The sequence below is a fragment of the Suipraeoptans intestinalis genome, assembly GCF_009696485.1.
Lineage (GTDB): Bacteria > Bacillota > Clostridia > Lachnospirales > Lachnospiraceae > Suipraeoptans > Suipraeoptans intestinalis.
Window position 1 is genome coordinate 1,746,716 of record NZ_VULY01000018.1, and the last position, 57,671, is coordinate 1,804,386.

Here is a 57,671-nt window from a genome sequence, read left to right on the forward strand (position 1 = left end):
GGTGTACGAAGTTCCATACAATCGAAAATCGGAAACCGTTTGTAAAAGTGAAAGGAAATCTGCAAAAAGAAGATGTTGGATGCCACGTTGGATGCAATGAAAGAGTGGATTTGACAAAAACAGAAGGCTTTCTTATAATGGAGAGGAAAGAAAAAGCTAGGGGTGCTTTTGCTGAGAATGTTGTCCAGGGACGACTAACCCTCAAGACTTGAACCGGATAATACCGGCGTAAGGAAGCTGAGATGAGAAGGATTCTTAAGCATGGCAGCCCCCAAAGGAAAAGGGGGATTTTTTATGTTTTCATTTATGGTAACGAAGGACGGAGGCCTGACGACGGCGGGATACGGGATCACCATTGCCATTGCTGTCGTGATTTTCTTTGTGGCAGGCTACCTGGCAGGCGGCAGGGCAAAGGAGGACAGGATGCATGTAAAGCAGCTGACCTTCTGCGGCATGGCGCTGGCTCTGGCGTATCTGACCTCCTACATTCAGCTGTTTCGCATGCCATACGGAGGGGGAGTGACCCTGTTCAGTATGCTGTTTGTGGTGCTGATCGGATATTGGTACGGCCCCAAAGTGGGAGTGATGGCGGGATTTGTCTATGGGCTCCTGCAATTCATCCAGGAGCCTTATGTGCTTTCCTTTTTCCAGGTGTGCTGTGATTATCTGCTGGCATTTGCAGCGCTTGGCCTGGGAGGACTGTTTCTCAAACAGAAAAACGGTCTTTTAAAAGGCTATGTGGTTGCCGTGATCGCAAGAGGAGCCTTTCACGTACTGGGAGGCTATCTGTTCTGGATGTCTTATATGCCGGAGAATTTCCCCAAGGTGCTGGCGGCAGCCTATCCCTTTGTCTATAATTACGGATTCCTGCTGGCAGAAGGCGTTCTGACGATTCTGGTCCTGCAGATACCGGCGTTGAAAAATGCGTTGGAGAGAGTCAGCCGGATCGCAAGGGGAGAAGGGGAAGCAATGTGATCCGATCCGTTGAAGGAACGGTCAGGCCGGTCAGAAAGTGGCAAATGGAAGAAAGAAATTTTTTATGGCGTAACAGACGAACAGGCTGTTGCGCCATAAGTATGTGCGGCAACAAACAGGAATCGGAAATAAATGTTAAAAAATTAACTATTTCTATTGACAAATAATTAACGATAAGGTATCCTGTGTGACAGAAGGAAAAACCCAGCACACAGGAGGAAGAAAAGATGGCAAAGAAAAAGGAAGCAATACAGCAATTGGTAGACAGTGTGGAAAGTTTGGAAGCAAAAATGAAAGAACTGCGCAAGGCTCAGGAAATATTTGCCACTTATACGCAGGAGCAGGTAGACAAGATCTTTTTTGAGGCGGCAATGGCGGCCAATAAAAACAGAATCTTGCTGGCAAAGCAGGCGGTAGAGGAAACGGGAAGAGGCATCGTGGAAGATAAAGTAATCAAGAATCACTATGCGGCGGAGTACATCTACAACGCTTACCGTCATACAAAAACCTGCGGTGTGATCGAGGAAGATCCGGCCTATGGGATCAAAAAGATTGCAGAGCCCATTGGTCTGGTAGCGGCAGTGATCCCTACGACCAATCCGACATCAACGGCTATTTTTAAAACACTGCTGTGCTTGAAGACGAGAAATGCGATCATTATCAGTCCCCATCCTTCTGCAAAAAACTGTACGATAGAAGCGGCCAGGATTGTGCTGGAGGCGGCAGTGAAAGCGGGGGCGCCGGAGGGAATCATCGGCTGGATCGACGTACCCTCTCTGGAGCTGACCAACACAGTTATGAGAGAGGCAGATATTATCCTGGCAACAGGTGGACCGGGGATGGTGAAAGCTGCCTATTCTTCAGGAAAACCGGCTTTGGGAGTAGGCCCCGGAAACACGCCGGTGGTCATAGATGAAACGGCAGATATTAAGATGGCAGTCAGTTCGATCATCCATTCCAAAACCTTTGACAATGGAATGATCTGCGCATCTGAACAGTCCGTTACCGTTTTGGACAGCGTTTATGAGGAAGTAAAAAAAGAGTTTGCCTACAGAGGCTGTTACTTCCTGGATAAAAAGACAGAGCTGGATAAGGTCAGAAAAACCATCCTGATCAACGGGGCATTGAACGGAAAGATCCCCGGAAAATCCGCATATGAGATCGCCTGCCTGGCAGGAATCCAGGTTCCGGAAGATACCAAGATCCTGATCGGAGAAGTAGAATCGGTGGATATTTCAGAAGAGTTTGCACATGAAAAGCTGTCTCCGGTGCTGGCAATGTATCATGCAAAGGATTTCCAGGAGGCTTTGAAAAAGGCGGAAAGACTGGTGGCTGACGGAGGATACGGACACACGGCCTCCCTCTATGTACATCCGTCGGAGACAGAAAAGATCAGACAGCATGCACAGGCCATGAAAACCTGCAGGATCCTGATCAATACCCCGTCCGCTCATGGTGGGATCGGGGATCTGTACAACTTCAAACTGGCTCCTTCCCTGACACTGGGCTGCGGTTCCTGGGGAGGAAACTCCGTTTCAGAAAACGTGGGAGTAAGGCATTTGATCAATGTGAAAACGGTGGCTGAAAGGAGAGAGAACATGCTGTGGTTTAGAACACCTGAAAAGGTTTACTTTAAAAAGGGCTGTATGCCGGTGGCCTTGGATGAACTGGGAACGGTGATGAAAAAGAAGAAGGCCTTTATCGTAACAGACAGCTTTTTGTACAAAAACGGCTATGTAAAACCAGTGGAGGAAAAACTGGACGAAATGGGAATCCAGCACGCCTGCTTTTATGAAGTGGCTCCGGATCCCACGCTGCAGTGTGCAAGGGAAGGAACCAGACAGATGGCAGCCTTTGAGCCGGACACCATTATTGCGGTGGGAGGAGGCTCCGCTATGGATGCGGCCAAGATCATGTGGCTGATGTACGAGCATCCGGAGGCAAAGTTTGAAGACATGGCAATGGACTTCATGGACATCCGAAAGAGGGTCTATACCTTCCCGAAGATGGGAGAAAAAGCGTACTTTGTGGCTATCCCCACTTCCTCCGGAACCGGTTCTGAGGTAACGCCTTTTGCCATCATTACAGATGCAGAGACCGGAGTGAAATGGCCTATCGCAGATTATGAGCTTTTGCCGAATATGGCTATCGTAGATGTAGATAATATGATGGAGCAGCCCAAAGGTCTGACCAGTGCGTCGGGAATCGATGTTATGACCCATGCCATCGAGGCTTATGTGTCCATCCTGGCAACCGACTATACGGACGGACTTGCCATGAAAGCCGTGAAAATGGTATTTGAAAATCTTCCTTCTGCCTACGCCAACGGAGCAAAGGATCCCACAGCCAGAGAGAAGATGGCAAACGCATCCTGTATGGCAGGAATGGCCTTTGCCAACGCGTTCCTGGGGGTCAACCATTCCATGGCTCACAAGCTGGGAGCCTTCCATCATATTCCTCACGGAATCGCCAATGCGCTGTTGCTGACAGAGGTGATCCGCTACAATGCGGCGGAAGTTCCTGCGAAGATGGGAACCTTCTCTCAGTATGAATATCCTCACGCACGGGCAAGGTATGCAGAACTGGGAAGATTTGCCGGCTGTGTCGGAAATACAGAGGAAGAGGTTCTGGAGGCGTTTATCGCAAAGCTGGAGGATCTGAAAGAAAGGATCGGAATCAAAAAGACCATCCGGGAATATGGAGTAGACGAGAGCTATTTCCTGGAAACGCTGGATGAAATGGTAGAGCAGGCGTTTGACGATCAGTGTACAGGCGCCAATCCAAGGTATCCGTTGTTCCGGGAGATCAAGGAGATCTACCTGAAGTGCTACTACGGAAAATAAAGAGGAAAAAAGAAAGGCGTTGCCCATTGCTTGAAAGAATGGGCAGCGCCTTTTCAATATGCAATTTTTACCAAAATACGTTGCCGCCTACATTGACGCCTTCCTTTCCGGTCCACGCCGCATGGAAGAAATAGCAGTTGGCTACGGCGGAATGCCGCTGCCCGGCTAAAGCCGCCTGAGCTGTGGAATAAGCCAGAGCAGAGGGGCCTTTGGCCAGTATACGCTGCAGATTGCCGTCCCAGGTGGGGGCAAACTGTCCGCTCTGGTAGATCACCTCCGACAGTGTGTTGGGAAATCTGGGGCTGCTGACACGGTTCATGATCACGGTAGCAACGGCGAGAAGTCCATCGGCGCTGCCGCCTGCCTCTGCCTCCAGGATCGCTGCGAACAGAACCAGATCACTGGTGTCCGGATAAGGCATGGGCTCCACTGTGGAAACGACGTCAGCGGCCGGCTGGCTGCTTGCCGGTACCTGGATCTGTGCGACCTTTTCCCGGTCCTTCGCCGCCTGCAAAGCTGCTTCCGCTGCCTTTGCACGTTCCAGCTGCGCCTGGTAATCACTAAGCTCCGTGGAGGTGGAAGAGATCTGGGAAGTCAGGGCCTCTCTTTTGGCTTTCAGATCTTCCTGCAGGACAGTCAGATCCTTCTGGCGTTTTTCCAGCTCTTCTTGTTTTTTCTGAACGGTATCCCGCACTGCTTTTAATTCCTTTAACATATCCCGGTCGTACTCGCTGATGGAGCTGACATACTCTGCCTTGTTGAGGAAGTCGGACATGTTTTCGGAAGAAAACAGGATCTGGAGCAAGGATACATTGCCGCCTTCGTAGATGAATTTGATGCGGTCCTTCATGGCATCATACTGCAAAGATTCGTTTAACCGGGCGGCAGCCAGATCCAGCTTGGACTTTTCTACCTGGGCAGCCAGCTCTTCCACAGAAGAAGAGGTGCTGTCCAACTGGGTCGCCAGAGAGGACAATTGTCCATTCAGATCATCCAACTGATTCTGCAGGTCGGAAGTCTGGCTCTCCAGCTGGCTGGAAGACGGTTCTGCCTGAACCACCGGAGTACCGGAAACGACAGACAGACAGGCAACAGCCAGGGATAAAGCAAGCGGTAACACTCTTGTTTTCTTTGATTTAATCATATAGCCATCCTTTCTGAATTTATAGAATGCGAAACTATTATACAACAAATTGCTTTATAAAGCAAATTTTGTTACTATAGTACATAGATGCAAGAAATGTTCCGCAAGGGAAGAAGGGAAGGACAGATACCATGGAGGGAAGCGATACAGCCATAAAGACAGACAGGATCCACCCCTGGGTCAGAAAGGGAAGAAGAGATAAGCTGCTGGAAAACGGAAGGAGGTTTTCTATCAAAGAGATTCCGGTGATCTCCTTCATAGGAGAACTGGAGATCCTGCTTGTGGACACGCAGGAAGAGAAGTACCGGATACTGAAGGAGGAGCAGATCCCATCGGATGTTACGGTGGAGGAGCTGTACGGAAGATCCTGTGAAAATCTGGCGCGGGATGTGGAATTTGTGATCGCCAATACCATGTACGGTGGATTTTCCATCCTGGCAGACGGGATCCATGAGGGAAGCGCCCTTTGCTTCCGGCACATCTGGGAAACCTGTGCAGAAAAGCTGGAGGATGACCTGCTGGTGCTGTTTCCGGCAAAGGATACGTTGCTGTTTGCACCTTTTTCTCATACGGCAGCGGTAGAAGGGATCCGGGAGCATAGCAGGAGAGCCTATTTCCACAGCCGGGAAAAGATGACGCAGCAGGAAATGATATTCATAAGAGACAGAAAGGAATTGGCCTTATATGAAGCTTAATGTGCAGATGATCGGTCTGGATCTGGACGGCACCCTGTTGAATTCGCAAAAGCAGCTGACAAGTCTTACGGCGGACGCATTGAAGCAGGCTGTGGATCAGGGGATCCGTGTGGTGCTTGCTACGGGAAGACCGCTGGGAGGGATCCCGCAGGAATTAAAGGAATTTCCGGGCTTACAGTATGCGGTGACGGCAAACGGCAGCAGGATCGTGGATCTTGTTTCCGGAAACACCTTATATGAAAAGCTGGTGGAGGCAAAGCTGGCAAAGCGCATCCTGAAGCTGTTTGGAACATATGATACGCTGCGGGAGGTCTATTTCGACGGTATGGGTTATGCAAAAAAAGAGGATCTGGAAAGGATCACCCATTATATGGAAGATAAGCCCATGGCGCAGTACATTGTAAAGACCAGGCAGACTGTGGAGGATGTGGAAACATACCTGGAGCAGCAAAACCGGGGAGTGGACAAGGTGCAGGCGCTTTTTCGGAGCAGAGAAGACAAAGAAGAGGCGCGGCGAGTGTTGTGTGGCTGGCAGGAAGTAGAGGTAACAGGCTCCCTTTCCAACAATCTGGAGATCAATGCCAGAGGCGTAGATAAAGGGCAGGGGCTTTTGTGGCTGGCGAACCGGCTTCAGATTCCGGTAGAAGCTTTGATGGTGTTTGGAGACGGAGACAATGACAGAGGGATGCTCCGTCTGGCCGGGATGGGAGTTGCAATGGAAAACGGGCTGCCGGAGGTAAAAGAAGAGGCAGACTATCTGGCAGGAAGCAACGATGAAGACGGAATCGGAAAGTTTTTGCAGCAGTATGTATTATAGTGGAGGGGAAGAACATGTTGGATGTTATAAAAGTGATCATTTTGGGCATTGTAGAAGGGATTACAGAATGGCTGCCGGTGAGCAGCACAGGGCATCTGATCCTGGTGGGAGATGTTTTGAAGCCGGGAGTCAGCACAAAGTTTATGGAGCTGTTTGATGTTGTCATCCAGCTGGGAGCCATTTTGGCAGTAGTGGTTCTGTATTTTCACAAGCTGAATCCTTTTGCGCCTGCCAAGACGGAGCGGCAAAAACTTCTGACCTGGCAGATGTGGATCAAGGTGCTGATCGCCTCCATTCCGGCGGGGATCGTAGGGGTTCTGTTCAATGACGTACTGGATCAACTCTTCTATAAGAAAATACCGGTGGCGATCATGCTGATCCTTTACGGAGCCTTGTTCATTTTTATCGAGCGTAAAAATCAGGGAAAACAGCCGGCGGTAACGAAGATTTCGGGGCTTACGGTGCCGATGCTTCTGTGGATCGGACTGTTTCAGATGCTGGCTTTGATCCCGGGGACCTCCAGATCGGGAGCAACCATTGTGGGAGCGCTTTTGATCGGAATTTCCAGAAGCGTGGCGGCAGAGTTTACCTTCTTTCTTGCCATTCCGGCGATGGCAGGAGCCAGTCTGGTAAAGCTGTTGAAGTTTGGGCTGCATTTTACAGGAAAAGAGCTGGGGCTTTTGTTTTTGGGATGTCTGGTATCCTTTGGCGTCTCCATCGTGGCGATCCGGTTCCTGATGAAGTATATTAAAAAGCATGATTTCCAGGTGTTTGGCTACTATCGCATCGTACTGGGAGGTCTGGTGCTGATCGCCGGTGTGATCCAGTTGATCGCAGGCTAGGCGTTTCTTGCCATTGACAGGGAAAATACAGCGAAAGAAACAAAGAAAAAACATCGAAGACGGCAGATCAGGGAATGTTGAATAAAAATGAATAAAATTTCAAAAAAGATGAATAAAACTATTGATTTTATAAGAATATGTGATATAATCCTAAAATAAATTAATTTTTATGCAACAAAAGGTGTTTTTTATGCAAGGAGGAAGTTGGGATGAAGATGAAAAAGTTTGTAAGTATCGGATTGGTGGCAGTCAGCGTTCTGGCATTGGCGGCATGTGGCAGCAAGAAGGAGACAAAAAAGGATACGCAGGATGATAAGGTACTGGTGATGGCGACCAACGCAGAGTTTCCTCCCTATGAATATCATGACGGAGACAAAATCGTAGGAATTGATGCAGAGATCGCAGAGGCGGTAGCAGAAAAGCTGGGCATGGAACTGAAGATCGAGGATATGGCGTTTGACTCCATCATAGCGGCAGTTTCCGGCGGAAAGGCAGATTTTGGTGCGGCAGGAATGACGGTGAATGAAGAGCGAAAAAAAATGGTGGCATTTACCGACACCTATGCACATGCGAGCCAGGTGATCATCGTAAAAACAGATAGCGCGATCGCAGGCCCCGACGATCTGGAAGGCAAAAAAGTAGGAGTACAGCTGGGAACGACGGGCGATATTTATGCAGGAGACATCAAGGATGCGGAAGTAGAGCGTTACAACAAAGGCTTTGAGGCTGTACAGGCGCTGTCCCAGGGCAAGATCGACGCCGTGGTGATCGACGGCCAGCCGGCGAAAGAACTGATCGCAGATATGTCTGACCTGAAGATCCTGGACGAGGCTTTCACAGAAGAAGAATATGCCATCATCGTGGCAAAGGACAATACAGAATTGAAAGATAAGATCAACGAGGCATTGAAGGAACTGAAGGAATCCGGCAAGCTGGACGAGATCATTGCCAAATACATTACGGCGCAGTAGAAGGCGGCTCTTCTGAAGAGCTGGAGAAAGTAAAGGATAGCATATGTGGGAAGCATTACAAGAAAGAATTTATCTGAATTTTATCAGCGATGAGCGGTGGAAGTATGTGGTGGACGGGCTGCTTGTGACTTTGAAAGTGACATTTTTTGCAGTGCTGATCGGAATCGTTCTGGGATTTCTGGTGGCGGCGATCCGCTCCACCAGCGAGCAGACGGGCAAGCTTAAGATTCTGGATTTCTTTTGCAGGATCTACCTGACGGTCATTCGCGGAACACCTGTGGTCGTACAGCTTTTGATCATCTACTTTGTGATCTTTGGAAGCGCAGATATCAATAAGGTCGTGGTGGCGGTCATGGCTTTCGGGCTCAATTCCGGAGCTTATGTGGCGGAGATCTTCCGCTCCGGGATCATGTCCATTGACAAGGGACAGTTTGAAGCCGGAAGAAGTCTTGGATTTACCTATGGACAGACGATGGTGCATATCATTATGCCGCAGGCTTTTAAAAACGTCCTGCCGGCTCTTGGAAATGAGTTTATCGTGTTGCTAAAGGAAACTTCTGTGGCAGGCTATATTGCGCTACAGGATCTGACCAAGAGCGGAGACATTATCCGAAGCAGGACCTATGACGCATTTATGCCGCTGCTGGCGGTGGCGGCGATCTACCTGATCATGGTAGTAGTCTTTACAAAACTGGTAAATATGCTGGAAAGGAGGCTGAGGAGCAGTGACCACTAAAACGGGAGAAGTATTGATCCGGGTAGAAGGCCTCCAGAAGCAGTTCGGGAAGATGTACGCGCTGGATAACGTATCGGAGGAGATCAAAAAAGGAGAAGTGGTAGTGGTAGTGGGACCTTCCGGTTCCGGAAAATCCACCTTTCTGCGATCATTGAATCTGTTGGAGATCCCTTCCAGCGGGCATGTATATTTTGAAGGGGTGGATATCACAGATAAAAAGGTGGATATCAACCGACACCGGCAGAAGATGGGAATGGTATTCCAGCATTTTAACCTCTTCCCTCATAAGACCATTTTGGAAAATATCACCCTGGCTCCCATGAAGCTTTTGGGAAAGAGCAGGCAGGAGGCGGAAGAGGAAGCCAAAAAGCTGCTGCAGCTGGTAGGTCTGGAGGAAAAAGCAGGCGTTTATCCTTCCCAGCTGTCAGGCGGACAGAAGCAGAGGATCGCTATTGTGCGGGCATTGGCAATGGAGCCGGAAGTGATGCTGTTTGACGAGCCTACATCGGCGTTGGATCCCGAAATGGTGGGAGAAGTGCTGGAGCTGATGAAGCGTCTGGCAAAAGACGGCATGACTATGGTGGTAGTCACGCATGAGATGGGATTTGCAAAGGAAGTGGCGACCAGAGTGATCTTTATGGATGAAGGAAAGATCAAGGAGCAGGGGAAGCCCAAGGAGTTTTTTGAAAATCCCAGGGATGAAAGGCTGCAGGAATTTCTATCGAAAGTGTTGTAATATGAGATATCAGGAAGTAAGAAAAGGCAGGTTTTTACACCGTCCCAACCGCTTTGTGGCACAGGTAGAACTGAATGGGAAGGTAGAGACCGTCCATGTAAAGAATACAGGGAGATGCCGGGAACTTTTGCCGGAGGGAGCAGAGGTCTATTTGGAACATGCGGATCATCCGGGACGCCGGACACAGTGGGATCTGATCGCAGTAAAAAAGGGAAAGCGGCTGATCAACATGGACTCTCAGATACCCAATCGGGTCGTAGAGGAATGGATAGACGCCGGACACCTGTTTCCGGATAAAACAAAGGTGCAAAGAGAATATTCTTATGGGGAATCCCGGATAGACCTCTATGTAGAGACGCCCGAAAAAAGGATTCTGATCGAAGTCAAGGGCGTGACACTGGAGGAATCAGGAAGAGTCCTGTTTCCCGATGCACCCAGCCAAAGAGCCATCAAGCATATGAAAGAACTTCAGCGTGCGGTAAAAGAGGGGTATGAAGCATACCTCTTTTTTGTGGTACAGATGAAGGGGGTAGAGTATCTCATTCCCAACGTCGAAACGCACCCGGAGTTTGCAAGGACGTTGCTGGAATCCAAAGAGGCGGGAGTCCGGATCCTGGCATATGACTGTGAGGTTACAAAAGACAGTATTTTTCTCAGGCAGGAAGTTCCGGTGATAGAAACGGTTTCACTCTTGTACGGCATGGCGGAGCCGGTGGCAGACTGGTACGAGGCGCATAGGCGAGACCTGCCCTGGAGGAGAAAGCCGGAGCCTTACGGAGTCTGGGTATCGGAGATCATGCTGCAGCAGACCCGGGTGGAAGCCGTCAAGCGTTATTATGAACGGTTTATGGAAGAGCTTCCGTCGGTAGCTTCTCTGGCAAAGGCAGAGGAGGACACCCTTTTAAAGCTATGGGAAGGCCTGGGCTACTACAACCGTGTCCGAAATATGCAGACGGCGGCCAGGACCATCATGGAGGATCATGGCGGGAGTTTCCCCTCCTCCTACGAGGAGATCCGGAAGCTGAAAGGGATCGGCACCTATACGGCAGGGGCGATCAGTGCGTTTGCCTACGGGATAGCAAAGCCGGCGGTAGATGGCAACGTGCTGCGAGTCATCACCCGGTACCTGGCAATGGAAGAGGATATTGGAAATCCGGGAGTGAAAAAGAAGATCGAACAGCTTCTGGAGGATGTGATACCAAAGGGAAGAGCCAGTGCATTTGGCCAGGGACTGATAGAGATCGGCGCGCTGGTCTGCCTGCCTGTGGGAACTCCTAAATGCGCGGACTGTCCGCTGCAGGAACAATGCCTGGGAAGAAAGAGAGATCTTTTGGATCGTCTGCCGCTTAAGAAAAAAGAGAAAAAAGAAGGATAGAAGAAAAAACGGTATTTCTGTTCCGGGAGGAGGACAGAGTGGCCATCCAAAAGAGAGAAGGGAAAGGGCTGCTGGCAGGCTTGTATGAGTTTCCCAATGCTTTGGGGCATCTGACACAGGAAGAGGCGTTGGAATACTGTAAGGCCAGAGGACTGATGCCGGTACGCATCCGCAGGCTTCCGGAAGCCAGACACATATTCAGCCATGTGGAATGGGAGATGATCGGATATGAGGTTCTGGTGGATGATCTGGAAAAAACTAATACGGAGGGCTTTCTTTTTGTGAATAGAAAACATATCGCAAAAGAATATGCCATCCCATCGGCCTTTGACGCATATACCAGGTATGCGGGAATCAAATAGAGAGAGGTTTCAAATGCGATCCGGAAAATTGCGTGACACCCGTCGATGGGTGGATGATTGTGACGCAAAAGGAGATCCATCCAGTTGTTTCAGAACGGAATGGATCTCCTTTTTTAAATGATAAGAGCCGGACAGGTCGGATGCTGCAGCATCCGACCTGTCCGGCATAAGCTTTTTTCGGCTTACAGGCGTTCGTTGTTCTCGCGCATAAATTTGTATTCGGCAACGGAACGGTCAAAGCCCTCAATATGGGTATAGAACCACTGGATCACATTTTCTTTGACCTTCTCTACAAATGCGTTGGAGGGGCCTTCCTCTTCCGCCAGCATCTGATCCAGATCCTTGATGGTCTCCTTAAAGATGGCATGCTGTGCCAGATGCTTTTCGATACCAGGGTAGTCGATCTCTTTTTGAAGCTGCTCTTCCGCAGAAAAATGGAAATCGGTGTAGTCGGCCAGATAATCCAGGGTACGGACAGCCACCGCCTTTTCATTTCCAAGCTCACAGCTTTCCAGAAGCTTGTTCATCCTGCCGATCAGCTCTTCGTGCTGAGTGTCGATCATTTCATTTCCGGTTACGAGGTTTTCACTAAATTCTGCATACATAAAAGAATCCTCCCTTTGATAAAAATTATGTAGGTTGCTGAGATAAACTCACTGCTTTCTTTTCCTGGGTGACATAGACAAAGGGATAGATGATACAGGCCATCCCGATGGCGGCTACAACGTCGATGACAGAATGCTGCTTCAAAAACATAGTAGACAAAATGATCAAGAAAGACAGCAGATAAATTCCAAAACTGATTATGGGTTTTTTCCGCAGCGCCTGACTGTGTCGGGTGGCAATACAGACGCCCAGGGAATTAAACACATGGATACTGGGCAGTACATTGGTAGAGGTATCCGCCTGATACAAATGACGCACAACGGAGGTAAACACATTGTCCCGGGGGAACACGTCCGGACGCAGGTTTACGGCATTGGGAAAAATCGTGCAGATGATCAGAAACAAAGTCATCCCCACAAATAAAAATCCGGTCAAACGGTAAAATAAATCCTTGTCTGTAAAGAAAAAATACAAAATAACAGAAGCAATCAACAAAAACCACAACAGGTATGGGACAATAAAATACTCTACAAAAGGAATGTGATCATCTAAGGCAGAGTGGATCACATGATACCGGATGGAAGTCCTGCCTTCCAGATAAAAGAACCACGGTATATAAATAAAGCTGTAGAGAAAGACCCAGGCATGCTTGTACTTTTTCAGTAATTGCTTCCAGAAAGCTGGCTCGCTCATGCTCGAAACTCCTTCCGCTCTATAAGACTGTTTTAAATTTAGGGGAATTATAACATGAAACCCCGGAATCAACAACCGTATTCAGGATTTCTTCATGGTTTCTTCATATTTTTCCAATAGAAAAAAGGATTTGAAAGAAATCTATGGCAGATTTTCACAGGGAGCGGGGGCAAATATCAGGGGAACGGCAGCCTGTCAGGAGTTGTGGCTACGACCGGGAGGAAGCTTCCGGTGGGGAAGGATATTCCGCAGCAGGAACCTCAAAAATCTGCATATCGAAATGCCTGCGCCCATAGGAAAGAGCCTGAGAGGTTCGAAGCGTCCATACGGCGATGGGAAGACCAAACAGCTTTCGCAGGAGGGTGACCGATACAGAGGGGAGGTGTGTCATCTTATAGGACACAAAATCCGGTCTGCCAAGGAGATTGCATAGGAGGTGACGCACCAGAAAACGCAGGATACAGGATTCCCGGTCATGGGGAGAATTGAGTCTGCAGGACAACTGCCCCCGCAAAATATGGGGAGCATGGAAACGGAACCAGAGCAGTCCCATGGTGTGAAAGGACTGAACAAAAAAATCCCCCGGATAAGCTTCCAGCAGAGGCAGGCAGGCTCTGCAGATGGCCAGGGAAGACGTGGGGATCTTCAGCTCGATCAGAAGAGGCACCCGGGCGTCCACCAAAGCCAAAACATCAGAAAGAAGGGGAATTCTATAAGAAGTTCCGGAAAGAGAGAGGCGAGAAAGCTCTGCCCACGTCATGGTTTCCGGCATCCCGGAAACGCCGCAGATCCGATCCAATGTGTCGTCATGGAAGACGATAAGCTTTCCGTCCCCGGTCAGATGCACGTCCAGTTCGATCCCGTACCCTCTGTCAATAGCGGCTTGAAAAGCCGGCAGGGAATTTTCAGGAACACCTTTTTCTGCGCAGTGATAGCCTCTGTGGGCGAAAAGAGTGCCTGAAAACCTTTTCATGACCTTTCGGGTGGTAAGACGGGGGAGGAGAAAAAACAGGTAGACAATCCCGATACAACAAAACAAAATCAAGTACTTCATAGAGGAATAACCTTCTTACAACATTTTTTTGTAACATTTAGAAGCTTCCGGGGCTTAGACCAAAGTCATGACCCGGAGAGTTTCCGGCTCCAGGGAAACCTTTATTTGCTTCTGCAAAAAGACCGGCTCTCCATCGGTGTGGAGGGGGAGCGGCGTCTGTGTCCGTATTTCCAGGTTCTGGAAGGAAAGAAGGGAGACGCCCCGGAAAGGGGTGTGAAGCCCGTGAAAGGAAAGCGGAAGCAGAAACAGCGCTTTTAATTTTGACATGTCTGAAACTATGAGGGCATTTAATCTGCGGTCGTGGCTGTTTGCCTTGGGACAAAATTTCAGGCCGCCGCCTTCATAGGGCTGGTTCATCACTGCCACAAAAAAAGCGTTCTTGTAGCCGAGCGTTTTGTGACCGTCCACAACCAGTTCCACATCCTGCGGGATCAGGGCAGCGATCCTGCGAACGGCGATCCCCGCATAGGCAAGCTTTCCCAGCTTCAGCTTGTTTAACAGCAGCTTTAAAGGAGAAACGGCCATTTCGTGACAGACGCTGGCGTCAAAACCGATCCCGGTGCTGACGGCAAAGCGCCTTTTTTTATTGCCATGCCAAAGAACCCCCACATCCATGTTGGTGAAGTGGGAGGGCTTCAGCAGATATTCGATCGCAGTAACAGGATCGGAGGGAAGCTTCAGACTTCTGGCAAAATCATTGCCGGAACCAATGGGGATATAGCCCAGAGTCACCCTGTCGAGAAAGGTGATCCCATTGATGACTTCGTTGATGGTACCGTCGCCTCCCAGGGCGATCAGAGTATGGGAGTCTCCATCGGAAGTGATCTGGGAAACGATCCGGGAGGCATGATGCTGGTATTTGGTGAAAAATACCTGATGCTGCACCTTTCTTTCCTGAAGGATCTGCTGGATCTGCTTCCAGATCCGACTTCCCAGGCCGGATCTGGCGTTAGGGTTGACAATAAAAGTAATCATAATAGTCCTTTCTTTTAAAGGAGCCCACTGAGATAAGTATCCAGGCTCCGCTGCATATTTTTTTCAAAGTCGGCCTGTCCGTTTTTCAGACACCACTCAAACACATTGCCGATCACGATCATACGGATATCGGTGGTGATCTCCTCTAAAGGAATACGGGGAGAAAAAATCCCGGCGTCTATGGCCTTCTGCAGATAATTGTGAACTGTAACGATGGGGTAAGGACGTTCCGTGCGGATGAGGGGATTTAAGGATTGATTTTTGGGCGTATAGTAGCTGCTCATAAACTCGACGCCCAGCTCCTTGCAGTAGTGGACATAGTTCAGATACACATGGATCACAGCTTCCTTGATCTCCCGGGCAGAGGAAGGAGCCTCCAGGCGGTCCGGGTCGATACTGGGCTGCTCCTCAATATAGTAGGAGAGCAGATCATCCTTGGTCTTGAAGTGGTGATAGAAGCTTCCGTTGGATACGCCGGCTTCCTCACAGATGTTTTTTATGGACAGCCTTTCGTAGCCTTCTCTTTGCAGGATCTGTCTGGCTGCCCGAAAGATCTTGGATTTTGTTTCTTTGGATTTGCGCTGTTGCTTGGACAGCACGCCTGTGTCCTGAGTCATAGCGGGACTCCCTTCTGAAATGTCATAAATTTATGTGGAAAGTATAACAGATTACGCTCTTGTTTTCAAGAAAATAAGAGGAAGGCAAAGGGAGTTTGCAGTTGCGGAAAGGAGGGGGATTTTGTTATACTGTATCATGCTGAGAGTGAAAAGAAAGCAGATGGAAAGTCGGGGAAAAAAGATGGAGATCAACAAAAAAATAGCAGAAGAATTACAGGTAAAACAGTGGCAGGTGGAGGCGGCAGTCAAGCTGATCGACGAAGGAAACACCATCCCCTTTATCGCCAGATACAGAAAAGAGGCCACCGGGACTCTGGATGACGAACAACTGAGGAACCTGCATGAGAGGCTGAATTACCTGCGCAACCTGGAAGAAAAGAAAGAACAGGTGATGGCAGTCATTGAAGAACAGGGAAAGCTGACGAAGGAACTGCAGACGCAGATCCAAAAGGCGGAGACGCTGGTGGCCGTGGAAGATCTGTATCTGCCTTACCGCCCCAAAAGAAGGACTCGGGCTACCATTGCCAGAGAGAAGGGATTGGAGCCGTTGGCGCAGATCCTGTGGGAGCAAGGCAGCATCCCGTCACTGAAGAAACTGGCAGAAGCTTACATAGATAAGGAAAAAGAAGTAGAAAAAGAGGAGGACGCTCTGGCGGGAGCGATGGATATCCTGGCGGAAAAGGTGTCGGAGGACGCGGCGTTTCGTAGCTGGATCCGCAGAAGGACGGGACAAAGGGGAGCCGTCACGTCAGAGGCAAAGGGAGAGGAAACAGAGTCTGTCTATCAGATGTACTATCAGTTTGCAGAGCCGGTGGAGAAGCTTGCAGGCCATAGGATCCTGGCGCTGAACAGAGGGGAAAAAGAGAAGATCCTGACGGTCAAGATGCAGGCGCCCGAAGAAGAGATCCGGCAGTATTTAAAGAAGCAGATCGTCAGGACCAAAAACCGGGAAGTGGAAGACCTGCTGGAAAAAACGATCCTGGACAGCTACAAGCGGCTGATAGGACCGGCCATCGAACGGGAGATCCGGGGAAGCCTGACGGAAAAAGCCGAGGACGGAGCTATGGAAGTCTTTAAAAAGAATCTGGGACAGCTTTTGATGCAGCCTCCCATTGAGGGGAGAGTGGTACTGGGCTGGGACCCGGCCTTCCGCACCGGATGTAAGCTGGCGGTGCTGGATCCTACGGGAAAGGTACTGGATACGGCGGTGATCTTTCCTACAGCACCCACGACACCGCAAAAGACGGAGCAGGCCAAGCGGATGCTGAAACAGATGATCCAAAAGCATCAGGTCACGCTGATCTCTCTGGGGAACGGAACGGCGTCCAGGGAATCGGAACAGTTCCTGGTAGAATTTTTAAAGACGCTGGGGGAAGCCGGCAGACAGATACAGTATGTGATCGTCAATGAGGCGGGAGCGTCGGTTTATTCCGCCAGCAAGCTGGCTACCGAGGAATTTCCGGGGTATGATGTGGGGCAAAGAAGCGCCATCTCCATTGGAAGAAGGCTGCAGGACCCTCTGGCTGAGCTGGTAAAGATCGACCCCAAGTCTATCGGAGTGGGACAGTATCAGCATGACATGAACCAGAAAAAGCTGGGAGAAGCCCTGGAGGGTGTGGTGGAAGACTGCGTAAATAAAGTAGGCGTAGACCTGAATACGGCGTCGGCCTCCCTTTTATCTTACGTTTCGGGAATTTCCGGGACTCTGGCAAAAAACATTGTGGAATACAGGGAAAAGACAGGAAAGTTCCGGAACCGGAAAGAGCTGCTGAAAGTTCCGAAGCTGGGGCCGAAGGCGTTTGAACAGTGCGCAGGCTTTCTGCGGATCTTTGGAGGAACGGAGCCTCTGGATGCTACCAGCGTCCACCCGGAATCCTACGGGATCGTGGAGGCGCTTCTGAAAGAAAAGGGACTGAAAAAAGAATGCTTCCAGGAAAGAAAAGGACTGGGGGATGCACTGACGATCACCGACGTGGCAGCGGAAGCCAAAGCGCTGGGAGTGGGGGAGGTTACGCTGGCAGACATTATCCGGGAGCTGAAGAAGCCATCCAGAGACCCCCGGGAGGAGATGCCAAAGCCTATTTTACGGACAGACGTGCTGGATATGGAGGATTTGCGAGAAGGAATGCTCCTGAAGGGTACGGTGCGAAACGTGATTGATTTTGGCGTGTTTGTGGACATTGGGGTACATCAGGACGGATTGGTGCATATTTCACAGCTGACAGACAAACGTTTTGTAAAACACCCGCTGGAGGTTGTCGGCGTAGGGGATATCGTGGATGTCAAAGTCTTGTCAGTAGATCTGAAACGAAAAAGGATCCAATTGACCATGAAGGGAATTTCCTAGAAAAATGGCAAAGGACGGGAGAAGATCCGGGAAAGAAGGGTAGTATGAGAGGAAAAAATAGAAAAATCATAGAAACGCTGGCAGGCGTTATCATTGGCAATCTGGTATTGGCGGTGACCGTCGTCGCATTTTTGGTACCGCACGGAGTCATTATGGGAGGCGCTACCGGAATCGGTCTGATCATTCAGCATTATACGGGACTGCCCCTTTCCGTGATCATTTTGGGCGTCAATATTTTGTTGTTCATCCTGGGGGCGGCCGTGTTGGGAAAGAAATTTGCCCTGAGTACGCTGCTGAGTACATTCTTGTATCCCCTTTCTCTGTCGCTGGTACAGATGATCCCGGGGATTACCGGCCTGACAGACAATATGATGCTGGCGACTCTTTACGGAGGACTGCTTCTGGGACTGGGGGTAGGCATGATCGTCCGGGTGGGCGCTTCCACCGGAGGAACAGACATTCTTGCACTGGTCTTAAACAAGAAGACACACCTGTCGGTGGCGGTACTGCTTTATGTGGTAGACTTTACCGTCCTTGGCGTGCAGATCTTTTTTTCCAACGGGGAACAGATCCTGTACGGAATCCTGAACCTTCTGATCACCAGCCTGGTGGTCAACCGGGTGATGCTGTTTGGAAAGTCGCAGATCCAGCTTTTTGTCATTTCAGAAAAGTATGACGCCATCAGACAGAAGGTGTTGACAGAGATGGACGCAGGAGTGACGATGGTACGGATCGAGACCGGATACGGGCAGGAGGAGCAAAAGGGAGTGCTGTGTGTCGTTCCCAACCGGAAGCTGTACTCCATCAACGAAATGATACAAAAAATAGATCCGAAAGCCTTTATTACCATTACCCAGATCAATGAAGTAAGAGGAAGAGGCTTTAGCATGGAACGGTATTACGAGGGGAAATAAAAAGAGACAGATGAATTTTTATACAGATTTTCCTGTATAAGTGGAAAGACAAATGAAAGAAAATATGGTACAATGGAAAAAATAACGTGTGAGGTTGACAGGTAAAATGCCATCTGAAATAATCGTGACAGACAGACAGACAGACAGACAGACAGACAGACAGACAGACAGACAGACAGGTAAATAAATACTCTGTTATATTTTGTAAGTATCATAGAGGCCTAGAGAGAAGCGATAGCAGCACATCCGGGAGGGGTGTGCCGTTGTCGCTTGTTTTTATGCGATTTTTTATAGAAGGGGAAAATGCTCCGGATGTCCTGAGATATGTTTTAGGGCAGAAAGATTCATTTTATCGCAGGGAGTTGGAAGGAAAACGGAGAAGGGAAATGCCAGGCTAAAAGAAGCTGTGAGAGTTCACCTGATTTCATAGAAGAAAAAGAAAAGAGAATACTATTGCAGACAAGTATTTGTCCGGTATCATAGTTATGATGAAGATAAAGAATTCCCAAAAAGGAGATAAAAAGGCAGGAGGAAAAGAAATATGGGAGAGTCAGAAGAGAAACGCAGCCGGATTCTGGGAATATTTTTCCGCATGGTAAAGGGAGAAAAGATTTCGATACGGAAGATTTCGGAGGAATATGAAATTTCGACAAAAAGTGTTTCCAGATACGTTAATGAAATTAAAAATTTTCTGGCGGATTATCGGGAACTGGTGGGGAATACTTCTCTGGAATACTTCCCGAAAGAGAAAATGTATCAGTTGAAAGTAGATGGGTTCCTGCAAAGTGCAGAGCTGGTAGGACTTGCAAAAATATTAGTGGGAAGCCGGGCGCTGGAAAAGGTGAAAGTACTGGAGATCATTCAAAAGCTAAAAGAATTTACAACGACAGAGGATCAAAAGACACTGGACCGTATCCTTTTGAAAGAACTCTATCACTACGAAGGAGTAGGACACGATTGTCCGGACGTACTGGAGCGGGTCTGGCAACTGACCAACTGCATCCGGGAAAGGAAAAAACTGACAATCGGATATTACAAAATGAATCGGGAAAAGGTAGAACGAAAAATCCATCCCATCGCCATTATTTTCTCAGAGTATTATTTTTATCTGATTGCCAATAAAGAGGGAGATTTGTCGCAGAACCCTGTCTATTTCCGGGTGGATCGTATCATATCCGTTATGGAGCACCGGACAAAATTTGATGAAGAGGAGTTGCGAAAATTTGACGAGGGAGAACTCAGAAAGAAAATACAGTTTATGTTTCCGGGGGAACATCAAAAGATCAGATTTGAGTTTACCGGACCGAGTGTTCAGGCTGTGTTAGACAGATTGCCCACTGTCAAGATTCTGGAAAAAAAGAAAGGAGGATATGTCATAGAAGCAGAGGTCTATGGAGATGGGATCAAAATGTTTTTGCTGAGTCAGGGGAGCTGGGTAAAAGTCCAGAAGCCTGAAAAATTAGCCGTAGAAATGGAGGAGGAGATTACAAGGATGAAAGAGTTATATCACTCGTGATCGTAAAGAGACATTTCGTTTCAGAGGTACGAACAGAATAAATACAAGGAAAGGATGAGAAGAATATGGCTATGGAAAATGCTGTTCTGAATGAAAATCAAGATTTCAGCGGAATACAGGAAGGGATGTTTAATATTGACGAGTTGGAAGATCAATTACAAAGTCAATTAGAGAAAGAATTTGAAGGAATGGAGTTTCTGCAAGAAGAAAAGGAAAAAATAGGAAATCCCGATGCGCTGGGAGAAGTGATCAAAAATGAAATCTGGAAACAATTCAGCAATCAGATTGGTCTTGATATGACCAATGAAACTTTGATTCAAAAATACGACAGAGAACATCCGGAAGCCTATGATGAAGTTGCTAAAAAGGTTATGCAGGATTCGCGATATAAAGATGCTAATGCAAAGATGAAAAAACAGCAAGAGGAGGGAAACTTAAAAGACACGTATACAGGAAAAGCCCTTAAACAAAATGACAAAGCAAATCTTGACCACGTAGTTTCTAGAAAAGAGTTATATGAAAATCTGCGGAGAAAACAGGCAAACTTAAGTACAGAAGATCTTGCGAATAAAGATGAAAATTTAAAGGCGACAAACGAATCTCTTAATAAAAGCAAAAAAGAGAAAAGCGTAAACGACTACCTAAAGGGGCGCGAGGAGAGAGAAAAAGCATTAAGGGATCAAAATGAACGTGCGAATAGGAAAATTGATGAATCCAATCTCTCCGAAGCAGAAAAGCGTGCACGGAAAGAAAAGAACAATAAGCAGCTACAAGACAAACTGAATGCTGATACTGAACGGATGAAAAAAGCAGATAAAGAAGCAAGAACGGCAATTAACAAAGAAATCGCAAAAGGCGTAGTGAAAGAAGTCGGGAAAAAAGCGGGAAAGGATGCTTTGAAAGTAATAGCAGTAACTGCCTTATCTGATTTGTTGAGAGAGGTTATGAACGGGCTGGTTCGTTTTTTGAAAAGTCAATCTAAATCATTGCAACATTTTCTGGATGAAATGCAAGTATCGCTTAAAAATTTCTTGGATAAAATCACAAGGGCGATACATACGGGAGCATCCAGCGTAGCGGGGACTGTTTTATCAGAAATTTTTGGACCTATCGTAAGTACATTTAAAAAACTGGCGAGTCTAATTAAGCAGGCTACATCTTCTGTCATGGAGGCTATTCGATATCTCAAGAATGAGGAGAACAGAGAGAAGCCATTCAGTGTTAAGATAGCACAGGTAGGAAAAATTATAACTGCCGGTTTAGTAGCGGGCGGAGCCATTTATCTGGGAGAAATTTTTGAAAAAGTGCTTTTGCAAATTCCTGGGATGCAGATCCAGTTGCCGTTGTTAGGTTCATTAGCAAATGTTATCGGTATGTTTTTGGCAAGTTTAGTCAGTGGAGTTGTCGGTGCAATGGCGATCAATAGGATCGATAAATTTATTGCAGAAAAACAGAGAGCAGCCATAGTTGAAGCAAAAATAGAGAAGGGAAATCAGATTTTAAATCTTCAGCACCAGGCGCAGGATGTAAGTGAAGAAAAGCTTAGACAGGTTAAAATGACAACGGCGGCTACAATCAAAGAGCGTCATACAGTTGCTGCCGACATAATGCAAGAATCCTTAGAAAATATAACTGCAAACTGTAGGGAGGATAAAAATATAGAAAACACATTAGATGATATAGACAGATTGTTGGAAGGATTGGAGGGAAATGCGTGATGAATAAAATGTTGGGAATACTCGGAGTTGGACTGGTTGCAGGAGTGGTGATATATGTACTCTGTAATAAAAACAAAGAAGAAAACGAAACAAAGCTTGAAAAAGAAACCCCGAATATTAAGATGAAACTTGATGATGTTGCAGCAATAAAAGCGGATGCATCTATGATGGAAACCATATTTGGAGAGAATCAGGATAAGCTCCAACATGTGAAAAATTCATCTGCAAATAAAATAATGACACGACATGAAGAGGCAGCAAAGATAATGAAAGAGACAGTTAGTCATATTGATGCAAGAAAAGAAGTACTTGAAAATGAAAATCTCAAGCTGGAACAAATTTCTGACGAATTAGATGAGCTGTTGGAGGGAAAATAGGACATGGAAGAACTAGTGATCAAAAGAAGTGATTTTGAAAAGGCCAAGAGAGAACTGAAAGAGTTTTCGCAAAATGAACCTGGGGAATGGAGCCTTCCTGCTGTTGAGGTAACGGGAGGTATTTTGGGCTGGGGAGATCATAAAGTCACAGGAGCAGAGTTGAATGAAAGGGTGGAAGAAGTTCAAAAACACTTACAATATCTGAACAGAACTAGCATTAAGACGGTTAAAGAGTTTGAGAATATATATAAGGCGCTAGATGAACTTGATAAAAGTTACATCAATGTTCTTTTAGGGGAAATGGAGCAAATCCGAAAAGTGAGCAATGGTGTCAAGACCAATCAGGAGTACATAAAGAAAATTGTTGAGGATCAAAAGAAAACACTTGAAGTTTTAAAAATATTTAAACAGAAGTTGGATACATATGCTCACTTGGAGGATATTGATAAACTATGGAATGATTGTCAAACATGGAAAGAAGAAATACCAGAATTATCTGATTTGGTTAGGCATGTTATGCTGACAAGTAATTCTAACTCGGGACAAATTGAAGAAATCGGTAAGGATATTCAATGTCATAAGGAACTGCTTTTCACTGCCGTTGCAGAGACAGCGGAAAAAAATGAGGCTACAGCCCGAGAACTGACAAAAAAAATAAAGTATGCATATCTGATTGCTGGAAGCTCGCTGGGAGTAGCGTTGGCTGAATTGATCATTATGCTTTCGAAGGTATTATAATGAATAAATATGAAAAGATACTGATCGACAGTGCGTCAAAACTAGATGCGGTTACAGATGCTTGCGGAGAGATTACAAGACTTGCAGTTTCCATTGTGGAGGAGAACGACAGGACGGCTACGATTGCTTTACTGAAAAAGATATCTGAAACGGCAGATAATTCAAACCATAGGTTGGAAATAAAACGAGTAGCACAACTATTAAAAATAAGTCTGATTGAGTATTACGGATATTCTGCGCTGCAGGACATCTGCAAGCAAGAGATAGAAACACCCGAGGATACAAGATCTTTGAAAGAATTACTGGATGAATTGAACGCTCTGACAGGACTTGGGAATGTTAAAGAGAAGATCAATGACTTGATTGCCTATCAAAAGGTTCAAAGGCTTCGCCGGGAAAACAATTTGAATTCCGCAAAAAACACTTTGCACTTGGCGTTTATGGGGAATCCGGGAACGGGAAAAACAACTGTTGCCCGGATCATAGGACATATATACAAGCAAATTGAACTGCTTTCAAAAGGACATTTTGTAGAAGTGTCCAGGACGGATTTAATTGCCGGATACCAAGGACAGACTGCGTTAAAGGTAAAAAGTGTAATTGAGAAAGCCAAAGGGGGAGTCTTGTTTATTGACGAAGCTTATAGCATCACCGAAAATGATCATAGTGATTCATACGGACGAGAATGTCTCACGGAATTGACAAAGGCACTGGAAGATTATAGAGAGGATCTGGTTGTCATTGTAGCCGGATATACAGCACCCATGGAAAAATTTTTTGAATCCAATCCAGGACTGAAATCACGTTTTAACACCTTCATCGAATTCCCGGATTATGAAGTGAATGAGTTGGAGAAAATACTTCTTTCCATGTGTGAGAATAATGATTATATTCTTGATGCGGATACCCGCTCTGTGGTTCGTGCATATTTGGAAGAGAGCGTGACGAAAAAGGATGAAAATTTTGCAAATGGTCGTATGGTACGCAACTTATATGATGATCTGGTAATGAATCATGCACGAAGAGTAGCTACTATGGAAAGTCCGACAAGAGAAGACTTGTCGACAATTGTTAATGAAGATTTTAAGCCTGTGAAAGAGCAGGAGTCGCATTTTTATGAAGATGCAGATGATAAAGCATACACGGAGGAGAAAATTTTCGGTGGGAAAATCGGAAATTGCGATTGATATAGGGATGATACTATCTACATATATCACGAAAAGGCAGGTTCTTTGGAATCTGCTCTTTCTTTTTGATAAAATTTCGGCACTATCACACAAAAATATTGAAAAACATCAATAAAAATTGTATAATAAGCCCATATATAAAAGAAGCACAACTTGCTTATGTACTGTGTTGGAACTGTAGTGAGCATCTATTTCAGGAGGAATTTATGGGGAAAAATTTTTCAAAATTGATGGCGATCGGTTTATCAGCCTGTATCGTGGCAGCTTCAGTACCTGCTGCGGTCAGGGCTGAAAACGGACAGCAGGAAGTGGAAAGCGGGTATGGACAGGCGGAGGTTATCGTAAGCTCTTCGGCGGGGGACCGGTACAGACAACTGGAAAACCTGTCTTTTAAGAAAGCGGACGCCGCAGTCTATAAGAATTACCTGAAAGTAAACAGGAATGACAAAAGGCAGGAGTTTTTGGGCGTCGGCGGAGCCATGACAGAGTCTGCTGCCTATAATATTGCCAAGCTGAGTCCCGAAAAGCAGGAAGAGATTTTTGACGCTTATTTTGGCAAGGACGGAGCAAACTATTCCTTGACGAGATCCAGCATCGGGTCTGCCGATTTTTCGGTGAAGCAGTACAGCTACAATGACACGACCTATCCGGATGAAAACCTGGAAGCATTCAATATACAGGGAGATAGGGATTATATCATACCGGCTTTACATAGGATTTTGGAAAGAAGACCGGATGTAAAATTTTTTGCCGCTCCCTGGGCGCCGCCGGCCTGGATGAAGAAGTCGGGCATCCGGAGAGGACAAACCGGTACGGCAGGACTGGGCATCATTGATAACTCGGTGCTGCCGCAATACTATCAGAGCTATGCGGATTATTTTGTGAAATACATTCAGGCATACAAGGAAGAGGGGATTGATGTGTATTCCCTTTCCATGCAGAATGAAAGTCAGAACAACCCGAAGTGGGAGGCTGCGACCTGGACCATCGATCAGACCGTTGACTTTGTGTCCAATTATCTGGGACCGACCCTGGAAGAAAACGGACTGGCTCCGGAGCTTTTGATCTGGGACTGGGATAAGGGGAATGACCCTATGCACAAGGACGGATTTATCAAATTCAACGATGGGGTGCTGAGTAATCCCAATGCGAGGAAATACATTGACGGGATCGCCTTCCACTGGTATGCGGGAGATATCTGGCATGAAATCGCGGGAAAGCCTATGTGGTCAGAGGACTTTTATTCCCTGGATGTAATCAGGGAAAAGTATCCGGATATAGACTTACACGCGACAGAAGGGTGTCAGGAAAAGGGCCCCTGGTTTGGAAGCTACGAACCGGCGGACAGATACACCTATGATATCCTGAAAGATTTTGAGCATGGGGTAAAAAGCTGGATAGACTGGAACCTGGTTTTGGATATGGACGGAGGCCCCACCCAGGGAGTGGTAAATCAATGCCATGCTCCGGTCATGACGGACGGAACCAGCGTTTACTATCAGCCGTCCTACTATGTATTAAAGCAAATAAGCAGGACCGTTCAGCCCGGAACCGTGTCCATTGGCTCTGTATCGGATCTGGATATCCCCAAAACTGTTGTGGAAGACAAAGAGGGGAATATTTCAGTTCTGATGGGGAATGTTACGGATGATGCTATAAACCTGGAAGTCATCGACGAGGACAGAAGTGTTTCGGTTGAATTAAAGCCGCATTCTATCACAACTTTAAAATACAAAAACGATTATACGCCCAGTGATGAAATCGTTATTCATGACATTGTAAGCGTAAGGCCGGCGGCAGCTACGGCAACAAGCTACGAAAGAAATCCCATCAAGAACTATCAGGCAGCATCGGCGATCGACGGAACGGACAGGACCAGGTGGGCCAGCGACTGGAAAGACAGGGAAAGTATCACCTTTGAATTGTCGGCAAGATCCATCATAACCGGACTTCAGATAAATTTTGAATGTGGATATGACGCCGGATTTGAGATCCAGGTTTCAGATGACGGAGTGAATTTTACCACCGTAAAATCCTTTGAAAAGGGGCAAAATGCCGATAGACTTCTGGATATCGAATTTAAACCGGTCATAGGGAAATACATCAGGATGCAGGGGCTGGAAAGAAATAACAGGTACGGGTACTCCATCTATGAGGCACAAATCGCCGTAGGAAAATAGGAATAGGAAGAAGAAAGCGCTGGAAAGGCGGCAACCGGTTTCCGGGTTGTGGACTTTTGGGCTGATTTTGTGAAAGAAACACACTTTGTGCTGAAAATATAGCTGAAAACATAGACGATTGAGACAAGAATGCACTTGCATATACATATATATGTAGCTATAATCATATATAGTGAGATTATCGTGTTGACAGGTTATAACAAACACCAGCAAAGGAGAAAAAGGATATGAGGAAAAAGAGGCGTTTTTTGTATATGTTTTTCTGTCTATGTTTCATGTTTACGATGATGCCGGGAACAGCTTTTGCAAAAGAGGCGGATTTTGTTCCGCCGGAGACGGCTTTTAAGAACATGTACTACAAGGACGGAACTCCCGTGACGTGGCCAAAGGATGTAAAGTGGACGGCAGGAATCCCCTGGATGGATGAAATCCCTGAAATAGAAAAAGCGGATCCATTCCCGAGAATGGCGATTCCGTTTGAAGTGACGGGCGACATCGAAATTATGGGAGATACGGGACACGACAAGGTTTATGAGACAACGAAGGACAAAAAACTGGATGTAACCGGAACCCTCGATGTCAGAAGCATAAAAGAGGCGATAGATTATCTGAAATTCGCGGAAGACTACTACGAAAGAAATAAACCGGTGGATTTGGGAGAAACGCAGTCCAGCTTCATTACAACGCTTACGTTGCCGGAAGGGATTTTGGAGTTCCCGGATGAATTGGTAGAGGGATCTACGGTTGTGTTTTCGGGCGCTAAGGATGTATTCAAAGTAAGCAAGATCCAAAAAGTCGGAAATTCTGTCAGGGTGACCTTCACGCTTGCAGAAGGGATTGATACATTTGAAAAATTGCATGAAAAAATCACATCTGTGGATGACACTTTGAAAATTACGATAAAAGGAATTTCCGTCGGAAATGAAGCGAAATACGATACCAATTATACGATAGCCGGTAACACCGGAGGATATATGTATGCAAGGATCATCCCGGAATATAATGCGGCGATGTATATGGTATATTACACCCGACAAACGCCTGACGGAAAGGACTTTGTGGAAAACGAAGAGGATATCACATTTACCTTAAAGGTAAAGCAGCTGAATAAAAAAGTGACCTTTATAAGCGAAGAGAAGGAATACGCTGTAGTGGATGTGGAGTATGGCAGTTCCATTGACAAGGATGTGATGCAGGATCAGTCCATGCCAAAGGATCCAACGAGGGAAGGCTATGTATTTAAGGGATGGAATACAAAAGCCGATGGAAGCGGAACCGCATTTACCGGAGAAACGGTAGTAACAGAAGATCTGTCCGTATATGCGATCTATGAAAAGAAAAGTGATGAAAAAATCGTTACACCTGGTAACGGCGGCAGCGAGAACAAGACGCAGAAGAAGGCTCCCGACCATGTTGCGAGACCGAAAGCACCAAAAACAGGAGACGGCAACAGTAGCGTGCTTCTTGTAACGCTGATGCTGGCAGCGGCAGGCAGCTTTGTCGGTGTAAGACGGCAAAGAAATAAAATACCATCTTGAAATACCCTATCTGATAGGGTATACTGAATGCAGAAAACAGTTAAAGAAATTCTTCGGGGTAGGGTGCAAGTCCCAACCGGCGGTATAGTCCGCGACCTGTCGTCATTTGACGGCGGCTGATTTGGTGAGATTCCAAAACCGACAGTAAAGTCTGGATGAGAGAAGGATTGTGCATTATAAGTGTTACCTATATTGTACGATGAGATCCCCCGATACAGATCGGGGGATTTTTTATTTCACAGGATGCAATTTCCCGTGAAATAAAAAATGCTTCGCCGGGATTTCACTGCGCCGACAGGGAAGCGGATCGCAAAAGCAATCCGCCACAGGTGCAGGATCCTGCGGGAGAAAACCTTTGGGAGATTTCTTTTACAAACCAAACAAATGTAAAAGGAGAGAAAAAATGAGCACAAACACTACAATGAAAGCAGGACAGGAAAAAAGAAGCAATGTAAAGATGATGGCGCAGATCGGGATGCTGGCGGCGATCTCGACGGTGCTGATGTTTTTCGAGTTCCCCCTTCCGTTTGCTCCGTCATTCTATGAATTGGACTTTAGTGAAGTACCGGTATTGGTAGGATGCTTTTCCATGGGACCGGCGGCAGGCGTCGTGATCGAGTTTTTGAAGATCTTGCTAAAGTTTGCCCTGAAGGGAACCATGACGGCCGGAGTGGGAGAAGTGGCCAACTTTGCCATCGGATGCAGTCTGGTGCTGCCGGCGGCTTGGATCTACAAGAGAAAAAAGACCAGAAAGCAGGCGGTTTGGGGGATGGTAGCAGGAACTATCTGTATGGCGATAGTCGGAGGTCTGCTAAATGCCTTCGTTCTTTTGCCTACCTATGCCAAGGCTTTTGGAATGCCGATGGAAGCGCTGATCGAAATGGGAAGCAAGGTCAACGGTAAGATCACAGGGCTGTCTACCTTTATTTTGCTGGCGGTGACGCCTTTTAACCTGTTCAAGGGCGTGATCATTTCCACCATTGTTCTTTTGATTTACAAAAAAATCAGTCCGATTTTGAGAATGCGGTAAATCTGTGTTATAATGGGGGAAGTGAAGGAGGGGACGAAGATGCCGATCGAGACAGAAATCAAGATGGACGGAGACAGCATGGGAGATTTTATGATCTACCATATTTACACCAGCGGTTCCGGGATCGTGATCCTGGTGCTGGGGATCCTGAATATCAGCTTTGGAATCGCATTCCTGATGAAAGGAAAATGGGGGATGGCAGTTATTTTTCTCGTGCTGGCAGCCCTGGTTTTCGGGATCTTCCCCTGGCTGATCCGACGTAAAGTAAAAAAGCAGATGGAAAGGGCGAAGCATCTGACAGAGCCTATCCGGTACATTTTTCAGGAAGACGGGATAGAGACCATTACAGCGGCCGACCGGGGAAAGGCCTCCTGGAAAAAGTTCAGGAGAGTAGTCTGGCGCGGACGGGTATTGATCCTTTATGATGATAAACGGCAGGCGATCCTGTTGCCGGTGGAACAGGTGAAGGAGCAGCTGCCTGCTGTGATAGAATTGCTGCGCAGGAAGCTTCCGGCGTCGGAGATCAAGATACCGGCATCCAAGCTGGCAGCCCTGAATAAACAGGGATAGAGCCTTCCGGGCAACGGACAAAAGGCAGTGCCCCGGAAGCATTGCCGCCGGAACATAAAAATGACAGGAGACAGGGAAGGGCGCATAGATGGAAGTGGAAAGCAGAAGTGAGCGGGACACCGTTGAACTGGGCAGATCGCTGGGACGTCAGGCAAAACCGGGTCAGGTGTTTACTCTGACAGGAGACCTGGGAACAGGCAAGACGGTGTTTACGAAAGGAATGGCGGAAGGATTGGGGATCACAGAGACGGTCAGCAGTCCCACCTTTACCATTGTGCAGGTGTATGAAGAAGGGCGTTTGCCCTTCTATCATTTTGATGTTTACCGGATCGGGGATGTGGAGGAAATGGACGAGATCGGGTTTGAAGAATACATTTACGGAGAGGGGGTCAGCCTGATCGAATGGGCGGACCTGATCCGGGAGATTCTCCCCGCGCACTACACGGAGATCCGGATCGAAAAAGATCTGGAAAAAGGATTTGATTATCGGAGGATACAGATATGCGAATATTAGCATTGGACAGTTCCGGACTGGTGGCCGGTGTGGCGGTTGTGGAGGCGACGGCCGGACAGACGCTGACCTTGTCGGAATTTACGATTCACTACAAGAAAACGCATTCAGAGACGCTGCTTCCCATGATCGACCAGGCGCTTCGGATCCCGGGGATCGACAAAGCGTCTCTGGACGCCATTGCAGTTGCGTCAGGGCCGGGATCCTTTACGGGGCTTCGTATCGGAGCCGCTACGGCAAAAGGGCTGGCCTCGGTTCTTGCCATTCCCATTCTTCCGGTTCCGACCCTGGAAGGGCTGGCATGGAATCTGTGGGGAAGCGACGGTCTGATCTGTCCCATCATGGATGCCAGACGCGGACAGGTCTATACCGGAATCTATGAGATAAAAGAAGGGAAGCTTCAGACGATCCGGAAGCAGGACGTACTGGAGATCCAAAAGCTGGGAGAGCAACTGAAGCAGCAGCATAAATGCGTGACATTTCTGGGAGACGGAGTTCCTGTTTTTCGGGGAATCCTGGAACAGTGGCAGAAAGAGGGACTGCAGATCCGTCTGGCGCCCGGACATCTGAACCGGCAGAGGGCGGCATCCGTCGGCATTCTGGGACTGACCTGCCTGGAAGAAGGAAAGGCGGTCAGCGCGGCAGATTTCAGGCCGGATTACCTGAGGCTGTCTCAGGCAGAGCGGGAAAGGAAGGAGAAGAGGGAGCATGATCCGATTTCAAAATGATTACGGGGAGGGAGCACATCCGTTGCTGTTGAAAAGATTGGCAGAAACCAATATGGAGCAGACGGAAGGCTATGGAGAGGACAGATACTGCCGGCAGGCAGCACAGAAGATCAAGGAACAATGCGCCCTGAAAGAGGGGGAGGTACACTTTTTCGTAGGAGGCACCCAGACGAACCTGACGGTGATCGGATCGGTGCTGCGCCCGCATCAGGGAGTGATCGCAGCCGACACCGGGCACATTCAGGTACATGAAACAGGTGCGATCGAGGCGCTGGGACATAAGGTGCTGACGGTACCGGAGCAGGATGGGAAGTTGACGGCAAAACAGGTGGAAGAGGTCTGTGACAGACACTGGAAGGATGCGAGCAGGGAGTATACGGTACAGCCGGGCATGGTCTATCTCTCTCATCCGACAGAGTGCGGAACCCTATACACCAAAAAAGAGCTGGAGGAGTTGTCGGCAATCTGCCGCAGGAGAGGACTTCCTCTGTTTCTGGACGGGGCCAGACTGGGCTATGGATTGACGTCTCCGGCATCTGAGCTGACGCTGGCGGACATTGCAGGATTGACGGATCTGTTTTATATTGGCGGAACGAAGGTGGGAGCCCTGTTTGGAGAGGCGCTGGTGATTACCCGTCCTGAGCTTGCCAGAGATTTTCGCTATCTCATAAAGCAAAAAGGGGCGCTTCTTGCAAAAGGGCGGCTACTTGGTCTGCAGTTTGATACGCTGTTCACCGATGAACTGTATTTTAGGATCTCCCAAGAGGCGGTAGAAAAGGCGCTTTTGCTAAAAGCTGCCTTTTTGAAAAAGGGCTATTCCCTTCGCTATGATTCCTACACCAATCAACAGTTTCCGATTCTTCCCGAAAAAGACCGGAAAAAACTGGAAGAAACTTATGGATTTACTTTTTGGGAAGAAATGGGAGAAGGAAAGAGTGCTGTCCGGTTCTGTACCAGTTGGGCGACAACAGAAGAAGCCATCCGCCAACTGGTGGAGGACATAGAGGCTCTTTAAGGAAGACCCCTTGCATGATCCGGAAATAAGAAATGAAAAAGAAGGCAAGAAAAAGCAGATGGAATGGATGGAAAGACCGGATCCGGAAGGGATCCGGATCGCAGAACTAAAAAAGGAAGAGCTTCGATGGGTGGCAGAGCTGGAAGAACAGATTTTTTCGGACAACTGGACGCTTTCGGGGCTGGCGGAAATGGCAGGGCAGGACCGGGTGATCTCCCTGGGACTCTGGCTGACAAAAGAGCGGGAGAAACAGCCGGAAAAGAAGCTGGTGGGATATGGGATCGTCTGTACCGTGTTGGACGAGGGAGACCTGGTGCGGCTGGCTGTAGATAAGAGGCATCGGCAGAAAGGCAGGGGGAAGCTTCTGCTGGCAGCCCTGGAAAAGGCCTGCCGGGACAAGGGTGTAAGGGCCTTGTATCTGGAAGTCAGGCAGAGCAATGCACCTGCCAGAAGTTTTTACCACAGGGCAGGATTTCAGGAAGAAGGAATTCGCAGAGGGTTTTATGACCATCCGAAGGAGGATGGGATTTGCATGAAGAAGATACTGGGAGGAAAAGAATGTTAGATGTATGTTTGCTGGGAACCGGCGGTATGATGCCGCTTCCCTATCGGTGGCTGACGTCTCTGATGGTCCGCTACAATGGAAGCAGTCTTTTGATCGACTGCGGAGAAGGGACACAGATCGCCATCAAGGAGAAGGGGTGGAGTTTTAAACCTATTGATGTGATCTGCTTTACCCATTATCATGGAGATCATATCAGTGGACTGCCGGGGCTTTTGCTGACGATGGGAAATGCAGACCGGAGAGAACCTCTGACGCTGATCGGACCGAAGGGGCTGGAAAGAGTCGTGAACGCCCTGCGGGTGATTGCGCCGGAGCTTCCTTTTTCCATCCGATTTATAGAACTGACGGAGCCGGAATCGGAGCTGTCTTTGAACGGCTACCGGCTGAAAGCATTCCGTGTCAGCCACAATGTAACCTGTCTGGGCTACTCGGTAGAGATAGACCGGGCGGGAAAATTTGACGTGGAGAGAGCAAGAATGGCGGAAATTCCGCAGAAGTACTGGGGAATCCTGCAAAAAGGCGAGACGGTGGAAGCAGAAGGGCAAAGGTATACTCCCGATATGGTTCTGGGTCCGGAAAGAAAAGGATTAAAAGTGACATACTGCACGGATTCCAGACCGGTAGACGCCATCTGGAACAATGCAAAAGAGGCGGACCTGTTTATCTGCGAAGGCATGTACGGAGAGAAAGAGAAAGAAAAAAAGGCGAGAGAATACAAGCACATGACTTTTTATGAGGCGGCGCAGCTGGCAAAAAAGGCGGAGGCAAAAGAGTTATGGCTGACACATTACAGCCCGTCCCTGACAAGGCCGGAGGACTATATGGAGGAAGTACGGGAGATATTTCCCAATGCCATCGCGGCAAAAGACGGAAGAACCAAAGAATTGGTCTTTGAGGATTAGAGGAGCATTATGGAAAACGAAAAGGATGTTATCATACTGGCGATAGAAAGTTCTTGTGATGAGACGGCGGCGGCCGTAGTAAAAAATGGAAGAGAGGTGCTGTCGAACGTCATCTCTTCCCAGATCGACTTGCATACACTCTATGGAGGAGTGGTGCCGGAGATCGCATCCAGAAAGCATGTGGAGCGGATCAATCAGGTGATCGAACAGGCGCTGAAGCAGGCAGGGCTGACCATAAAGGAGATCACGGCGGTGGGAGTGACTTACGGACCGGGACTTGTGGGAGCGCTTCTGGTAGGCGTGTCTGCGGCGAAAGCCATTGCCTATGGAGCGGACAAGCCGCTGGTAGGAGTCCATCACATCGAGGGACATATTGCCGCCAACCTTATCGAACATCCCACCTTGGAACCGCCCTTCTTTTCCCTGGTGGTGTCGGGAGGACACACCCATCTGGTGCAGGTAAAGGACTACGGAGTCTATGAGATCCTGGGAAGGACCAGAGACGATGCGGCGGGGGAAGCTTTTGACAAGGTGGCAAGAGCCATTGGACTGGGATATCCGGGAGGACCTAAGATCGACAGAGTTTCCAGAGAAGGAAATCCGGATGCGATCGTATTTCCCAGGGCGAAGGTGGAGGATGCCCCTCTGGATTTCAGCTTTAGCGGGGTAAAATCGGCAGTGTTGAACTATATCAATGGCTGTCAGATGAAGGGAGAGGCTTTCTGCCAGGCAGATGTGGCGGCGTCTTTCCAGAAAGCGGTGACGGATGTACTGATCGGAAACGCCATGGAAGCCATTTCCCGGTATCAGGTGAAACGGTTTGCGCTGGCAGGCGGAGTGGCATCAAACCGGGCGCTGCGGGAAGGATTGAAGGATGCCTGCGAAAAATGCCAGGTGGAGTTTTATTGCCCGTCGCCCATTTACTGCACAGACAATGCGGCCATGATCGGGACAGCGGCTTATTATGAGTACCAAAAAGGCATCCGCCACGGCTGGGATCTGAATGCGGTACCGAATTTAAAGCTGGGAGATTCCAGGGATCTTTCTCGAAAGATACGATAAGTGGGATTTAAGAGCAGGTGAAAACGGACGCAGAGGATGCAACTGCGTAGGGATCCATCAAAACACGCAGAAGGTATAAACGTGTGTCACACATACAGGCGCACAAGATGTATAAAGGTACAGAATATATAAAGACATACAGGATACCTAAACATGTACGAAACATATAAAAACGCAGGAGATTCAGCAAAATAGCAGGTGAGCAGATGGAAGCAGAAGAAAGAAAACCATGTACAGCCATCCTTCTCTCGGCAGGGCAGGGGAAGCGATTGGGAGCGGACAGGCCAAAACAATATCTGGAAGTAGGCGGGCACCCGCTGATCGCCTACAGCCTGCAATGTTTGGAGCGATCCCCCTTGATCTGTCAGATCATCCTGGTGGTGGGAGCAGAAGATATAGAGTGGGTTCAAACCCGGATCGTGGAGCGCTATCAGTGTTCCAAAGTAACGGCAGTGGTTCCCGGAGGGAAAGAACGATATGAATCGGTATGGAAAGGGCTTGCGCATGTCCGGGAAAAAGAAGGCTATGTCCTGATCCATGACGGAGCCAGACCGTTTTTGACGGAAGAGATCCTGGAAAGAGGCTATGAGACAGTCGAACGGTGGGGAGCCTGCGTGGCAGGGATGCCCAGCAAAGACACGGTGAAGCTGGTGGGAGAGGATCTGACGGCACAGACCACCCCTCCCAGAGACCGGGTATGGACGATACAGACTCCTCAGATTTTTTCGTATTCCCTGATCTTCCGGGCATATGAAAGTCTGCTGCAAAAAAAAGAGATCCAGGTGACAGATGACGCGATGGTGGTAGAACAGGAAAGCGGCAGACGTGTGAAGGTGTTTGAAGGTTCCTATCGTAATATCAAGGTCACGACAGCAGAGGATCTGGAGGTGGCGGACGTTTTTTTGAAAGCGAAGTAGCAGAATCTGACAAAAAGGAGAAGCATGGATACAAGAGAACAAAAGAGAAAGAGCAAGATGTCTGAAGGGGCAGGGGACTGCCAATCCAAAGCGGCCAAGCTGGAATTTTTAAGGTACGCCTCTTTGAATGTGCTGGGGATGCTTGGTCTTTCTTTTTATATTTTTGCAGATACCTTTTTCATTGCCCGGGGAATGGGAGCAGAAGGACTTGCGGCGCTGAATCTGGTGCTGCCTGTTTATGGCTGTATTTACGGAATCGGGATGATGATCGCCATTGGAGGCGGAACCCGCTATTCCATTTTAAAAAGTCAGAAGAAGGATAAAAATGCAGATGAGGTCTTTACGCATGCGGTATTTTTGACGCTTCTCATCTCACTGGTTTTTGTGGGCGTCGGCCTTTGGGGAAGCGGGAAAGTTACAGGACTTTTGGGAGCGACGGGGAAAGTATTTGATACAAGCCGGATCTATCTGCAGGTGATTCTGTTTTTTGCTCCCATGTTTATGCTAAACAGTGTTCTGACAACATTTGCAAAAAATGACGGGTTTCCCAGAATTGCCATGGCGGCGATGCTGACCGGCAGTATTTCCAATGTGATACTGGATTATCTTTTCATTTTTCCATGCAAACTGGGGATGTTCGGAGCAGCGCTTGCCACAGGGATCGCACCGGTTCTGGGAATCGGGATCGTGACGATCAGACTGTTTCTTCCAAAGAAGCAGAACTTTCATCTGACGGCTCTGCATTTAAAAAAAGAACTGATCGGAAGCATTGCTGCCGGGGGATTTCCCACTTTCGTAGCAGAACTGTCTTCCGGAATGGTGATCCTGGTGCTAAATGGAATCGTGCTTCGGCTGCAGGGGGACCTGGGAGTGGCTGCCTATGGGATCATTGCCAATCTTTCTTTGATCATGCTCTCGGTGTTTAACGGGATCGCCCAGGGAGCCCAGCCTGTATTCAGCCGCAATTACGGACAGGGGAAGACCAAACAGGTCAAAGGAGTGCTGTCACTGGGATGTAAGGTGGCAGGGGGGATCGCAGCCCTTGGATATCTGGGAATCTGCCTGTATGCAAAAGAGATCACAGCCGCGTTTAACAAAGACGGAAATGTGCAGCTCCAACAGATGGCGGAAGAAGGACTGCGGCTGTACTTTCTGGCGTCCGCTTTTGCAGGGACGAACATTTTACTGTCCATGTACTATACTGCTACAGAACAGGTGCGGCCCGCTCATGTGATCTCTTTGCTCAGAGGGTTTATCCTGATCATTCCCATGGCGTTCCTCCTGGCGGCAGCAGGTGGGATGAGGGGAGTCTGGCTGGCCTTTCCGGTGACGGAGATCCTGGTAACGGCAGGAGGGAGCTGGTGGTACAGAAGAAGCAGACAGCCTGTGAAATGTATGTGAGGGAAGAAGCCTGCGAAGCGTGCGGGAAGCCTCGACGGTGGAGGATAACCTATGGTATGTTTATATGCGACGATGGAGGATAATCTATCGTGTATCTATAAAAAAGAAGAAAAGAAAGAAAAGTGACCGGATCGGATGTTCTGGTCATTTTTCTTTTTAGAGATCGCTGTTTCCTTCAAAAGGCAGGTGTGTATACGGATGCCGAAAACAGACATTCTCCAGGAGTTGGCTGCTGCAGACGAAAAACAGATTCTGAATTGACAATCTGAAGAGATTCCGATACAATACAAAAGAGAATGAGAATCAATATCAATAAAACCATTAACAGGAAAGGAAGCGTATTGTAAAAAGTGGAGGAAAGACGTGATGAATAAGAGACTGAACGTAAAAGATCTGATCAATGTGGGACTGTTTTCCATCCTGATCCTGCTGTTTACATTTGTGGGAGGAATGTTGGGATTTATTCCCGTTCTGATGCCCATGGTGCCTTTTGTGGCAGGGTTTCTGTCGGGGCCGGTGGCAATGCTGTTTGCCGCCAAGATCAGAAAGCCGGGGATGCTGTTTATCCAGCAGATATTGACAGCGCTGGTATTTGTGGCCACGGGACACGGCATATGGATGATTCCGACGGCTTTGCTAGGTGGTCTGCTGGGCGAGTATGTGCTGAAGGGCGGAGGATACAAAAGCATAGAACGGGCAAGGCTGGCATTTGTTGTGGCGGTAATCTCCGGCGTCGGAAACTGGATCCCCATTTTTATTGCCAGAGAAAAATATATAGAGCAGTTGGTTCAGCAGGGATACGGAAGAGCCTATGCAGAAAAAATGATGAGCGTACTGCCCGTATGGTCGCTGGGTCCCATTGTGCTGGGAGGGATGATGGGGACATATCTTGGCTGTACCCTGGGGATTCGGATCCTGAAAAAACACTTTGTGAAAGCCGGTATGGTAAAGGAGGAATAGCAAAGTGAAAAAAGGGCTGGGACAAAGGATCGACATCAGGACAAAGCTGTTTATGACGGGAGTGATCTCCTATGTGCTGCTGCTGGGGAATTTGCAGCAAACGTATCTGGCGGCGGCGATCGCCATTTCGCTGTTGCCGTATCTGCTTCTGTTTCTGGAAAAACGCTACAAAGAATCTATTCGGGGAGGGGTTCTGCTTCTTGCGGCGGGACTGGTTCAGAAATTTCTTTTGCAGGATGCAAAAGGCGTGTGGGCTTCGCTTTTTCTGTTTCTGACCGTCATCTTTTTAAGAATGGCGCCAGGCATTATGATGGGGAAATATGCCTTTGTAACCACAGGAATGAGCGACCTGGTGTGCGCCCTGAAAAAAATGAGGCTGCCGGATCAGATCGTCATCCCTATGACGGTCATGGCAAGATTTTTTTATACGGTGCGCGAAGATTATAGGCAGGTAAAGGATGCCATGTATCTTCACGGACTGACCACTGCAAGACTTCTTGTACATCCTGTCCGGCTGTTGGAATACAGGACGGTCCCTCTTTTGATGTGTCTCACCCGCACGGCAGATGAGGTGGCTGTCTCTGCCCTGACCAGGGGAATGGAAGTGGGAAAAAGACGGAGCAGCATTTCCGGGACGAAACTGACAGGGATAGACTATGCCTTTTTTGCACTCATGCTTCTGGTCATAGGCGTCTATATAAGGGGGAAGTATGCTTAGGATAAAAGATCTTTCTGTCTGCTACGAAGACGACGCCATTTTCCGGGGCGTTCATCTGGAGGCAGAGCCGGGGGAATTGATCGCGATATGCGGAGGGTCGGGCTGCGGAAAAAGCAGTCTGCTAAAGGCAGTCAATGGAATCATTGGGGAAGAAGAGGTTGTGTTGCAAGGGGAGATCCAGATGGAGGGAAGATCCGTTTGGAAGGAAAGTATAGGGGAAAGAAGCCGGTGGGTCTCCACCGTATTTCAAAATCCGAAGACACAGTTTTATTGTACCAATACCACGGATGAACTGGCGTTTGCACTGGAAAACCGCTGTGTGGAAAGAGAAAAAATATGGGAAACCATCCGGCGCTGCAGTAAAGAGCTGGGGACGGATCACTTGCTGGACAGGAACATTTTTACACTTTCCGGCGGGGAAAAGCAGCTGATAGCCATTACGGCTTCTGTCTGCATGGATAACAAGGTCTATTTGTTTGATGAACCTTCTGCTTCATTGGATCATTCATCCATCCGTCAGCTGCAAAAAATTCTGAGACAGCTGAAAGCGGCAGGCAAGATTATCCTGGTAGCAGAACACAGACTGTACTACCTGAAAGATCTCATGGATGGACTGGCTGTGATGCACGACGAGGAAATGGAAGTGTTCCGGGGAAAAGACCTGGCAGAAAAGAATCTGGGAGAGATCGTGAGACGTTACGGGCTTAGGACCATGGAAGAGATTACGGAAAAAGATCTGGAGGATCTGGAGTGGATCAGGATCCATCCCCGGGGGAAGGGAAGGTACCGGACGGAGAAAGCCCACCTGCTTTGCCGGGAATTTTGTGTGTCGTATCAGGGGGAGAAAATCCTTGACCTTAGTCTGGGATTTGACCGGGGGATCCACTTCATCATCGGGGAAAACGGGGTGGGAAAAACTACCTTTGTAAAACAACTTTCCGGACTGATCCATGGAAGGGGAAGAGGGCTCTATCGGGGAACGCCCATCAAAAGGCACTATCAGTTTATGGCTATGGTCATGCAGGACGTCAACTATCAGATTTTTACCGAATCGGTCTGGCAGGAGATATCGATCGTGAGCAAAGACAAGAGGAAAAAAGAAGAGGTTCTAAGACAATTGGGGCTGCTGGAAAAACGGGAGCTGCATCCGCAGAGCCTGTCGGGAGGAGAGAAACAGCGGCTGCTTCTGGGGATGACGGCACTGTCAGAGAAACCGGTGGTAGTGCTGGATGAGCCCACCAGCGGACTTTGCAAAGGAAAGATGCTGCAGATCGTTCAATATTTGAGAGAAATGGAAAAAGAAGGCAGGACGGTCCTGGTCATTACCCACGACTATGAACTGATCCGAACCTGTGGGGGACGGATATACGAGTTTGTCAAAGAGAAAAAGTGTTGACTTTTTATATTTGATACAATATAATTGAATCAAATATAAAAAGAAAGGAAGGATCGATATGAGTATTTATGAACAGACAGTCACAACGGCAGAGAATCAGGAGGTTTCACTGAAGGAGTATCAGGGCAAAGTCCTTTTAATTGTAAATACAGCGACAGGCTGCGGATTTACCCCACAATACAAGGAACTGGAGGCGATGTACGAAAAATTCCATGACAAAGGGCTGGAGATCATTGATATCCCCTGTAACCAGTTTGCGGGACAGACTCCGGGCACGGATGAAGAGATCCATGAATTCTGTACACTGAACTACAACACCCGGTTTCCCCAGATGAAGAAATCAGATGTCAACGGAGAGAAGGAGCTTCCTTTGTACACGTATCTGAAACAGGAGAAGGGCTTTGAAGGCTTTGGGAAAGGACCCAAGGCAATGATGATGAGCGCCATGTTAAAGACGATTGATAAAGATTATAAAAACAATCCGGCGATCAAATGGAATTTCACCAAGTTTCTGGTGGACAGAGAAGGCAAAGTGGTAGCGCGTTTTGAACCTACCTACGACATGAAAAAAGTGGAAGCGGCAGTGGAAGAACTGATCTAGCTGACAGGAGATCACATGAAAAAGCAGGACACATCAGAGAAAACAGGACAACAAAAAAAAGAGGATTCCCTGGTGGAAGAGGCATTGAAGCTGGAGCATCAGCTGTGCTTTCCCTTGTATGCGGCGGCAAGAAAAGTGACGGGGCTTTATACGCCTTTTTTAAAGCCGCTGAGACTGACTTACACTCAGTATCTCGTATTTCTGGTACTGTGGGAGAGGGATGGACTTTCGGTCAGTGAGATCGGAAAAAAGCTGAAGCTGGATAATGGGACGCTGACTCCTCTGCTGAAAAAAATGGAAGAACTGGGACATCTTGTCCGAAGGCGGAGCAGAGAGGATGAAAGAAGTGTGATTGTCTCGCTGACAGAGCAGGGACGAGAGCTGAAGGAGAAAGTCAGGGAAATTCCGGCCAAAGTGGGAAACTGCGTACAGCTGTCTGAGAAAGAGGCAGGGCAGTTGTACCATCTGCTGTATCAGATATTGGAAACATAGAAAAGCAGCCTGTTTTGGAAGTGTCTGGACGAGTCGGGAATCTGAAAGGATCTCTGGGAGTCGCACAACATCTCTGAGTGCAGATAGACAGGGTGTAAGAAAAAATACTTTCCGAGAGCGAAAACAGAGATACGGATAGTTTAAAAGAATATGTTTGAGGATTGAAAAAAGGGACAAGTCGATTTGGCTTGTCCCTTCGTCGATCTCAGGGAAGCCGTTTTTGTAAAAATAACTGCGTCATCAAATAAAAAATGCATTGACAAGCGAAAAGACTTTCGATACAATTTTATAGAAAATGAGAATCAGTATCAAAATAACAATTCCAGATTTACTGGATGCCGGGAGAAAGAACTTTCTGTCAGGCAAAAAAATCAACATCAGGGAGGAGACAAAGTGAAAAAAAGAAGTGTGTTTGCCGGGGTGCTGGCAGTGTCGGTGGCTGCCGGAAGTGTGGGATATGGGATGACTGCGGAGGCGGCAGAAAAAAGGAAAGAAATAAAGACGCTGGTGGAAACCAGGGGATATTATGCGGATCTGACAGTCCGGTATGAGGAAACCACCGGGCAGGTACTGGGGATTCTTGATAAGGGGGCTTCCAGGGAAGATGGAAGCTCGATCACCGGATATGATAAGGATCGTTGGACGTTGGCCTATGAGAAAAGTGTAGCCGCATTTCAGGGAAAAACGCTGGAAGAGATCCGGCAGATAGATATGGCAGACGCTACAAGCGGAGCGACCTTAAGTGGAGATGCTATAAAACGAGGTGTGATACAGGCGCTGGGACAAGAAACGCAGACGGGAGAAACCGGAAATTATCTGCAGCCGGTACAGGATACCAAGGGTTGGGATAAGGAAGTGACGTTTCCTTTGCATACGGAAACCGTTCCTGCCAACAGCAACTTTCAGGTAGCAAAGGAGTATATCACCCTGGAAGGGCAGGAAGAGAGAGAAACCTATTATGCCAATGAAAAGGGAACCTTTACCGGAACAGAATATATCCTGAAAAAAGCGAAGCCGGGACAGAAGCAAAGAATCGTGTTCCAGGACAAAAACGGCCTTTATCAGGACATTACCATTACACTGACGGTATCTCCTTCTGTAAAGCTGGAAGGGGGAAAACTGATCTCTGATACGGTGGATGTGTTGGCGCTGGTGGGAGATATTTCCAGTGTAAAAGTACAGGAAGCAGGGGCTTCGTACGGAGACAGCTATTATCCAAGAGCAGGGAAATATGTGTTCCGGGGAGATGGCTTTGTAAATGAAACCATCACGAAGAGTGGGGAGAAAAAGGTATTTGAACCGGGGAAGACCTACGACATTACCATTTTAACAGATGCATACAGCCCCCTGACGTTTTCTTATACGGCGACAGGAACGTCTCTTCCCAGAAAAAAGATTGCGGCAGACCAGATCAGGCTGGAGCCTGCGTCGGCTCCTTTTGCAGACCGGACGAAATTTGTGATAGACGGGAGTCAGGTACCTGATTCCAGATTTCAGGTAAAGGAGATCACAGGACCGGATGGACAAAAGGTACCCTTCCGATACGAGAGCACGGGAACCTACTTTTCCGAAAACAGCAATCTGTTTACCAGACCGGCGATAGGAGAATACAGACTGTTGCTGAAGGACGTATCGGAGACGTATGAGGACATTGAGAAAACATTTCAGGTTACACCGGTATTTTCCATGGAGAAAGATCAGATGGTATCTGCCAGTGAAACGTTTCCGGTGAGCAAGTACCTGGGAAAAACCTGGGGCAGCTATCCAAAAGTGAAAATAAGAGAAGCAGGGCAGCAGGAATTCAGGGAATACACCATTCAGGAAGCAGAAAAAATCGAAGAATCAAAGGATGGACTGTTTACGCCGGATGGCCGGATCCGCAAGACTTTGATGGAAAATGGAAAACTGTTGTTTGAACAGGGAAAAACCTATGAGATACAGATTGAAAACAGCTCTTACAGCAATCCACTGATCACCTACACACCGGAGGGAATCGAAACAGTGACCAAAGAAGAGGTTCTGGAGGAACTTCCGTTTAAGACAAAAGAGGTCAAGGACGACACCCTGTATGAGGGAGAAAAGAAAACGAAGCGCGAGGGAAAACCGGGCAAGCGCTTTCGCACTCGAACCTATACCATGGTAGATGGGCAAAAAGTAGGAGAAGAAGTGGTGTCGGAGGAACAGACGACCGAGCCCACAGACCGGGTGGTCCGCATCGGAACGAAGAAAAAACCCAAAGAGAAAGCCGGATGGAAGCAAGAGAAAGGCCTTTGGTATTATCGGAAGGCAGACGGGGAAAAGGCAACCGGATGGATTGAAGATGGGGGACAGTGGTATTTTCTGGGAAAAGACGGAGCCATGAAGACCGGTTGGGTAAAAGACGGAAGCAACTGGTATTACCTGGAGGGAAGCGGAGCCATGAAAACCGGCTGGGTAAAAGACGGAAGCAACTGGTATTATCTGGAAGGAAGCGGAGCCATGAAAACTGGCTGGGTAAAAGACGGAAGCAACTGGTATTACCTGGAGGGAAGCGGAGCCATGAAGACCGGCTGGATAAAAGACGGAGGCAATTGGTATTACCTGGAAGGAAGCGGAGCCATGAAGACCGGCTGGATAAAAGACGGAGGCAGCTGGTATTACCTGGAAGGAAGCGGAGCTATGAAAATCGGTTGGGTAAAAGACGGAAATAACTGGTACTATCTGGAAGGAAACGGGGCCATGGCTGCAAATCGCTGGATTGGCAATGATTATGTAAATGCTGCCGGAGTATGGGTGCGAAGCAGATAACGGATAGGGAAAAAGCACAGAGGCGAAAGAGAGCTTTTCTGTGCTTTTTTCCCGGAGAAAATCAACAGGGAGGAAAGCAGGAGCCGTCTTAAAATGACGGAAATCCCGCAAAAAGGAACATGAAGAAGAAAGGAAAAGGCTGGGGGATCCTGGTGGCAGTAGTTTTGCTGCTTCTGGGGATGCCTGTCCGGACAAAGGCGGCACAGCCGGGATATCTGGTCATATTAAAGGAGACGCAGGATCCGGCGGGGCAGATGCATACATTTTTAGAGAAGCTTCAACAGATGGGGGTAGAAAAGCCGGAGGAAGAATACAGCGTCCTGTTTTCCGGATGCAAGCTGCGGTTGAGCCGGTCAGAGGCGGAAGAGATATCCGGATTTCCGGAGGTGGAACAGATCAGCCAGGAGAAGCTTTACCAGGAAGAAGAGCTGAAAAAGAAAGCCAGAAGGAGAGCGCGGGATGCGGCAAGCAACCTGTTGATCGCAAAAAACAGGATTCCCGGTGAATATGACGGCAGAGGGATGCTGATTGCAGTGATCGACTCCGGAGCAGATGTACAGCATCCGGATTTTCGCTTGGATAAAGACGTGAAAGGAAAGCTTGGCAGGGAACAGGCAGAGACCCTGATCAAAGAAAAGGGATTGTCCGGAAAATACGTTAGTGAGAAGATTCCCTTTGCTTATGACTATGCCTCCGGAACGACAGAGGTGAAAGAAAATAAAAAAGAATCCCATGGCATGCATGTGGCAGGGATCATTGGGGCAAACCCGGAAGCGGAAACAAAAGCCAGGGCAAAAGGCGTTGCGCCAAATACGCAGTTGGCTATCATGAAGGTGTTTGGGAAAAAGAAGGGAGCAGAGTCCTCTTCGTATATCAGGGCGCTAGAGGATGCGGTGCTTCTGGGAGCGGATGGAGTCAACATGAGCCTGGGAACAGGCGGAGGGGCTCTGGCCTTGCAGGATCCCGCAGTGGAACGGGCGATCCTGGCGGCAAGAAAAAGGGGAATTCCCGTGGCGATCGCCGGAGGAAATGACGGATATTTCGGATGGGGTGTAAAGCAGCCGGATATCCGGTTCCCGGACTACGGAGTGACGGCTATGCCGGGGGTGGACCCAAACGCTCTGACAGTTGCATCTTTGGAAAATACTACGGCATACGAGTCCTATCTGGAGGTAAAGGGAGAGGACCGGGCAATCATTCATGGAAATGTATACAACGAAGAAAGACATGCAAACAAGGAACAGCTGTACCGGGAATATCGGGAAGTGGTAGATGCAGGTCTGGGGAGAAAGGAGGATGTGGCGGGGCTTTCCCTGGAGGGGAAGATCGCATTGATCGCCAGAGGAAAGATTCCTTTTCGAGAAAAGATCGCCAATGCAAAAGAAAAAGGAGCCGATTTTATACTGATCTACAATACACAGGAAGAAGGTGGCAGCCTGGTAGGCATGGACGTAGAACAGAATCCGGTAGTATCTTCCATGATCTCCTATGAGGATGGAAGGTATTTAAAAGAGCATCCCGGCAAATGGCTGCGTCTGTCTTCCGAGGTGATCGAGACCCAGAATCCGGCGAAAGGGAAGCTGTCGGAGTTCAGCAGCTGGGGAATCAGTGCGGAGGGCGGACTAAAACCGGATATTACCGCTCCGGGAGGAAACATTTATTCCACGCTGAATGATGCGACCTATGGGGTGATGTCCGGGACCAGCATGGCATCTCCGCATGTGGCAGGAGCTTTGGCTGTTTTGTCCAGAAGAGTGGCAGAGCAGTACCCGGAAAAAACGGCAGAAGAGAAGCAGATGTTTCTAAAAAACCTTCTGATGAACACAGCGGTTCCGCACCAAAACAAAGAAGGGATCCTGTCTTCCCCAAGACAGCAGGGGGCAGGCGTGCTGAATCTGTACAATGCCCTGTATACACCGGTCATTGCCTATGGAGAAAAGGGCGTAGGGAGTCTTGCGCTGGGAAATCTCAAGGACAAAGCCGACATCCGGGTTACGTTGGAAAACATCTCAGACAGAGAAGTGCATTACAAGGCGAAAGTCTATCTGACGACGGATTCTGTAAAGGACGGAAGATTTTCCATGACGCCGGTGAAACTGGGAGAGATAGATGCAGGAGCGTATCAGGTAAAGCCGGGGGAAAAGGCAGTGATCCAAAAGGAGATCGACCTGACGGCGTTGCCGTTTCCGCAGACGCCAAACGGCAACTATCTGGATGGATTTTTGTTGCTGGAATCAGAGGAAGACACGGCGATCAGCATTCCTTTTTCCGGATTTGTGGGAGACTGGGATAATTTGGCGGTGCTGGAGCCTTCCGTTTACCAGCTGCTACGGGAGGGGAAAACGCCCTTGTATGTAGAAGACAAAAAAGAAGAAAAAGAGTCGAAGGACTATGGGGCGCCGGAGTATCTGTTTACCCATCTGTCTACCATGGCGGACGGGGAGTTCCTGGTGTTGGGAAGAGGGAAAGGTGCGCATCCGACGCCCTTCTATGAGGATTCTCATCTGGCAATCTCCCCTAATGGAGACGGAAGGAATGATTATGCCCGATTTTATGGGATGTTCCTGAGATCCTATCAGGATATGCAGGTGGAGGTGTATGCAGAGGGAGAAGCGCAGCCGCTGTATCGAAGCAACCAGGGAAAAAAAGGCATTAAAAACTATTTTGGGAATAATCCGGATAATAAAAAAGTAACCTCCGGCGCAGATTGGAGATGGGACGGAACGATAGTCGGAAGCGGACAAAAGGCGCCGGATGGAAAGTATCTGTTCCGGGTGCAGGTAAGACCTCTGTCAAAGGCGGCAGATCTGCAGACATTGACATTTCCCTTGATAGTAGACACGGTCATGCCGGAAATAGAAAAAAGCCGGTATGAGGAAAAAACAAGGACCTTTACCATAGAAAAGATCAAAGAAGAGCTGTCGGGCGTCAGAAGTGTAAAGGTGTTTTTTGAAAAAGACGGAAAAAAGAACTGGATACCGACAGAAGAAAAAGAGGGAAGATACAGTTGCACTCTTCCTCAGGAAACGACAGAAAAGGAAGCATACCTGAGGGTGGAAGACTGGGCCAATAATGTTTATGAGTATCCCATAGAAGATTCTATACGTGACGATGCCACAGGGCAGATCCTGATCCGGACGGCCCTGCAGGGAAAGGGAAAGATTCCCGCCTATGAGGTGACGATCTATGACAAAGACGGCCGGAAGGCAGACGGACATCGACTGAAAAAAGGGGAAACCTACAAGGTGGTTACGACGGTAAAGGATGACCAGTACAGAGTGCTGGAGGCGGGAGAAGAAGAGGTAACCATACCAGAAGAGGCTCCTACCGTCATATTGAAACGGACATTTCAAAAAATCAGATACTTCACGGTGCGGGCATATGTGCATGGAATCCAGAAGGCAGAAGGAAAAGAGAGCTATACAGGTCCTATCCGGTTAAAGCTGATCCATCAGGATACCAAAAAAGAGATCTATCTGGAACAGGATACGGAATCCTCACTGATCACCAATCTGTATCATGGGAAGGTGACGGAGGGAGACTACCGGCTGGAGGCGGAAGAGGTAGCAGCCGGCTGGCAGGCAAGAATAGAAAAAAATCCCATCCACATAGAGGAAAAACAAGGCTATCTGGGAGACGTAAGTGTGCGCGTATATTATGAGAAAGAGGGGACGCCTGAGCCTGATCCGCCGGTAACGCCGGGAGACAGACCGGGAAAGATCTGGCTGTGGCCGTCTGCATACAACAGGTTCCATCAGTATTCTGCCGAAAATCCTATTTTGTTTACCTTTACCAACACGGAGACGAAAGAAGTGATCACCCACAGCTATGGCGGGAACAAAGATTATCTGGTAAAGGTTCCTTACGGAACCTACCGGGTAGAGGCCAGGGTAAAGGGGTATTGGATGAAGCTGGAAGTGGTAGAAGAGAACCAGATCCGGGTGGATAAAAGTATGGATCATGAAACGGCAGTCTTTACCTTTCAGGAAGGGGAAGCGCCGACACCACAGCCGGATCCAGATCCGGATCCAAACCCAAAGCCTCAAAAACAGGGAAAGGTTTGGATACAGCCGGCATTTTCCAATGAATATACCGGATATACAAGGGAACAGCCTATTTCCTTTGTCTTTACGGAGATCCGGACGAAACAGACCATTACACATACCTACGGGCAGTCAAAGGACTATCTGGTGACCCTTCCCTACGGGGTCTATCAGGTGGATGCAAAGGTGGACGGCTATGTGTTTCGGATGGAATCGGGAGAAAACGGACAGATTCGCGTGGATGATACGACCTTGGATCATGAAACCGTGTTGTTTTCCTTTCAGAAAAAGCAGGAGCCGCAGCCGGAAACCGGAACTGTCAGGCTGTCAGAGCATGAAACCAATGCATATAGGTCCTGGGAGAAACCGATCTGTCTTGTGTTTAAAAATCTTCAAAGTCAGGAGGAAACCGAGTATCTTTACCGGGGAGGAAAGGGAGAACAGCAAAAGCTTTCCCGGGGAACTTACCAGATAGCGTTAAAAGAAAAAGGGGAATGGAAGCTGACAATCTATCAAAAGATTCCGAAATCTAAAGTCTCGGCAGAAGCGGATAATTCCGGGATCCGAAAAGAGGATGGAAGGGCACAAGAAGGTCCGGAAACGTTGGAATATGAGGAAGGACAGCCGGAGGATCTGAAACCGGCAGAAGAACAGGGCAGAGCAGAGACGGCAGAAAAGGCAGGGACACAGGGGAAAGCCCCGGAAGGAACAGAGATCATTGACAAGCCGTCGGAAGATCAGACGGCGGAAGCCACATGGAAGATAGCCGAAGACGGGAAGATCGTAGTGGAAAAAGATACGGAAACGGAAGTGTATCTTGCATTTATAAAAGAAACAAAGCCGGATGTTCCGATCCAGCCGGACACTCCGATCCAGCCGGATGCCCCGGTCCAGCCGGATACTCCGATCCAGCCGGATACCTCGACGCAGCCGGGGACACCGGAGATCTTAGCAGGAAAAAACAGCGAGACAAATGCCAAAGCAACAGAAGAAGCAGCCGGAAAAAGGAAGGAGGGAGAAGGAGGAAGAGAAGGATCAGAGAATCGGAAAAAGGCGGCAAAGACCTACGGGGAGAGACCAAAAAGGCAGTATCTGGTAGTGCTTTTGGGGAGCGGTATGTTTGTAGCAATGCTTTTCTTGCAAAGGAAGAATGTCCGGAAAGAAAGGCAAGGGAAGGGATAAGAGGCAGATGTATGCCGAAAAAAAGGAGAGGTGAAGTTGTGAAAATCAAAAGAATCGTGTGCTGGGGATTAGCGGTTGTAATGGGAGTGTCTTTGGCGGTTCCAACGTCTGTAAGAGCAGCAGAGAAGGAAAAGAACCAGGGAAGAGCAGAAGTAAAAGAAGCCTCTGTCAATTTAACAAAACTGGAAGAGCAGACGAAAGGAAAGATCGACGAAAAAGAAGAGGTAGAAATTTTTGTCAGACTGGAGGAGAAAGCTTTTACAAAGGAGGCAGAAGAGGGGGATTTCGATCTGACGACGGAGGAAGGCAGAAAAAAGAAAAGTGCGTATGGGGATAGGATCAATCAGCAAATGGTCCAACGACTGGAAAAAAGACTGAAACCCTTCCAGGTGCTGTACACGCTGGATCTTTTGTCCGTCGGATTTCGGGCAAAAACTACTTATGAAAACGCAAAAGAAATTGCAAAAATGAAAGAAGTACGCCATATAGAAATTGCCTCCCAGTATAAAGCGGCAAAGGGCGGAAAAAAGGCAGCCAGAGCCAAGAATAGAATGGCAAACAGTCTGATCACCATAGAATCTTCACAGATTTATTCAAAATATTCAGGAAAGAACCAGATCATAGCCATTGTGGACAGCGGAGCGGATGTAGAACACAAGGCCTTTCAGATTCCGGAAGGATTCAGCGGAAAACTGACGAAAGAAAAAGTGGATCAGTTTCTGAAGGGAAAGCAAAAGAACCGGGGAGGATATATTAACGCAAAATTCCCCTACGTTTGCAACTATGCAGACGGGGGAGGAACCAATGTCAAGACCAAGATAGACCACGGACAGCACATTGCAGGCATCATCGGAGCCACGGAAATCAGGATGCCGGACAAAAATGCGACAAAGGCGCGGGGAATCGCACCGGATGCACAGCTTTTGATCATGAATATTGCCACAGAAGATGATGAGCTGATCAAAAATTATACTCCGGCGATCGAAGATGCTGTGAAGCTGGGAGCCACGGCGGTCAACCTGTCTTTGGGAGAGTATGCCGGAAAGGTGACAAATGCAAATCGGGAGATGGGAGAAGTCATAAAGACGGCAGGAGAAGCAGGGTGTATTTTGGCGATGGCGGCCGGGAACGAAGGGGCGGTGGGAAGTCTGGATCACTTAAAACCCAGCGTATTCAATCCGGATTACAGCACAGTCGATACGCCTGCGGTAGCGGACAAAAGTTTTGCGGTAGCATCGGTGGAGAACAGTGTATCTTATGGAGGACAGATCTGCCTTTACACAGATGATGCCACCGTACATAAAAGACAGTATTCGTATGCGTTTAATTCCAATTCAAACAGACTTGCACTGGGGGATGAAAAATATGATCTGACGCAGTTATCCGGAGAAGATATGAAGACGCTGGCAACAGGAGGAGCAGCGCCGGATACGGTGCAGGGAAAAATGGTTCTGCTGGAAAAGTCGGCGCAGGTAAATGCGGCGTCTGTGCGGAAATTAAAACACAAGGGCGCAAAGGGAATCCTGGTTTACAATGACGAAGAAGGCGGGAATGAACAGTTCCAGCTGTTTATTGCTGTGTATGAAGGATTCCCCATCGTAAAAGTATCCAGAGCTGCGGGAGAGTCCATGCTGGAAGAGATCAAGGGATATTCTGCAGGCGTAAAGATCAGCTTTCCGGACGAGGTCTTTGATATTGTAAAAGCAGATGGAGGCGGGATCTCTGATTTTTCCAGCTGGGGGCTTTCAGACGAAGGAACATTTAAGCCGGAAATCACAGCGCCGGGAGGGGATATCTATTCCACGGTGTTTCAGAACGAATACGGATTTAAAAGCGGAACGTCCATGGCCACTCCACATGTGGCAGCCGGATTTGCACTGATCAAACAGCGTGTGGACGAAGAGTTTCCGGATCTGAGTCAGACAGAGAGAGTCAGCCTGACAAAGCAGATCTTAATGAGCACAGCAGAGCCAAAAGCCATGGCAGAAGAAGGGAAGGAAAGTGTATTGGTTTCTCCCAGACATCAGGGCGCAGGCGTTATGAAGCTGCAAAAAGCAGTGAACACCAAGGTGGTCGTGTCAAACACGGAAAAAGACAGCCGAAACTGCTCTGTGATCTTAAAGGATGTGGGAGAAAAGTTTGACTTTGGGGTTCGGCTGGAAAATCTTTCCCAGGAGCCGTTAAAGTATCGTGGAAAAATTTATGTAAATACAGATCAGACGGCAGAAGGAAAGTTTACCTTAAAGCCTAAAAAGCTGTATGAGAAAGAACTGGAGGAGGTAGAGATTCCGGCGAAAAATACGAAGGATGTTGCTGTTTCGGTAGATATTGGTCCGTATGCGGCAGATCTGAGTGCGGAAATGCCCAATGGATATTTTGTAGAAGGCTTTGTGGTATTTGAAGATGTGACAGGAAAGGAAGCGACGGTCTCCATACCATTTGCCGGATTCAAAGGGAGCTGGGAGGAACTGCCGGTTCTGGAGCCGGCTATTTATGACAGGGTGTATGACGATGGACAAAAGAAACCGTTCTGGTATGATCCGATCCTGGGACCGGCAGAGTTTACACATTTTAAAACGAACCTGGATCAAAAAGAGATCATTGCAGGGACAAAGGGAACGTTTGACATAAAGGAACGGGAGTTTCTTCCGCTGACGTTGTCCCCCAATCAGGATGGAAAAGGAGATTTTCTGCAGTTTTACGGAATCTTCCTGAGAAATTACGTAGATCCGGAGTTCTATCTTTGTGAAGCGGAAGGAGAAACAGCGGGAAAAGAACTGGAGAAGTTAAGCCACTATACCCAGCAAAATACGCCTTATGATCTGGGATATAAAGCTTGCGTTAGGCCGACGATACCGGGTCTGGTTTTAGCGGACACACACAATACCTGGAAATTTTCAGGGGTAAAGAAAACGGGAGAAGCCTACGAAGACGGGACTTATTTTTTGAAATTCAAGGCAAAGGCAAGCGGAACAAAGAAGGACGGAAGTGCATATAAAGAGCAGGAATATGCATATAAAGTGATCCTGGATACCAAGGCGCCGGAGATCGTAGATCTGAGTCATGCGGATGGGACGTGGACTTTCCGAATAAAAGAAGAGGGATCCGGAATTCAGGAGCTAAAGCTGTTCTATCAGCAGAACGGGAAACGAAAAGAGCTGAATTATGAAAAGAAGGCAGACGGGTATGCGGTAAAACTTCCGGAGGGAGTCTATCCGGAAAGTGTGGAGTTGTCGGTCACAGACAACGGATTTAACAGTGTCACAGACAGCCTGCATCATCTGGCGCACAAAGAAGAGGGGATGGGAGAAGTTAAGATCCATCCTACGCTGGAAGGAGGAGGGATGCCAAGGTTTGAGTACCGGATCCTGCGAAAGGAAAATCCGCAGATCGAGATGATCCGAAAAGACAGGCTGCCAGAGGGAGAGTACATTTTACAGGCGCAGGCCATCACTCCCTTTAAGCTGGTGGACAAGAGCGGAGGAGTTGCCAAGCTTGTCAATACACAGGATATCCCGTTTTCTATAAAGCAGGGAGAAACGACGCAGGTAGATCTGGTATTCCGGGAGCTGAAAGCAGGAGAGATCAAACTGAAGCTGGAGGAAGCCAGCAAAACGCGCTATCCCAATTATAAGGATCTGACAGTATGGGCAGTGGATGTGAAAGACGGAGACACAAAATATCGTCTGGAAAGAAATGACGCCAAAAATACATTTGAGTTGGAACAGGTACCTTATGGAACATACCGGATTGAAATAGAAAATCTGGCGGAAGGATTTGCCGGGGTAGTCAAGCGTTACGGAGCGAAAAAAGAGACGATAGATGTGAATTCCTTATATATGTGGGGGATGGAGCTGGCCATCGAAGCAGAACAAAAAAGTGATTATCAGATCATACCGGAAACCGTATTTGAAGACGGATCCATGCACACAGTTTCCTATGAATTTTTGCATGTGGAGAAAAAACAAAAGCATGGGAAAAATGAACTGACCACAGGAGAGTACGAAGTATATCCGGTCCGCATACCGGACGGATATCAGGCAGAGCCCGAAAAAGCAAGCGTCGTCCTGCGGGAAGATCAGAAAGTACAGACCGTTCGGTTTGTTTTCAAGAAAAAGAAGCATCCTTCAGAAGATCCCAAAATCGGAAAGGGTGTATTTTTCAAGATAAAGACGGGCGATCCTCAACTGGATCTGGGAGAGAAGCTGCTGATCAAGCTATACCAAAATGGCGAAGAGAAGTACAGTTGTACCTATGATCCGTCGAAGAAGCATGTGCGTCCATTCATAGGAGAGGTGGCGATGGGAACCTATACGATTCAGGTGGAACAGCTGCCAAAGGGAATCGTTGTGGAAGGAACTCCTTCTGTTGAAATAAAAGATCCTGACCAATATCAGGAGGCAGAGGTAAAGCTGGTGTGCCCCATTACGGAAGTGATGCCCATATATATTGAAACGGGAGTAGAAGAAAATCCCATAGAGGATGAGTGGACAGAGGCGATTCCGCAATATGTCACCGTATGGACCGATGTGATGGAAAAGGGAGAAAGAAAGCCGTTTCACAAGGTGACGCCTGAATGGATCGAGTTTGAAAAAAATTATCAGGCGGATAAGACAGGAACTTATCACATCCGGGGAAAACTGACTACGTTGGAAAACGACGGGTTGAGCAATCCAAAACAGCTTCAGGCAGATTTGGAAATCCGGGTGAAAGAGGGAAAATCGGCGCCGGTGCAGCTTACGAAATTAAAGTATTTGGAGTCTGAGGCAGAACAGGTGCGGGCCGGCGGAAGATATACCGGCGCATCTGCAGAGGAGAAAAGAAAAGCGTATGATGATGCGATTCGGGAAGCAGAAGAACTGTTGAAAAAGGAAGAGAAGGATCAGACGGCTGTCGATGCGCTTGCAGAACGGATCGAACTGGCCAAAAAGGAACTGGATGGAGAACTCCAGAAGGAATTATCAGAAACAGGGAAATCCCTGGAAAAAATGGTGAAGGAGGCGGAAGCCGTCAGAGAAACGGAGGCGTATATTTATGCAGAAAAAGCCTTGCAGACAGCGTATGAAAAAGCGATCCAGGAAGGGGAGGCGGCTTTAAAACAAGGAGGAGACGATCAACAGATGTTGTCGATCCTTTTGAAGATCACAGCTGCCAAAAACGGACTGAACGGGAAAAAACCGGAACCGGAGCCAAAGCCGGAGCCTAAACCAGAGCCTAAACCGGAGCCAAAGCCGGAGCCTAAACCGGAGCCTAACCCCAATCCAGGGACAGAGGTGAAGCCGGGAGAGACGGTACAGCCTACAGAACAGCCAAAGGAGAAAAACAAAAAGACAGAAAAGGAAATCCCCGCAGGGCCTACAGAGCTAACACACAAAAAGAAAGGAGTGAAAACAGGGGACAGAGACGCTGTTGCAGGAAATCTGGCACTTTTTATACTGTCAGGTATCGGAGCGGTTTTCGGATGGTCAAAAAGAAAAAAGAAGGAGGAACGGTTGTAACCATAAAATATTAGCACTCAACTATTGACTTTGCTAACAAAAGTTGTTATACTCCGAATAGAACAAGCGAAAAAGGAGGAAACAATGATGAATATAAATAAGTTTACGCAAAAATCAATGGAAGCCGTTCAAGGCTGTGAGAAAGCTGCATTAGAATACGGGCATCAGGAAATCGAGCAGATCCATTTGCTGTGGGCGTTGATCACGCAAGAGGACAGCCTGATCCAGAAGTTACTGCAAAAGATGGGGATCGCAAGAGAGCTGGCGGTGCAAAAGATCCAGGAAGCACTTGCCAGACGGCCGAAGGTACAGGGAGGAAACCCTTATATCGGGCAGCATCTGAATAAGACGCTGATCCACGGCGAGGATGAGGCCAGACAGATGGGAGACAGCTATGTGTCGGTAGAGCACCTGTTTTTGTCCTTGCTGAAGTATGAAGCGGGAGATGCAAAAGAGGTGCTGAAAGCACTGGGAATCAAAAAAGACGATTTTCTGAAGGTTCTGGCTACAGTGCGGGGGAATCAAAAGGTGACCAGCGATCATCCGGAAGATACCTATGACAGTCTGAATAAATATGGGCAGGATCTGGTGGAAAAGGCAAGAGAGCAGGTGCTGGATCCTGTGATCGGGCGGGATGGCGAGATCCGTCATCTGATCCGGATCCTGTCCAGAAAGACGAAAAACAATCCGGTATTGATCGGAGAGCCGGGAGTCGGAAAGACGGCGGTGGTAGAAGGTCTGGCGCAGAGGATCGTCAGAGGAGACGTGCCGGAAGCACTAAAAGATAAAACCATCTTTTCCCTGGATCTGGGGGCACTGGTAGCGGGAGCCAAATACAGGGGAGAATTTGAGGAACGTCTGAAGGCGGTGCTGGAAGAAGTCAAAGGAAGCGAAGGAAGGATCCTCCTGTTTATTGATGAGCTGCATACCATAGTGGGAGCCGGAAAGACGGACGGCGCCATGGATGCCGGCAATATGCTAAAGCCAATGCTGGCAAGGGGAGAGCTGCACTGTATCGGAGCCACCACACTGGATGAATACAGACAGTACATTGAAAAAGATGCGGCGCTGGAAAGAAGATTCCAGCCTGTCATGGTGGATGAACCTACGGTGGAGGACGCTATCTCTATTCTGAGAGGGCTGAAGGAACGGTACGAAGTGTTCCATGGGGTCAAGATCACGGACGGGGCGCTGGTGGCGGCCGCCGTATTGTCCCACCGTTACATTTCAGATCGGTTTTTGCCGGACAAGGCCATCGATCTGGTAGACGAGGCCTGCGCCCTGATCAAGACGGAGTTGGATTCTATGCCTGCGGAGCTGGATGAGTTGCAGCGAAAGATCATGCAGCTGGAGATCGAAGAAGCGGCGCTGAAAAAAGAGGAAGACCGGTTAAGTAAGGAAAGACTGGAGATTCTGCAGAAAGAGCTGGCGCAGCTGAAAGAAGAGTTTGCAGGAAAAAAGGCAAAATGGGATAACGAGAAGCAGGCTATCGGAAAAGTCCAGAAGATGAGGGAAGAGATCGAGCAGGTAAATCAGGAGATCGAAAAAGCAAGGAATACCTACGATCTGGAAAAGGCGGCGCAGCTTCAGTACGGACGGCTTCCTCAGCTGGAAAAAGAACTGCGGGAGGAAGAGGAAAGAACCCGGGAGGATGAAGAAACCCTGGTACACGAATGTGTGACCGACGAAGAGATCGGAAGGATCATATCCAGATGGACAGGGATCCCGGTAGAGCGGTTAAATGAGAGTGAAAGAAACAAGATCCTCCATCTGGCGGACGAACTGCACAAAAGAGTGATCGGACAGGAAGAAGGAGTGACCCTGGTGACAGAAGCCATCCTGCGGTCCAAGGCGGGGATCAAGGATCCCTCCAAGCCGATCGGATCTTTCCTGTTTCTGGGGCCTACCGGTGTGGGAAAAACAGAGCTTGCCAAGGCGCTGGCCCAAAGCCTGTTTGACGACGAAGCCAACATGGTGCGGATCGATATGAGCGAATACATGGAGAAGCATTCGGTATCCAGACTGATCGGAGCGCCTCCGGGATATGTGGGATATGATGAAGGAGGTCAGCTGACAGAGGCCGTCCGGAGAAAACCGTATTCGGTGGTGCTGTTTGATGAGGTGGAAAAGGCGCATCCGGATGTGTTCCATGTACTGCTGCAGGTGCTGGACGACGGCCGGATCACAGACTCCCAGGGAAGAACGGTGGACTTTAAAAATACGATCCTGATTATGACGTCCAATATTGGTTCTACCTATCTCTTAGAAGGGATCGATGAAGCAGGCACTCTGAAAAAGGAAAGTGAACAGGCGGTTATGGAAGAGCTGCGTCTGCATTTTCGACCGGAATTTTTAAACCGTCTGGATGAGGTGATCCTCTTTAAGCCATTGACGAAGGAGATGATTTATGACATTATTGACTTGTTGATCAAAGATGTAAATGACAGATTAAAGGAAAAAGAGATCTCTATCCGACTGACTCCGCAGGCAAAGCAGTGCATTGTAGAGGGAGGATATGATCCCAACTACGGCGCAAGACCATTGAAACGGTATCTGCAGAAACATGTAGAGACTCTGGCGGCCAGACTGATGCTCCAGGGAGAGATCGGAGCAGAAGAAGTCATTGTCATTGATGAGGAAGACGGCAGGCTAGTGGCAAGGAGATAGGACCGTGTCAATCATATTTCACGTGGATGTAAATTCTGCATTTCTTAGCTGGAGTGCACTGGAGGAACTGAAAAAAGGGGAAGAAGTGGACTTGCGAGAAGTCCCTTCCATTGTAGGGGGCGATCAGAGCACCAGACATGGAGTGGTACTGGCCAAATCCCTTCCTGCCAGGAAATACGGCATTCACACAGGGGAACCTGTGGTGAATGCCTTTCGTAAGTGTCCGGATCTGCAGACGGTTGCACCGGATCATGAAACCTACAGACGCTACAGCCGGAAACTGATGTCCTTTTTGCAGGAGTTTATTTCGGATCTGGAACCGGTCAGCATTGACGAGTGTTATCTGGATGCAACGGAGTTTTCGGAAGGCTTTGAAACGCCGGTGGAAGCAGCCGCCTTTTTGAAAGACAGGGTAAAAGAAACCTTCGGATTTACGGTAAATGTGGGAGTGTCCACCAACAAGCTTCTGGCAAAGATGGCGTCGGACTTTGAAAAGCCGGACAAGGTGCATACGCTGTTTCCGGAGGAGATCCAAAAGAAAATGTGGAAGCTTTCTGTAAGAGAGCTGTTTATGGCGGGAAGAGCCAGTACGGAAGTATTGAAAAAGCTGGAGATTTCTACCATCGGTCAGCTGGCGCAGGCGGATCCGGTGCTTCTGGAATCCCATCTG

General features: G+C 48.3%; 43 protein-coding genes, 1 pseudogene and 2 riboswitches (1 of these 46 cut by a window edge). Of the genes and pseudogenes, 38 read left to right on the top strand and 6 right to left on the bottom strand.

From position 1 onward, the window contains the following. The first annotated feature begins 148 nt into the window (after window positions 1-148). Window positions 149-252: riboswitch (TPP riboswitch) on the top strand. A 42-nt stretch (window positions 253-294) separates the two neighbouring features. Together FYJ34_RS08905 and adhE are read left to right on the top strand one after the other, a co-directional pair. Continuing rightward, window positions 295-975, top strand: a complete 681-nt coding sequence (locus FYJ34_RS08905) for an energy-coupled thiamine transporter ThiT (RefSeq protein ID WP_154477973.1) — start codon at window positions 295-297, stop codon at window positions 973-975. A gap of 227 nt (window positions 976-1,202) precedes the next feature. After that, window positions 1,203-3,818, top strand: a complete 2,616-nt coding sequence (adhE, locus tag FYJ34_RS08910) for a bifunctional acetaldehyde-CoA/alcohol dehydrogenase (RefSeq protein WP_154477975.1) — start codon at window positions 1,203-1,205, stop codon at window positions 3,816-3,818. 67 nt (window positions 3,819-3,885) lie between these two features. Here adhE and FYJ34_RS08915 read toward each other — a convergent pair whose 3' ends face one another. Then, window positions 3,886-4,962, bottom strand: coding sequence for a cell wall hydrolase (locus tag FYJ34_RS08915; protein ID WP_154477977.1), 1,077 nt, complete (start codon window positions 4,960-4,962; stop codon window positions 3,886-3,888). Window positions 4,963-5,093: 131 nt separating this feature from the next. Here FYJ34_RS08915 and FYJ34_RS08920 point away from each other — a divergent pair, with 131 nt between their 5' ends. From FYJ34_RS08920 to mutY, 7 genes and pseudogenes are all read left to right on the top strand, one after another. Next, complete coding sequence (locus tag FYJ34_RS08920) at window positions 5,094-5,657, top strand: hypothetical protein (RefSeq protein ID WP_154477979.1); 564 nt, start codon at window positions 5,094-5,096, stop codon at window positions 5,655-5,657. Next, window positions 5,647-6,474, top strand: coding sequence for a Cof-type HAD-IIB family hydrolase (locus tag FYJ34_RS08925; protein ID WP_154477981.1), 828 nt, complete (start codon window positions 5,647-5,649; stop codon window positions 6,472-6,474). Before FYJ34_RS08920 ends, FYJ34_RS08925 begins: the two co-directional genes overlap by 11 nt. A gap of 14 nt (window positions 6,475-6,488) precedes the next feature. Then, window positions 6,489-7,316, top strand: coding sequence for an undecaprenyl-diphosphate phosphatase (locus FYJ34_RS08930; protein ID WP_154477983.1), 828 nt, complete (start codon window positions 6,489-6,491; stop codon window positions 7,314-7,316). Between the two features lie 209 nt (window positions 7,317-7,525). Continuing rightward, window positions 7,526-8,287 carry a basic amino acid ABC transporter substrate-binding protein gene (locus FYJ34_RS08935; RefSeq protein WP_154477985.1) on the top strand — a complete coding sequence of 254 codons (762 nt, stop codon included), beginning with the start codon at window positions 7,526-7,528 and terminating at the stop codon, window positions 8,285-8,287. Between the two features lie 43 nt (window positions 8,288-8,330). Further along, window positions 8,331-9,023, top strand: a complete 693-nt coding sequence (locus FYJ34_RS08940) for an amino acid ABC transporter permease (protein ID WP_154477987.1) — start codon at window positions 8,331-8,333, stop codon at window positions 9,021-9,023. Further along, the gene (locus FYJ34_RS08945) at window positions 9,013-9,759 is read left to right on the top strand and encodes an amino acid ABC transporter ATP-binding protein (protein WP_276960119.1); all 747 of its coding nucleotides are present in this window, start codon (window positions 9,013-9,015) and stop codon (window positions 9,757-9,759) included. Before FYJ34_RS08940 ends, FYJ34_RS08945 begins: the two co-directional genes overlap by 11 nt. A 1-nt stretch (window position 9,760) precedes the next feature. Next, window positions 9,761-11,496, top strand: a pseudogene (mutY, locus tag FYJ34_RS08950) (A/G-specific adenine glycosylase). A gap of 182 nt (window positions 11,497-11,678) precedes the next feature. Here mutY and FYJ34_RS08955 read toward each other — a convergent pair. From FYJ34_RS08955 to FYJ34_RS08975, 5 genes are all read right to left on the bottom strand, one after another. After that, window positions 11,679-12,101: a bacteriohemerythrin gene (locus FYJ34_RS08955; RefSeq protein ID WP_154477989.1), complete on the bottom strand. Its 423-nt coding sequence runs from the start codon at window positions 12,099-12,101 to the stop codon at window positions 11,679-11,681. A gap of 25 nt (window positions 12,102-12,126) precedes the next feature. Beyond that, a complete protein-coding gene (locus tag FYJ34_RS08960) occupies window positions 12,127-12,795 on the bottom strand; it encodes a phosphatase PAP2 family protein (protein ID WP_154477991.1) in 669 nt (222 codons plus the stop codon). A gap of 208 nt (window positions 12,796-13,003) precedes the next feature. After that, window positions 13,004-13,849 carry a glycerophosphodiester phosphodiesterase gene (locus tag FYJ34_RS08965; protein WP_154477993.1) on the bottom strand — a complete coding sequence of 282 codons (846 nt, stop codon included), beginning with the start codon at window positions 13,847-13,849 and terminating at the stop codon, window positions 13,004-13,006. 54 nt (window positions 13,850-13,903) lie between these two features. Beyond that, window positions 13,904-14,824, bottom strand: a complete 921-nt coding sequence (locus FYJ34_RS08970) for a diacylglycerol/lipid kinase family protein (protein ID WP_154477995.1) — start codon at window positions 14,822-14,824, stop codon at window positions 13,904-13,906. A 14-nt stretch (window positions 14,825-14,838) separates the two neighbouring features. Beyond that, window positions 14,839-15,441 carry a TetR/AcrR family transcriptional regulator gene (locus FYJ34_RS08975; RefSeq protein WP_154477997.1) on the bottom strand — a complete coding sequence of 201 codons (603 nt, stop codon included), beginning with the start codon at window positions 15,439-15,441 and terminating at the stop codon, window positions 14,839-14,841. Window positions 15,442-15,622: 181 nt separating this feature from the next. Between FYJ34_RS08975 and FYJ34_RS08980 the strand changes: the two genes are divergently transcribed. The 29 genes from FYJ34_RS08980 to FYJ34_RS09120 form a co-directional block, all read left to right on the top strand. Next, a complete protein-coding gene (locus tag FYJ34_RS08980; RefSeq protein ID WP_154478872.1) occupies window positions 15,623-17,788 on the top strand; it encodes a Tex family protein in 2,166 nt (721 codons plus the stop codon). Window positions 17,789-17,832: 44 nt separating this feature from the next. Next, window positions 17,833-18,702, top strand: a complete 870-nt coding sequence (locus FYJ34_RS08985) for a YitT family protein (RefSeq protein WP_154477999.1) — start codon at window positions 17,833-17,835, stop codon at window positions 18,700-18,702. Between the two features lie 541 nt (window positions 18,703-19,243). Then, entirely contained in the window at window positions 19,244-20,218 is a 975-nt protein-coding gene (locus FYJ34_RS08990; protein ID WP_154478001.1) for a helix-turn-helix transcriptional regulator, read from the top strand. 65 nt (window positions 20,219-20,283) lie between these two features. After that, entirely contained in the window at window positions 20,284-21,936 is a 1,653-nt protein-coding gene (locus FYJ34_RS08995) for a hypothetical protein (protein WP_154478003.1), read from the top strand. Further along, a complete protein-coding gene (locus tag FYJ34_RS09000) occupies window positions 21,933-22,313 on the top strand; it encodes a hypothetical protein (RefSeq protein ID WP_154478005.1) in 381 nt (126 codons plus the stop codon). Before FYJ34_RS08995 ends, FYJ34_RS09000 begins: the two co-directional genes overlap by 4 nt. Window positions 22,314-22,316: 3 nt before the next feature. Further along, window positions 22,317-23,051: a hypothetical protein gene (locus tag FYJ34_RS09005; RefSeq protein WP_154478007.1), complete on the top strand. Its 735-nt coding sequence runs from the start codon at window positions 22,317-22,319 to the stop codon at window positions 23,049-23,051. Continuing rightward, window positions 23,051-24,238 (top strand): AAA family ATPase, encoded by a 1,188-nt coding sequence (locus tag FYJ34_RS09010; protein ID WP_154478009.1) that lies wholly within the window; start codon window positions 23,051-23,053, stop codon window positions 24,236-24,238. Before FYJ34_RS09005 ends, FYJ34_RS09010 begins: the two co-directional genes overlap by 1 nt. 206 nt (window positions 24,239-24,444) lie before the next feature. After that, window positions 24,445-26,418 (top strand): discoidin domain-containing protein, encoded by a 1,974-nt coding sequence (locus FYJ34_RS09015; protein ID WP_154478011.1) that lies wholly within the window; start codon window positions 24,445-24,447, stop codon window positions 26,416-26,418. 227 nt (window positions 26,419-26,645) lie between these two features. After that, on the top strand, window positions 26,646-27,956 hold the full coding sequence (locus FYJ34_RS09020; RefSeq protein ID WP_154478013.1) for an InlB B-repeat-containing protein: 1,311 nt from the start codon (window positions 26,646-26,648) through the stop codon (window positions 27,954-27,956). A 45-nt stretch (window positions 27,957-28,001) separates the two neighbouring features. Continuing rightward, a riboswitch (FMN riboswitch) is annotated at window positions 28,002-28,127 on the top strand. Between the two features lie 232 nt (window positions 28,128-28,359). Then, window positions 28,360-28,986 (top strand): ECF transporter S component, encoded by a 627-nt coding sequence (locus FYJ34_RS09025; RefSeq protein ID WP_154478015.1) that lies wholly within the window; start codon window positions 28,360-28,362, stop codon window positions 28,984-28,986. Window positions 28,987-29,025: 39 nt separating this feature from the next. Continuing rightward, window positions 29,026-29,556, top strand: coding sequence for a YcxB family protein (locus FYJ34_RS09030; RefSeq protein ID WP_154478017.1), 531 nt, complete (start codon window positions 29,026-29,028; stop codon window positions 29,554-29,556). Between the two features lie 88 nt (window positions 29,557-29,644). Further along, a complete protein-coding gene (gene tsaE, locus FYJ34_RS09035) occupies window positions 29,645-30,070 on the top strand; it encodes a tRNA (adenosine(37)-N6)-threonylcarbamoyltransferase complex ATPase subunit type 1 TsaE (protein WP_154478019.1) in 426 nt (141 codons plus the stop codon). Further along, window positions 30,058-30,795: a tRNA (adenosine(37)-N6)-threonylcarbamoyltransferase complex dimerization subunit type 1 TsaB gene (gene tsaB, locus FYJ34_RS09040; protein WP_154478021.1), complete on the top strand. Its 738-nt coding sequence runs from the start codon at window positions 30,058-30,060 to the stop codon at window positions 30,793-30,795. Before tsaE ends, tsaB begins: the two co-directional genes overlap by 13 nt. After that, the gene (locus FYJ34_RS09045) at window positions 30,776-31,810 is read left to right on the top strand and encodes a threonine aldolase family protein (RefSeq protein WP_154478023.1); all 1,035 of its coding nucleotides are present in this window, start codon (window positions 30,776-30,778) and stop codon (window positions 31,808-31,810) included. The genes tsaB and FYJ34_RS09045 overlap by 20 nt, the downstream gene beginning before the upstream one ends. 10 nt (window positions 31,811-31,820) lie before the next feature. Next, on the top strand, window positions 31,821-32,375 hold the full coding sequence (gene rimI, locus FYJ34_RS09050) for a ribosomal protein S18-alanine N-acetyltransferase (RefSeq protein ID WP_154478025.1): 555 nt from the start codon (window positions 31,821-31,823) through the stop codon (window positions 32,373-32,375). Continuing rightward, entirely contained in the window at window positions 32,369-33,277 is a 909-nt protein-coding gene (locus FYJ34_RS09055; protein WP_154478027.1) for a ribonuclease Z, read from the top strand. Before rimI ends, FYJ34_RS09055 begins: the two co-directional genes overlap by 7 nt. Before the next feature lie 9 nt (window positions 33,278-33,286). Further along, a complete protein-coding gene (gene tsaD / locus FYJ34_RS09060) occupies window positions 33,287-34,339 on the top strand; it encodes a tRNA (adenosine(37)-N6)-threonylcarbamoyltransferase complex transferase subunit TsaD (RefSeq protein ID WP_154478029.1) in 1,053 nt (350 codons plus the stop codon). Between the two features lie 206 nt (window positions 34,340-34,545). After that, window positions 34,546-35,256, top strand: a complete 711-nt coding sequence (ispD, locus tag FYJ34_RS09065) for a 2-C-methyl-D-erythritol 4-phosphate cytidylyltransferase (protein ID WP_154478031.1) — start codon at window positions 34,546-34,548, stop codon at window positions 35,254-35,256. Window positions 35,257-35,280: 24 nt separating this feature from the next. Next, window positions 35,281-36,657: an MATE family efflux transporter gene (locus FYJ34_RS09070; protein WP_235899406.1), complete on the top strand. Its 1,377-nt coding sequence runs from the start codon at window positions 35,281-35,283 to the stop codon at window positions 36,655-36,657. A 366-nt stretch (window positions 36,658-37,023) separates the two neighbouring features. Beyond that, window positions 37,024-37,617 (top strand): MptD family putative ECF transporter S component, encoded by a 594-nt coding sequence (locus FYJ34_RS09075; RefSeq protein ID WP_154478033.1) that lies wholly within the window; start codon window positions 37,024-37,026, stop codon window positions 37,615-37,617. Window positions 37,618-37,621: 4 nt separating this feature from the next. Continuing rightward, a complete protein-coding gene (locus FYJ34_RS09080) occupies window positions 37,622-38,335 on the top strand; it encodes an energy-coupling factor transporter transmembrane component T (protein ID WP_330582565.1) in 714 nt (237 codons plus the stop codon). After that, window positions 38,328-39,731 (top strand): ABC transporter ATP-binding protein, encoded by a 1,404-nt coding sequence (locus tag FYJ34_RS09085; RefSeq protein WP_154478035.1) that lies wholly within the window; start codon window positions 38,328-38,330, stop codon window positions 39,729-39,731. The genes FYJ34_RS09080 and FYJ34_RS09085 overlap by 8 nt, the downstream gene beginning before the upstream one ends. A 58-nt stretch (window positions 39,732-39,789) precedes the next feature. Continuing rightward, the gene (locus FYJ34_RS09090) at window positions 39,790-40,332 is read left to right on the top strand and encodes a glutathione peroxidase (RefSeq protein WP_154478037.1); all 543 of its coding nucleotides are present in this window, start codon (window positions 39,790-39,792) and stop codon (window positions 40,330-40,332) included. A gap of 15 nt (window positions 40,333-40,347) precedes the next feature. Further along, window positions 40,348-40,824, top strand: coding sequence for a MarR family winged helix-turn-helix transcriptional regulator (locus FYJ34_RS09095; protein ID WP_173017088.1), 477 nt, complete (start codon window positions 40,348-40,350; stop codon window positions 40,822-40,824). Window positions 40,825-41,217: 393 nt separating this feature from the next. Beyond that, window positions 41,218-43,611, top strand: coding sequence for a G5 domain-containing protein (locus tag FYJ34_RS14220; RefSeq protein WP_154478039.1), 2,394 nt, complete (start codon window positions 41,218-41,220; stop codon window positions 43,609-43,611). Window positions 43,612-43,730: 119 nt separating this feature from the next. Continuing rightward, window positions 43,731-48,836 (top strand): S8 family serine peptidase, encoded by a 5,106-nt coding sequence (locus tag FYJ34_RS09105; RefSeq protein ID WP_154478041.1) that lies wholly within the window; start codon window positions 43,731-43,733, stop codon window positions 48,834-48,836. A gap of 38 nt (window positions 48,837-48,874) precedes the next feature. Further along, window positions 48,875-54,334, top strand: coding sequence for a S8 family serine peptidase (locus FYJ34_RS09110; RefSeq protein ID WP_173017089.1), 5,460 nt, complete (start codon window positions 48,875-48,877; stop codon window positions 54,332-54,334). An 87-nt stretch (window positions 54,335-54,421) separates the two neighbouring features. Beyond that, complete coding sequence (clpB, locus tag FYJ34_RS09115) at window positions 54,422-57,001, top strand: ATP-dependent chaperone ClpB (protein WP_154478876.1); 2,580 nt, start codon at window positions 54,422-54,424, stop codon at window positions 56,999-57,001. Between the two features lie 4 nt (window positions 57,002-57,005). Further along, window positions 57,006-57,671 carry the 5' portion of a DNA polymerase Y family protein gene (locus tag FYJ34_RS09120; RefSeq protein WP_330582567.1) on the top strand. Its footprint extends 561 nt past the window's final position, so 666 of the gene's 1,227 nt are visible here — the first part of the coding sequence; it begins with the start codon at window positions 57,006-57,008; its stop codon lies off the right edge, out of view.

What these genes read in the sequence shown, in the direction of transcription:
- FYJ34_RS08905 (WP_154477973.1), top strand. Translation starts at nt 295, where the DNA reads ATGTTTTCATTTATGGTAACGAAGGACGGAGGCCTGACGACGGCGGGA.
- adhE (WP_154477975.1), top strand. Translation starts at nt 1,203, where the DNA reads ATGGCAAAGAAAAAGGAAGCAATACAGCAATTGGTAGACAGTGTGGAA.
- FYJ34_RS08915 (WP_154477977.1), bottom strand. Translation starts at nt 4,962, where the DNA reads ATGATTAAATCAAAGAAAACAAGAGTGTTACCGCTTGCTTTATCCCTG.
- FYJ34_RS08920 (WP_154477979.1), top strand. Translation starts at nt 5,094, where the DNA reads ATGGAGGGAAGCGATACAGCCATAAAGACAGACAGGATCCACCCCTGG.
- FYJ34_RS08925 (WP_154477981.1), top strand. Translation starts at nt 5,647, where the DNA reads ATGAAGCTTAATGTGCAGATGATCGGTCTGGATCTGGACGGCACCCTG.
- FYJ34_RS08930 (WP_154477983.1), top strand. Translation starts at nt 6,489, where the DNA reads ATGTTGGATGTTATAAAAGTGATCATTTTGGGCATTGTAGAAGGGATT.
- FYJ34_RS08935 (WP_154477985.1), top strand. Translation starts at nt 7,526, where the DNA reads ATGAAGATGAAAAAGTTTGTAAGTATCGGATTGGTGGCAGTCAGCGTT.
- FYJ34_RS08940 (WP_154477987.1), top strand. Translation starts at nt 8,331, where the DNA reads ATGTGGGAAGCATTACAAGAAAGAATTTATCTGAATTTTATCAGCGAT.
- FYJ34_RS08955 (WP_154477989.1), bottom strand. Translation starts at nt 12,101, where the DNA reads ATGTATGCAGAATTTAGTGAAAACCTCGTAACCGGAAATGAAATGATC.
- FYJ34_RS08960 (WP_154477991.1), bottom strand. Translation starts at nt 12,795, where the DNA reads ATGAGCGAGCCAGCTTTCTGGAAGCAATTACTGAAAAAGTACAAGCAT.
- FYJ34_RS08965 (WP_154477993.1), bottom strand. Translation starts at nt 13,849, where the DNA reads ATGAAGTACTTGATTTTGTTTTGTTGTATCGGGATTGTCTACCTGTTT.
- FYJ34_RS08970 (WP_154477995.1), bottom strand. Translation starts at nt 14,824, where the DNA reads ATGATTACTTTTATTGTCAACCCTAACGCCAGATCCGGCCTGGGAAGT.
- FYJ34_RS08975 (WP_154477997.1), bottom strand. Translation starts at nt 15,441, where the DNA reads ATGACTCAGGACACAGGCGTGCTGTCCAAGCAACAGCGCAAATCCAAA.
- FYJ34_RS08980 (WP_154478872.1), top strand. Translation starts at nt 15,623, where the DNA reads ATGGAGATCAACAAAAAAATAGCAGAAGAATTACAGGTAAAACAGTGG.
- FYJ34_RS08985 (WP_154477999.1), top strand. Translation starts at nt 17,833, where the DNA reads ATGAGAGGAAAAAATAGAAAAATCATAGAAACGCTGGCAGGCGTTATC.
- FYJ34_RS08990 (WP_154478001.1), top strand. Translation starts at nt 19,244, where the DNA reads ATGGGAGAGTCAGAAGAGAAACGCAGCCGGATTCTGGGAATATTTTTC.
- FYJ34_RS08995 (WP_154478003.1), top strand. Translation starts at nt 20,284, where the DNA reads ATGGCTATGGAAAATGCTGTTCTGAATGAAAATCAAGATTTCAGCGGA.
- FYJ34_RS09005 (WP_154478007.1), top strand. Translation starts at nt 22,317, where the DNA reads ATGGAAGAACTAGTGATCAAAAGAAGTGATTTTGAAAAGGCCAAGAGA.
- FYJ34_RS09010 (WP_154478009.1), top strand. Translation starts at nt 23,051, where the DNA reads ATGAATAAATATGAAAAGATACTGATCGACAGTGCGTCAAAACTAGAT.
- FYJ34_RS09015 (WP_154478011.1), top strand. Translation starts at nt 24,445, where the DNA reads ATGGGGAAAAATTTTTCAAAATTGATGGCGATCGGTTTATCAGCCTGT.
- FYJ34_RS09020 (WP_154478013.1), top strand. Translation starts at nt 26,646, where the DNA reads ATGAGGAAAAAGAGGCGTTTTTTGTATATGTTTTTCTGTCTATGTTTC.
- FYJ34_RS09025 (WP_154478015.1), top strand. Translation starts at nt 28,360, where the DNA reads ATGAGCACAAACACTACAATGAAAGCAGGACAGGAAAAAAGAAGCAAT.
- FYJ34_RS09030 (WP_154478017.1), top strand. Translation starts at nt 29,026, where the DNA reads ATGCCGATCGAGACAGAAATCAAGATGGACGGAGACAGCATGGGAGAT.
- tsaE (WP_154478019.1), top strand. Translation starts at nt 29,645, where the DNA reads ATGGAAGTGGAAAGCAGAAGTGAGCGGGACACCGTTGAACTGGGCAGA.
- tsaB (WP_154478021.1), top strand. Translation starts at nt 30,058, where the DNA reads ATGCGAATATTAGCATTGGACAGTTCCGGACTGGTGGCCGGTGTGGCG.
- FYJ34_RS09045 (WP_154478023.1), top strand. Translation starts at nt 30,776, where the DNA reads ATGATCCGATTTCAAAATGATTACGGGGAGGGAGCACATCCGTTGCTG.
- FYJ34_RS09055 (WP_154478027.1), top strand. Translation starts at nt 32,369, where the DNA reads ATGTTAGATGTATGTTTGCTGGGAACCGGCGGTATGATGCCGCTTCCC.
- tsaD (WP_154478029.1), top strand. Translation starts at nt 33,287, where the DNA reads ATGGAAAACGAAAAGGATGTTATCATACTGGCGATAGAAAGTTCTTGT.
- ispD (WP_154478031.1), top strand. Translation starts at nt 34,546, where the DNA reads ATGGAAGCAGAAGAAAGAAAACCATGTACAGCCATCCTTCTCTCGGCA.
- FYJ34_RS09070 (WP_235899406.1), top strand. Translation starts at nt 35,281, where the DNA reads ATGGATACAAGAGAACAAAAGAGAAAGAGCAAGATGTCTGAAGGGGCA.
- FYJ34_RS09075 (WP_154478033.1), top strand. Translation starts at nt 37,024, where the DNA reads ATGAATAAGAGACTGAACGTAAAAGATCTGATCAATGTGGGACTGTTT.
- FYJ34_RS09085 (WP_154478035.1), top strand. Translation starts at nt 38,328, where the DNA reads ATGCTTAGGATAAAAGATCTTTCTGTCTGCTACGAAGACGACGCCATT.
- FYJ34_RS09090 (WP_154478037.1), top strand. Translation starts at nt 39,790, where the DNA reads ATGAGTATTTATGAACAGACAGTCACAACGGCAGAGAATCAGGAGGTT.
- FYJ34_RS09095 (WP_173017088.1), top strand. Translation starts at nt 40,348, where the DNA reads ATGAAAAAGCAGGACACATCAGAGAAAACAGGACAACAAAAAAAAGAG.
- FYJ34_RS09105 (WP_154478041.1), top strand. Translation starts at nt 43,731, where the DNA reads ATGAAGAAGAAAGGAAAAGGCTGGGGGATCCTGGTGGCAGTAGTTTTG.
- clpB (WP_154478876.1), top strand. Translation starts at nt 54,422, where the DNA reads ATGAATATAAATAAGTTTACGCAAAAATCAATGGAAGCCGTTCAAGGC.